Below are 57,425 nucleotides of genomic sequence, written 5' to 3' on the forward strand. Positions count from 1 at the left end.
TCAATGTCGGGTCCGATGACTTCCACCTTCCCGTCTTCCACGTCATCCGGGCCAACCATGCGCACCAGTTCGAAACTGGGCGTCCGGGTGCCGCCAAATTCCACGTACATGTCCTTCTTGCGGATGGACTCACCCTCAAAAGCCGGACCCACGGTGATGGGGGCATCAATATCTATGCTGGTAATCTTGATTTCGCGCAGTTCCATGCCCAGCTGGATGGCTTTTTCCAGGTCCGGCTCGTAGATAAACCAGTCTTTTATTTGCTTGTCTTCAGGCAGGGGCTGGTCGGTGATGATGGGAATGCCGATGTTGATTGCGCCCATGCAGGCAGCCGTCTTGACCATGTCGTGCTCGCCCAGGTAGAGCAAGAAAGCACGGATCCGCCGGCGCTGGTAGTCACGCTGGGCATCCCTCAACCCCGGCTTGATGCCCCCAAACATCATGCCGGCCCGCAGGGCGTAGTTGGCCGCATGGACAACCTGGGTGAAATTGCCCAGGGGGTAGGCAATCAGATCGACGCCCAGCTTGACCCCTTCCTCCAGCAACTGCTCGATCACCTCGTCGCAGAGGAAAAGCATGAAGCCCATGCCCATCAGCTTGTTGACCACCCGGGCCAGTTCTTTGGAGTCCCTGGCCCGGCCCAGAATTATCACTTCGCCGGGTATGGTCCAGTCCACCATCTTGGTGCCGTACTGGCGTACCACCGGGTCGCCGATAAAACCGGTCCAGGGCGGAACATGCAGGGGGTTGTCCGGGCTGTACTTGATATAGCGTATGGCTTCAATGATGTCCGCCGCGTACCAGGTGGCCTCACCGGCCAGGCGGGCATTGGTAAAGTCGCTGAAGTTTTCCTTGACCTGTGCCCGGGCACGGTTCAGTACCGGCACGCAGTCGCCAAGGGTCTTGATCTCTTCCCCGCTCAAACAGCGGATCACCGGCAGGTAGTAGGCGGTATCCGGGTAACCAATGGGATGGTCCGCCCCGTAGGTGCGAATGGCCTGGTTGAGCAGGATTTCGGCATAGCTCAGAGCAGTAATGGCCCCTTCATAGGTTTCTTTAAAGAGCCGCCTGGGTTCTTTCCCCGGCTCGATCGCTCCTTCAAAAATCTGGTCAAAATTGATTTGCTCGGACATGCAGGTTCCTCCTTTCCTCCTGGCTCATTAGTAGTTCTGGCAGAGAGCAGTTTCCAGATCTTCGGCCACCTTGCGGTGCACGCCCAGTTTCCAGGTGCGGTATTCTAAAGCACTGAGCATCTTTTGAGCGGCTACAGCGGGATCCATCTCAAAAATGAAGTACCCACCGTAGACGTCGCTGGCTACCTGGGTAAGGATGCTGTAAATGAGATCGCTGCCTTCCACGGGCGGCATGGAGCCTACATGTACAGGTACACCCATGGCAACAAACCAGGAACCGATGGCCACTGCTTTACCACTCATGGCTTCTGGAGCAGAAGCTATAAAGGGAACTTTCGGGGTATCCACACCGAGTGTATTGGCCATATCCATAAGGAGATCTGAAGCCCGGGTATTATCCACACAGGATCCCATGTGGAACACAGGTGGCAGTGGAGTGCTTAAATTAGCTTTTTCACTGATCCGGGCCAGGAATTTCTTCAGGCCTTCCCCGGCAAATTCCATGGCTTCAGGAGCCATCAGCCCCAGCTTGGCACATGCCTGGGCGGCGCAGCCGGTAGCTACTGTAAAGACATCATTCTTAATCATTTCCTTGGCAATAGTAATATGAGTATCATCCTGGAAGCGCTTTAAGTTATTGCAACCGGCCAGCAGGGCTACTCCTTTAAGTTCTCCGCTAAGAATAGCGTCAGTGAGGGCTTTTACGGGATTGTCTGGTTCAACAGTGCGGAAGAGTTCATAAAGAGCTTCCAGACTCCATCCCGCCACGACTTTATTCTTGATATTGGGGATGTGTACCTTGTTAGGATCTCTTTGTTTGAAGGCTTCAATGGCCAACCGGATAGCTTGTTTCGCGTTATCAATTGCTTTGGTGGTTTGGAAATCCAGGTAATAGGATCCTGGAATCTTAGCAATTGGCGAGGTGGTGATAATTAATGTATGGAAGCATTCGGCAACGGTACGTATTGATGGCATAATGCACTGCACGTCCACAACCATGGCATCGATTGCACCTGTAGTGATGGCCAGCTCCTGTGAGGCAAAGGAGGTAACCAGAGGTACACCGTGGCGCATAAGCACCTCATTGCCTGTGCAGCAAATGCCCATCAGGTTAATACCAGCAGCTCCAGCAGCCTTGGCTTCTTCTTCCATTTCCTTTGCTGCCTGAACAATTATATCGGAAAGGATCGGGTTGTGTCCATGAAGGACGATGTTTACTTTGGCCGGATCAATAACACCCATGTTGGCTTCGCTGACTACCGGTTTGGGAGTACCGAAGAGAACATCGGAAAGATCGGTGCCCACGTGCATACCTGTATAGTCCGCGAGCGCTACTCTTAGAGCACTGAAAATTATATTAACTGGATCATTGTCCATACCAATGTGGGCCTGGCTGACCAGCTCAGAAATGGTATTGTAAACTCCGCTGGGCATAATGTTATGGCTGCGGAATTTTTCCAGTCTCCCCGGGGTTATGGTTGTTTTTACCCAGGTGGATTCACCAAATCCTTTCAACCGGCTGTAATCTGCCAGAGCTGCCTCGGCCACTTCCTTGGCCAGGGTCATGTTATCTTTTCCTTCAGTTTCAATACCAATGCGCTTGGCGATACGGCGCAACTTATCAGCATCTTTTACTTCATAATCCGGGGCATGGCCCTCGGCGCATTCCAGGAGGGTGTGAGCCATATGGCTGGCGTGTTCACTGTGGGAAGCCGCGCCGGTAAGCAGCATTAGACCTACGCTACGGGCTACGATGGTCCATACTGAGGCTCCACAAATACCTTTGCTCGCGGGACCTTCATCAGCCTTAATCCGGCATGGCCCCATCATGCAAAAACGGCAGCATATTCCCTTGTAGCCAAACTGGCATTGGGGTTGCTGGGCTACTACCCGGTCAAAGGTAGTGATAACACCCCTTTCTTTGGCTACGTCAATCATTTCTAACACTGCCGGGTCTATTGATCTTTTTGCCACTTTAGGATCAACAACCCTGGGGGCATTTGAAGGCCGGCAGGTATGGCTGGGATCTCTAAACCTTGGCATTGCTTTAACCTCCTTGGCTAAAGAGTTGACTGGTTGAAAATATTTATCGTTTATATTTGTCTTTAAATTTAAATAAAAGTTCCGGCTTCATACTTTCTGAAAAAATAATTAGTTATAACTTAAAACACTATTGTAATAAGTTGTTATACTCAATATTTTATTGATCACCCGCCTCTCGTAATATTTTTTCACGAACCTTCCTCATGCCAGCCAGGAGATTTCCTGCCGCAACTGAGTTCGGTTCCATAGCGCTTTCCCATATTTGGTGGTTAAATTCAATAAAACCCAGAATTTCTTCGGGAGGAAACTGTCCTTTTATAAATTCTTCCTCCCGCGGGGAACGGATTTTATTACCAATAATTCTTACTTTTCGAATTCCCAGGTCCGCTGCAAGCTTCTTGACCAGGTTTGCGGTATTAATGCTGTTGCGACTGGGTTCCACCACCACCAGCATCAGGTCAACTCCCCTTGCTGTTCCGCGGGATAAATGTTCGATGCCGGCACCCATGTCCATTACTACTACTTCATTACTGTCCAGCAACAGGGAGGAAACCACGGCATTAAGAAAGGTGTTTTCCCGGCAGTAACATTCGGAACCCCCTTTTTTTATTCCTCCCATACGGATAAATCTAATATTATTGAACCGGTAGCTGTAATCTTCCAGTACATCGTCAACTTGCGGGTTGAGTGTAAAAAAGGCGCCATCTCCGGTTTTGGCCCGGATGAGATCCCGCATTTCTACAATAGGCTTTAACCCGCTGGCAATATTTTCGGGAATCCCTATAGCAGTGGCCAGGCAGGCATCGGGATCGGCATCTATGGCGTATACGGTTCTATGGGTTTCGGCAAAAGATTTGATCAGGGCAGCTGCAATGGTGGTCTTCCCGACTCCGCCCTTCCCGGAAATGGCCAGTTTCATTCATCATTCACCTCGGATAATTTTCATAAATACTATCTCTAACTGGAAGGCAGTATTTATATAATAATTAAATGTGTGTTTCTACAAACCCGGGTTTAATTCCTGCTTCATCTATTTATTTTTAAAATTTCGAAGTTACGATTTCGACGTGGTTATAAAATTTCCTGCCGGCCAGAGAAAAAGTTTTGAACTCATGCATCTTATATTTATTTGTTATCGATATCACATGATATAAATTTTCATTTGTTTTGCAACAGTTCTTCCAGGCGAGCAACCCGGTTTTTAATTTCTTCTATTTCTTCTCTGGTAACGAGACCCAGATCATCCTTTAATCGTATAAGCTCCCGGCGAATTGTTTCTAAAAAATTCGTTTTTTCCTCTTCACCCCTACTTACAAGTTCCTGTAAAAAATTACGCGCTTCTTCTTTACCCATTTGACCCTTTTCCACCAGTTCATTAATCTTTTTTTCCACCCTTTCGGTGGTCATGGCCAGAGCACCAAGGCCAGCCAGGAATAATTTTTCAGCCGTTTTAAACATGTTCTTCCCTCCTTAAAAAATTTTTAATAACGTAAATTGGGTGGTTAAATTTTTGCTGGACAGGTTTAAAAATTTATTTCCTGGAAATAATAATACTACTCCGCTTTGGTGAGTTCTATCTCTCCCCGTCCAGCGTAAAGCTGGACTTTTTTTGGCTGTAAACCTTGACGTCATTAGAAGTGAGGATTATAATTAATCTTGCATTTAAAAATTGATAATTACGGGATGTAGCGCAGTTTGGTTAGCGCGCTTGCCTTGGGAGCAAGAGGGCGGGGGTTCAAGTCCCTCCATCCCGACCAGGGCCATTAGCTCAACTGGTAGAGCAGGCGACTCTTAATCGTCAGGTTGGGGGTTCGATTCCCTCATGGCCCACCAAACTGATAGACCCAGGGGTAACCTTGAGGTACCGTCCAGGTGCTGAAAAGGGGCCCCTGGTTTTCTTTAAAGGCATTAAGTGGACGGTCTGTTAACTCCGGAAATACGTGATCTTTTTTTATATTCCATCGCGCACCCTGTCTTCCATACCGGTTGATATCCGTGACTGGATGTTTCGTGAATGTGGTACCGGTGAATTACCCCTCGAATGCGTTTTCTTGCCAACACAAACCCCTCCCTTTAACCTTTTACTCTTTATTCTGTCTTGTAACGATCTATTTTATATATAAGTTACTAGACGCGGGGATAAATAAAATTTTTTTAATTAATGGAATGATCTCAAGAACACCAATGAACAGAAAATTGGGGAAGGAATTTTGCCCGGGTTGTAGAAAGGTTACGTACAGTTAATGTTAATTGAAAGGGGGGGGCCTGATGAAGCCGAAGAAGTTTAAGTTTAACTACCAGATCAACCAGGAGCTTTGCATGTCCTGTGCGGCCTGTGAGCTGGAATGCAGGGATGGAGGCATTTATATCGACGAGACGGTGCACTATAATATTAACCTTGATAATTGTACCCGTTGCGGGCGTTGTTATCGTGCCTGCCCGGTAGGAGCTATTAGTAGAGTACCCAATCCTTAAAAATTATAAGTGCCGAAATAACTGAAAGTTATCCTTTGATTACACCGAGAGGTTTTAATTTAATCTTTACCTCCACGAGATCCCTTTGTTCTTCCATTACCTGATTGATATCCTTATAAGCCTGGCGGCATTCTTCGGCCAGGTCTTTTTTCTTGATTTTAAAAAGCTCAATTCCCAGTGCCTGCATTTCTTTGATAACTTCATCTACTGGAATTCGCCGCCGGGCTTCGTTACGACCCATAACCCGTCCCGCTCCATGGGAACAGCTGGCAAAACTTTCTGGGTTGGCCAGCCCGCGGCAGATATATGATGGGCTGCCCATAGAACCGGGGACAATTACATCCCCTTCCGCCCGTACAGCTCCCTTACGATGTATCATTACCTGCTGGCCAAAATGTTTTTCTAAAGAAGCGTAATTATGATGAACGTCTATTTCTTTGTCCCAGGTAAAATCGGGGAGCGTGGAATGACAGATTTCCAGAATAACATTCATCATTCGAGCCCGGTTTTCGCGCGCAAATTCAAGACAGAAATTCATAGCTGACAGGTATTGTTGTCCTTCCAGGCTTTCCAGTGGCAGGCAGGCCAGCTGCCATTCCCGGGGTATGGGAAAACCGTATTTTTCGTTTAGATTTATAGCCAGACGGTTATAATAGTCAGCTACTTTTTTGCCGAAGTTTCGGGAACCGGAGTGCAGCATAACCCAGACATAATTCTGATCATCGGCTTGAAATTCTATAAAATGATTTCCACCTCCCAGAGTGCCCAGCTGATATTTAGCGTTCTCTAGTTCTTCTTTGATCACCGGAACATCTGGAGCCCTGTGAAAGAGGGGGCTCTTTTGAGGTTTTTTATGGTGGTCAAAGCCGGTAGGAATAGCCTGCTGGATCTGATTTAAAATCCTTTTTAAAAAAGGCCTTATGTTATCCACCTTTTGGTTTGTCCTCACTGCACGCACTCCGCATCCTATATCCACACCTACGGCATTAGGAATAATTACCCCTTCAGTTGCTAATACTCCCCCAATGGGCATACCGTACCCCTGGTGAACATCAGGCATGAGGGCAACGTGAAAGCGGGCGAAGGGGTGGTTGGCTAGATGTCGGGCCTGTTCTAAGGCACCCTCTTCTACTTCCCGGGCCCAGGTTTTAATTGGAATTTTTTCCGTGGTAATAATTTTCATGGCTCTCACCTCGGAATGGCAAGTCCTATTATAACATGGGTTACCATTAAAAGCCAGAGATGTTCCGGAGGGGGATCATATATATCTGGATTATTGTACATAATAAAAATGTCTTTTATGTGAACTATTAAACGGTAATGGTAAAAAGGAGGGATCTAGAATATGGGATGGTTTGAGTTTTTAGATAATAACCCTAACCCCGGTATGCAGAGGCAGCAAATGTCTTTTCATGTGCGTGAGGCACAAAAAGCCGCCTATGAAATGGGGATAATGCTCAGCCAGCTGGCGGCAACCCAGCCACACCTTTCCCAGCAATTCAGCCAGTTACAACAATTAAATGCCCGGGTTGGGGATTTATTACAACAGGTTCAAAAACAACTGGATCCATCTCAATCTTAAACAACATCTAATTCTAATTTCTAATAAATTCTAAAAGAAAAGGCTTTCGGAGAGAAGTTTCCCCGAAAGCTTTTTTCATTCAGCCTACCAAAAATACTCCCGGTGTTATCCAGTTTTACCCGTTGAGGTTTTGCCTGGTCTGGTGAACATCGGATGCGGGCCTAATGTAAGAGGGGGCTAACAGCCCCCCGTTCGATTTTTACTTTTTTCTGGGATTAACCGCTAATTTTACCGCGGTAGTCCGGAAGCAAAATGGGAGCGACTTTCTGACCGAGTCCTTCTTTACGCAATTCTTCGTGATAGCGTTTTACGTGATCGAGGGTAAGCCTGCCCAGTTTTACACTTTTTGCTCTTTCGGCAGCATTCATGCCTGCCCGGCGTCCGAAGACGATAATGTCCAGCAAAGAGTTACCCATCAGCCTGTTGCGACCGTGTACTCCGCCGGATGCTTCTCCTGCTACATAGAGATTGGGGATGCTTGTTTCAGCCTTGTCGTTAATTAATATGCCGCCGTTTTGATAATGAAGTGTTGGGTAAACCAGAATAGGCTGCTCAGCCATATTTATATTAAAACGTTTATACTGGCGAAACATGGCGGGTAGTTCTCTTTCTATCGTACCCTTTCCGTGAATTATGTCGATCATGGGAGAATCTAACCATACACCTTGCATTCCACTGGGGGTGGTGATGCCTTTTTTACGTTCCTTGCACTCCCTGATAATGGCCGAGGAAACCGCATCTCTGGTTTCCAGCGGATAGATGAATTGTTCACCTTCTGCATTAACCAGTTGAGCACCAAGACCCCGTACCTTTTCAGTTACCAGCTGCCCCACAATTTGCTCTGGAAATGCCACTCCCGTAGGGTGAAACTGGGTAGCATCCAGGTAAATTAACTTGGCTCCTGCACGATAAGCCATAACAATACCGTCCGCTGTAGCGCCGTAATGGTTGGTGGTAGGGAATCCTCCAATATGCAGGCGACCCGAGCCACCGGTAGCAATAATCACTGTTTTTGCCCTTACCACCAGGAACTGTTCTGTTTCCAGGTTATAAAGTACGGCTCCTGCACACTGCCCGTATTCATCAATGATTAATTCAACGGCCGGGGAAAACTCAATAACAGGAATACCCCGGTTTCGGGCTTCGTCGCGCAGGGTGCGCATTATTTCCGCACCGGAATAGTCATGGGCAAAATGCATGCGCTTGCGGGAAGTACCTCCGCCATGAATGGTGTGCATGGTTCCGTCGGGGAATTTACTGAACATGCAGCCCAGGCTTTCCAGCCATTGGATACACAATGGTGCATCCAGTACCAAAGCAGCCACAAGTTCTGGAATATTGTAAAAACCCCCACCGCCCATTACATCTAGATAGTGAATGGCTGGGGAATCGTTTTCTTTATCTGCGGCCTGGATGCCCCCTTCCGCCATCATTGTGTTGGCATCGCCGTGGCGCAACTTGGTTGCTATCATTACTTTAGCCCCGGCCTCGTGAGCCAAAAGAGCTGCTGATGTACCGGCACCGCCGCCGCCAATGACCAGAACGTCTACGTCGAAATCAATATTATCTAGAGAGAATGTATCGGGGTCGAGCATACTCCGGCTTTCCAGAAGATCGGCGTGTTCATGGGTAAACTTATCACCCTTGTTGGGGCCTACTTTTACCACTCTGGTAGCATCTGGCTTATAGTCCGGGTGATAAGAACGTAAAAGATTTTCTTTTTCTTCTGGTTTCAGGCGAGGAAAAGTTTCTTTTAAACGCCTTTCTCTTGTTTGTTCTACGATTTTGATAGCTTCCAGCATTTCCTGAGTATACATCTCTATATTCCACCTTCCTTAAGGTTCAATATCCCGTGCGTTATAAAGCTTTTGTAGTTCTTCTTTATTCATCTTCATCAGCTTTTGTAATTCCTCGTCAAACTTACCGGCTTTAATTTCTTCTACCCTCTTGGCCAGGTGTTTAGCTGGCGGGGCAATGTGACGTCCATAAAGACGCCGGGCCAGGATCGCTACGTTATAATGTACAATTTCAGCAGGGCAGCGGGAAGCACAGAGACCACACATGATGCAATCGAAAGAAAGGTGAGCTACTTTTTCAATATCTCCCCGTTGAGCTGCGGCTATATAGTCCATCACTTTTAGCTCCTGGGGGCATATCCTGGTACACTGGTTGCAGCCCAGGCAACGGGTTACTTCTGGATAATATTGCAGGATGGTAGAAAGGGTGGGGGTAAGTTCCTCCAGGTTATAAGTAGCTTTGTTAGCGGGGTAGAAAGGAATTTGGGTTAAATACATGTTGTCTTCTACCATGGTTTGACAGGCCAGTCCAACTTTAAGTCTGAAGTCTCCAGGTTTGCGATAAACAGTACCACAGGCGCCGCAAAATCCTCCGCGGCAGCCGCATCCCCGGACAAAACGGTAACCTGCGTATTCCATGGCTTTCATGATTGTTAAGCCATAGGGGACTTTATAATGTTTTCCCATAATGTATATATTAACCATTTTTCGTTCTTCCGCCATGATTCTATCCTCCTTAAAAGCAGAACTGCGCTACGGTATGAATGGACTATGCTCCCAGTAGTAAAGGTTTGGGGTCTACGTAATGTTCGTCCAGTCTCAGGCTTTCCTCCGGAAGACCTAAGGTTAGCCCCAAAAGCTGGGTAAAATATAGGACAGGTACTTTAGAAAAACCGTTGTTTTCCTCCGCCAGCTTTTCCTGCATCCAGTCCAGGTTAAACTGGCATAAAGGGCAGCTGGTGATTATTGCTTCTGCCCCCCTGGCAGAAGCGGAGTATAATATTTCTTTGACTTTCTGTTTTACCAGGGACATATCATTTAAAACCTGGTAGGAACCACAACAGGTAGTTTTCCCCGGGTATTCTACCACCTCCGCACCCAAGGCACTGATCAGTTCTTCCATAATGGTAGGGTTTTCCGGGTGATCAAAATTCATTTCCGCTGCAGGCCGCACAAGCATACAACCATAATAGCAGGCTACTTTAAGCCCTTTAAGCTTTCTCTTAAGTTTTTCCCTGATAGCATCAAGTCCAATTATTTCCTTGCAAATTTCCAATGGGTGAATTGTTTCAATTTCTCCACCATAATTTTCTTCTAAATAATCATTTAATTTTTTTCTTGCTTCAGGGTTATTTTTAATAGCGTAATTAACCCTTTTCAATACGTGATAGCAAAAGGAGCAAACTGTAGCTAGCTTACCCCCCTCCATCTTTGCAGCATTTGCCAGAATACGAGCAGCAGCTACCATGCCAATGTAATTATCCTGGGCCAGGGGAAATACTGTTCCGCAACAAGTCCATTCTGGCAATTCCACCAACTCAACACCCAATGCTGCCAGGGAGCCCCGTGTTGTTTCGTCTAATCCCCTAGCTTTGCTGTGCAGGGTACACCCCGGGAAGTATGGGATTTTCATTCTTTCTCCCCCTTTTATGCGCTGAGCTTTCTAAATCCACTGGTTAATGCCATTTGTGGAACACGAGTAAGTATTTCGAGCGGAATTTTCTCAGCGATCAATACCTCTCTGCCCTCACGCAAGTTGATCACACGCAAAGCTTCCATTAATCGGGCAATATCTATCCCCCGGGGACAGCGAGCAGTGCAAATAAAGCATGTACTGCATATCCATATAGATTTGAGATTGAGAACATTTTGATTTCCAAGCTGTATCATACGCATAATCTGACGTGGTGGATAATCCATCAGGTCCCTTCCTGTACAGCTAGCACTGCACGTCCCACACTGCATGCAAATGCTGGCATTTTGACCGCTTATTTCTTTAATACGTTCAATCAACTCCCGGCCTGCTTTTGCTAATGGTTCCATAGACATTTTTATCCTACCCCTTTAAACCAGATTCTTTATCCTCTGAATTTATAATCTTTTTGTAACTTGATATTAATTTTTCAGACCCCACCTTTCCAGTTTTGTATAAACGAAAATATACTAATTCTTCCCCTTAAAGTTAAAATACCTAGCAAATTCCTTGCTAAGCAGTGGATAAAATTAATGTTATGTGAAGAGATTGATATAATTCTTTCTGATATGTACAGTAATTCATCATTATAAATCAGAAATCCTGCTCAATAATGAAAAAAATTATAACAGTCTCTACTTTCTATCTTTTATAAATTAACTATAGTTATTAGAAACAGGAATTCATTAACTTCCTACTTTACCCTTGGTATACCTATTTTATCCAGGTAATGTACCAGTGGAATGGGGACCAGGTCCCCCTTCATAACCATTTTCCCGCCAATAAAAACCTGTGGTGTTTCCTCATAAGATAAGTTTTTCTCAAAACGATAGGTTAGCACTACATTGTTACCGTACAATCTTTTAAGTACACTTTCTAAGAACCGGTATTTGAAAGTTAAATCGTGCCCACCGGGCGCGCATTGCTGGGAAACTCAACCGGGGCCCCCGCTTACGCCAGCAGGAACATGACCTCGAACCTCTACTTTAACAGTCATCACGCACAACCCCCTGTTTACCATATATTACAAAAACTACTATTACTGTCCAATTAATACGAAACATTGATCTCCCATTAATTTTATGACTATAATGTATAAACAAGAAACTATATCTTAATTCAAAAACTCTTTTAGGTTTTTTATTTTTTATTATAGAAACGTCTGGAGTGAGTGGTATGGTATTCAGTCAAGAAAAAATTTTACCTGCCGGTATTACGGTTGAATTAGCTGGGACGGGCAAAGTGTACTTGCCGGAAGGTAGTAAGGCTATCGACTTATTATCTTATGCTCAAACTGAAAAGCTCCCACCTTTAGGGGTGAGGATTAATAATGTTATCCGGGACCTGAACTACCCTCTGGAAAATGGATGTTGCGTGGAATGGATTAATTATAACAGTGAGGACGGGCGACGAATTTATGCCCGTAGCCTGATAACTGTATTAGCCCGCGCTGCTTCTGAGGTATTACCTGGCTGTTCGGTAATTGTTAAGCACACACTGGGCAATGGCATTTACGGTCATATTCAGCTGGGTCGAGCCCTCCGGGAAAGAGATATTCATCTTATAGAAGAGCGGATGCGTGGGATTGTAGAAAGCGAAGAACCTATCATTAGAAAACGTGTACTTAAAGAAGAGGCTATCAGATTATTTAAGGAAACCAACCAGATTGAAAAAGCAGAATTGCTCCAATATCATCGCTCCCCGGAAGTAGATATTTATACCTGTGGCTGGTATCACGATTTTTCCGGTATACCGCTGGTGACTCATACCGGTTTATTGAAAGTTTTTCGCTTGCGCTTTTATCTTCCGGGTTTTATTCTGGAAATGCCCCGGGACAACCCGGAAGTAATTCCGGAATACGTAGAACAGGGTAAACTGGCCCATATCTACTTTGAAGCGGATAAATGGGGAAAAGTACTTGGTGTACGCAATGTTTCTTCTTTAAATAAAATAATTATTAATGGTAGTGCCGACGAATTGATACGGGTAGCTGAAGCTTTTCATGAAAAGAAAATCAGCCAGATAGCTGATATCATCGCAAGCAATATTGACCGGATACGCCTGGTTTTAATTGCCGGTCCATCTTCTTCCGGTAAAACTACCTTTGCCCAGCGGTTGGCCACGCAACTCCGGGTCAATGGCATCCACCCTGTACCTTTGTCTCTGGATAATTATTTTGTTGACCGGGAAAAAACTCCACGGGATGAAAACGGGCGGTACGATTTTGAAAGCCTGGATGCTATAGACCGGTCTCTGTTTAACGATCATCTTACAAAGTTGATTCAGGGAGAAGAAGTGGAATTACCCTTCTTTAATTTTAAAACAGGGCGGAGGGAATTCCGGGGAGAAACTTTACGTCTTAAGGAAACAGATTTAATTATCATTGAAGGCATTCATGGACTAAATGATAAGTTAACCAGTTCCATCCCGTTGAGTCGTAAATTTAAAATTTATGTTAGTGCCCTAACGCAGCTTAATTTAGATACCCATAACCGTATACCCACAACAGATTTGCGCATTATCAGGCGAATTGTACGGGATAACAGGTGTCGCGGCCATAGCGCCCGGGAAACCATCAATATGTGGCCGATGGTGCGCCGCGGCGAGGAAAAGCATATTTTCCCGTTTCAGGAAAGTGCTGATGTTATGTTTAATTCTGCCCTGGTTTATGAACTGGCTGTTCTAAAAAAATATATTGAGCCTTTGCTGGCAGAAATACCTCCGGATTGTCCGGAATACTCAGAAGCCCGTCGCCTGCTGGATTTCTTAAGTTATTTTATCCCATTAGATGATTCTGCTGTTCCGGCCAACTCTATAATTCGGGAATTCATTGGTAATAGCTGCTATAATGTTGAATAAATGAACAGTACGAACGAGGTTTACCGGAAGCGGTGGCGGAGGTACATTCTTATAAAGCCCGGCATTCTGCCGTAGACGGCAGTTATGAACTGATGCGACGTATGATGTTATCACAAGAATAAGTGCAAGAACTTCATCGGAATATCGAGCTTCAAAATTAAAAACCTCCGGTATCAGATTACCGGAGGTTTTATGTTTAATAACTTGGTGCGGCAGAAGGGACTTGAACCCCCACGGGCCTACGCCCACAAGAACCTGAATCTTGCGCGTCTGCCAATTCCGCCACTGCCGCACGTTATCAACTGACAGTGGTTATTATAACATACCCAGTGTTTTTTGACAAGAGGGTGTTTACACCGTTATTCTCACCTTCAGCATAATGTTACTTCACCTGTTCGCAAATACTAATATACGAGAAGAACTGCATGCTGTCAAGCAATAAAAAATTAAAAAATCTGGCGTGCGATCCTGGTTAACTGGGATAGATTGCGACATTCAAAAACATAGCGACAATAGGGCATGTAAATATGCATTATACTATCTTCCCGGTTCCAGCTCTGCTCGGGTGCCGGGTTTAACCAGATCACTTGCCGGGCCTGATGACAAATCTCCCGGAAATATTCTACTCCGGATGGCTTATAATTGTTCCGTGCATCACCCAGAATAATCAGGGTGACCTTCCGGTGGAGAACATGCAGATATTCATGATAAAACTGGCGCCAGACAGCACCGTAATCGGAAAAACCTGTTCGCCAGATGCCGGTCTGTCGCTGAATATTTCGGATGGTATTTTCAAGGTCCAGCTCTTTTACGTGTACAGTAATCTCAGCTATGGCGTCAACAAAAGCAAAGGACCGGACCATACGGAATTTATCTTGCATTGTATGAACCAGGAGCAGCATGAACTGGCTGTAAGGAGCCACTGAACCGGAAAGATCACATAGCACAACCAGGTCCGGACGTGATAGCTGGCGTCCCTGATAACGGAGGATTAAAGGTATTCCTCCGGTTGTAGCTGCCAGGCGTACAGTGCGACTCATATCTACTGTTCCGCGGGCAGCAGGAATACGCCGGTAGCCAGCGCGGGTAGCCAGTCGACGTCCCAAGCGGGCTACCTGTTTTTTTACCTGTTTTATTTGTTCGGAATCCAGTTCGGCAAAACAACGCTGGTATAAATTATTTTTACGTGCGGTATGTAAGAGTTCCATTTCCGGTTGCTTATCGTTATGTTGTTCGATATCTTCCCCGGGTATTGGTCCTGGCTGCTGTTTTCCTGTCATAAAGGAATTCAAATGGCCATATTGAAAATTCCCACTTTCTTTCTTTCCGGCACTTTTCCTATTACCAGCCCCCTGCCCTGCCGGTTTTCCACCTCCTGAAAATGATTTATCTTCGCTTTTCATGGCCTGTTTCAGCCATTCTTTCATCTGTGCCAGGCGGGAATTAAACTCGTCCCGGGACAGGCGGGGAGAGTGTGTGGTAATAAAGGTTTTATTTTTTTCAGCGTTCTGTGAATGTTTTTTGACTTTTTGTTTTAAAGTTAACCAGTATAAATCTAAGAGTTCCTCCACAAGCTTCTCATGTCCACTTTCTTTAACCAGAGTAGACCGTATTGCCAGGAGGAGGTTTTCCCGGGTGGGCTCCAAAAGGGAGATGGCCTGGAGCAGTTCCAGCAATTCTCCCGTAGAAACAGGAATACCAGCCTGCCTTAGTATGCTTGTAAAACCTATTAATTCTTGAACCAATACAATCGGCTCCCCTTATTACCTGGATATTTTCAGGACTGCTCCGGTGAAACTTTCCATGGCTCTGTAAATTAGGACTACGCGGTTTAACGCTTCTTTTACTCCCAGCTCAACCGAGGCAGTAAGCTCCATCTGCCTTTCTTTGATATTATAGGTGGCCAGAAAAGTCCCTGAACGAGTGAACAGGTGAAATTGAGGCTCTTTTTTAAATTTCAGGTCTTTAATTAGAAGGTCGGGTTCCAGGCTTATTTTATCTATTGTTCTGTGGATGGTTAGTTCGCTAAAACCAAGTGAAGCAGTCAACTGCTGATGGAGTTCCTCCGTCAGTATTTCCGGCTTTTCCAGGTAAAGTTCTGTTTCTATTTGGGAAGCGTTCTGCCGGAAAGTCAGGTGGCCGGCAGGATCAAAAAAAGCCCGCAGGGCATCCTCCTGTTCCAGATAAAGGATCTGTCCTTTATAGTTATTTAAGAATTCAGCAAAGCACGCTGGTGTTATGAATTTCCGGCTTGATATGGTGAGCGTTCCTACCCGGGGTTCTTCCCTGGCGGTAGCTACTTCGGGGGTAAATACGCGCAGTACTTCTGCGAGGGAAATTTGACTTATAACTTGCCGGCAGTGGTATTCCGCATCCCGAAAATGGGTGATAAATTTTATTTTTGCTACAGCTACGCCCCCCTGGATCATCAGGGAAACGGGACAGCTGACGGCAACATCACGTGATTGCCAGTGTACCTGAAATTGACCTGCCAGTTCCTGCGCTTCCAGGTCCAGGTGTTCCAGGAGGGTTAGCCTTTCCATAATTTCTGGAAGAGGGCGGGCCGCAGCAGTAACCAGAATCCTTTGATCGGAAACTGGCTCGAAGTGAGAAGATGCATAGGCATGAGGCACAATGGAAAACAGCAGGGGTACAATTTTCTCTCCCCATTCCCAATCCTTGGTGGTAATATAAATATAACTGTCCCCCACGATCATTTTAAGACCGTCAACGGAAATTTCGTTACCCCGGGTGTGCAGGCCGGGCTGTGCTGACAGAAAAGTTAGCAGGACCGGCTTTTTATCCATATTGCGTGTAAGAATTTCTATCAGCAACTTAAATCACCCGTTTTTAAAATGAAGGTAATTCTAACTTAAATTTTAAAATTAATTAAAAGTAGCATTTCATCAAGTTATCTCAAGATGTTAACCGGGAGCGAAAATAATATGCACCGCTTGTTTCACAGTATTCAAAGTGTAGCCGATAGCCTTTTAAAGCAGAATTATATTTGTGACCGAACGATAGCGACCACTCTTTATCTCGCTGCTCACCTGGACAAGCCCTTATTGGTGGAAGGGCCAGCCGGGGTAGGCAAAACGGCATTAGCCAGGGCTCTGGCAGGAGCAATGAATACCCAGTTAATTCGCCTGCAGTGTTATCCGGGTTTGGACGAAGCAAAAGCTCTTTACGAATGGAATTATCAAAAACAACTCCTTTACATCCAGGTGGCCGCTGGAAATAAGCCGGCATGGGAGGATCTGCGCCAGGACATTTATACACCTGAGTTTTTACTGGCCCGGCCATTGTTGAAAGCATTTTTAGCCGAAAAACAGGTGGTACTCCTGGTAGATGAAGTGGATAAAAGTGATGAGGAACTGGAAAGCTTCCTTCTGGAAGCACTATCTGAATTTCAGGTTTCTATTCCTGAACTCGGTACTGTACGGGCCAGGCACATCCCCTTTACCATACTGACCAGCAACAGCACCCGTGAATTCAGTGATGCTTTTAAAAGGCGCTGTTTATATCTTTATATCCCTTATCCTTCTACCGAACAGGAGCGGGCCATTGTTGCTTTAAAACTTCCCGGAATTGACGGTCGCCTTGCTGCCCAGGTAGTGGATTTTGTCCATAACTTGCGCCGGTTACCTCTTAAGAAAAGCCCCAGTATAGCCGAAACCCTTGATTTTGCACGTACCATGCTGCTTTTAGGAGCAAAGCACCTGGAACCCCATGTTATGTCTGCAGCACTGGGGGCTTTGTTAAAGTTTCAGGAAGACGTGGAAAAAGTTTTAACCAGGCTGGAAGATCTGTTGCCCGATACGCAGGCGGAGGGTAGCATACCATCCGAGGAGAATATTCATCCTGTTGTAGCAGTAGAAGATATTGAGGAGAAAGATGGGGTGGACCTATCCCGTTTTAATTTTTAAAGGCTACCCGTTTATTAATTTCACTAGAACTTTGCGTTGCCGGGGACCATCAAATTCACAAAAGAAAATTCCCTGCCAGGTACCCAGCACCAGCTGGCCATCAACTATTGGTACGACCAGGGATGAGCCTACGAGGCTGGTCTTAATATGGGCGTCGGCGTTTCCTTCGAGGTGCCGGTAATTACCTTCCCGAGGTACCAGTTTTTCAAGGCCGTTGATTATATCCTGGGCAACAGACGGGTCGGCATGTTCATTAATGGTAATTCCTGCGGTGGTATGGGGTACGAAAAGATAACAGCATCCCTCGCTGATTTTTTCTGCCTGAACAATTTTTTTTACCTGGGGTGTAATATCTATTAACTGTGAGCGGGTAGTAGTGTTAACGGTCAGGGTATGGAGCATCGTGGTTCTCCTTTCCAGCTGAAATTAGCATTATGGCCAGCTCCACTGCTTCCCTTGCACTGGTTGCCAGCGGAAGGCCACCGGACAAACCCGGGCGTTCCAATTTCCAGGTAAAAAGCCCGATCACGGGTTTTTTCATTTTAAGGGCCAGCCCGATTTCCGAGAGGGTGCCATATCCCCCACCAATAGCTACCAGGGCATCGGCAGCACAGGCTATAATGGCATTACGTGCATCTCCCAGCCCGGTGGGTATGGCTATGGAAAGATAGGGGTTTCCTTCTTCCCGCCGGCGTCCCGGGAGAATGCCAACGACCGTGCCTCCTGCCAGACGGGCGCCCCGGGAGGCAGCTTCCATAACCCCACCGCGGCCACCACAAATCAGAATCGCCCCCCGCAAGGCAATTTCCCGCCCTACTTCCTCTGCCAGCTCCATTTCTTCTTCAGTACATTTAGCCCCACCTATAACGCCGAGATACCAGGTCATTTTTTTCTCACCGACAGGAAAACAATGAACAGTATGTTTCTTACAGTCGTTGAGCAGACTTGAAGCCTAAATTAAAGGTTAGAATTTCTAATTTGACGGACAGGTCCACGTTACGTATCTCTATCCCCTCAGGCAGGTTTAAAGCTACCGGAGCAAAATTTAAAATGGCTTCCAGGCCGTTTTTAACCATATAATCGGCCACATCCTGGGCTGCACGGGGAGGTACGGCAATTATACCAATGCGCGCTTTGTATTCCTGAATGACCTCAGGCATTTTTTCCATAGGTAATACTTCCAGTTCAGCTATTTTTTTGCCAATTTTTGTCAGATCGTTATCAAAAACTCCTACAATTTTGAATCCCCGGCTATTAAAACCCTTATAAGTACACAGCGCATAACCCAGGTTACCAGCACCTACCAGTATTAAAGGCCAGTCCTGATCCAGCCCCAAAATCTTTTTGGTGTAACGCATGAGATCTTTGACATTATAACCGACCCCCCGGGTGCCAAATTCGCCAAAGTAGGCCAGATCCTTGCGTACTTGGGCCGGGCTAACTCCAACTCCTTCGGCGATTTCACCAGAGGAAACAGTGGTTACGCCGTTACGGTCCAGTCGTTCAAGATATCGTGAATATATAGATAACCTGGTTACTGTAGCCTCAGGTACGCGCAGTGTCTTCATCAAATCCCTCCTTCTCCTTAAGTAAAATATTCTATGCAAAAAAGGGCTTTCTTACAGCCCCGGTAAAGAACCGGTTATTCAAGTTATAAAATTCACATGCTAGGTATTTTATATCATTTGTACCCCCTTATGTCAAATGACTTTTTCCCGGCTGGCAAAGAAAAGCCCCGAAAAGAAGTTTCTCCCCGGGGAATGGTTACGAACTTAAATTCGCCCTTCCTCCCTGCTGTTTGCATACAAGTTTAGGTATATTTAATAGCAGCGAAAGCTTTACGGGCTGCTTCTACCGTTTTCTGGATTTGTTCATCGGTATGGGCCAGGCTGACAAAAACTGCTTCAAATTGGGAGGGAGCCAGGTATATCCCCTGTTCCAGCATGGATTGGAAAAAGGCTGCAAATCGACGGGTATCGGCAGTACAGGCAGTGGTATAATCCACTACCGGTGTTTCAGTAAAGAAAATGCAGAGCATGGAACCAACCCGGTTAAAGGAAAGGGTAAGTCCTGCTTCCCGGGCGGCTTCGGCCATTCCCTGGTAAAGGAGAGCGGACTTCCGTTCCAGTTCTTCGTACGTACCGGGCCGCTTTAATACCTTTAGGGTAGCCAGGCCAGCAGATACAGCCAGGGGATTACCGGAAAGGGTACCTGCCTGGTAGACCGGTCCTTCCGGGGCTACTTTTTCCATAATATGTTTTTTGCCTCCGTAAGCTCCTACAGGCAGGCCACCGCCGATGATTTTTCCAAGGCAGGTTAGATCGGGATCAATCTTGTACAGTTCCTGGGCACCACCGTAAGAAAGCCTGAATCCGGTGATAACTTCATCAAAAATTAAGAGCGCACCGTAATGTTGAGTTATCTCTCTAAGTCCCTCCAGGAATCCCTTTACAGGCGGTACTACGCCCATATTGCCCGCCACCGGCTCCACAATGACGGCGGCAATTTCATGGCCGTGCCGGGTAAAAATTGATTCCAGCGCATTCAAGTTATTATATGGCACTACTATTGTATCCGCCGCGGCATTGGGCGGTACACCGGGGCTGCTGGGTACTCCCAGGGTAGTAGCTCCCGAACCGGCTTTTATAAGCAGGAAATCTGCATGACCGTGATAACAGCCCTCAAACTTGACAATTTTATTGCGCCCGGTATAAGCCCTGGCCAGCCTCAGGGCGCTCATGGTTGCCTCGGTACCCGAGTTGACAAGGCGCACCATTTCTACTCCCGGTAGCGCTTCTACAATAGCCCTGGCCAGCTCGATTTCCAACCTGGTGGGAGCGCCAAAGCTGGTTCCTATTTCCAGGCATGTCCGCAGGGCTGCTATAATTTCAGGATGCCGGTGCCCCAGGATAAGTGGCCCCCAGGAACCTACGTAATCAATATATTCGTTACCATCTTCATCAAAAATAAGCGCTCCTTCACCCCGGGCAATAAAAAGAGGGTCCCTTCCCACCGCTTTAAAAGCCCTTACCGGACTATTTACACCGCCGGGCATATATTGGCGTGCCTGTATGAACAGTTCCCGGGATTTCTCGTATGGCAAGATATCACCTCATTTTTCCATAAAGTATTTCATACTACTTTTTTTAAATTCGGCAAGGCTGAACAGTAAACGGTAGCTGGTAATTCCACTGGCCCGGGAGAGACGGGCAGCAATTTTCTCACATTCATCCCTTGTTTGACCATGAATCACGGTAAATAAATTATATGGCCACTCTGGTGGCCGGCTGGGACGCTGGTAACAGTGGGAAACCTCATCGAAGGAGGCCATCAACCGGCCTATCTCTTCTATTTTTTCCTCAGGAACCTCCCAGACTACCATGGCGTTGGAAATATAACCCAGATCCTGGTGGCGTACAGCCGCCCCGAAGCGCCGGATAATCCCTTGCTTAACAAATTCCCGCACTTTGTTCAAAAGCTCTTCTTCACTGAGCCCAACCTTTTGGGCCAAAACTTGAAAGGGACGGCTGACCAGGGGAAGACCTTCCTGGAGAGCACGGATAATTTCTATGTCTTTCTGGCTAAGCATCATCATCCTCTCCCAGATCGAAGTTAACCAGGATTTTAAAAATTCTCGAGGCCGGAAGGTTGAGCATATCGCTTATACCGGTACGTTTTTTAATTTCTTGTAAAATATTTTCCAGTTCGACCTGGGATTCAACCAGCAACGTAAACCATATGTTATACGGGTGATCCCGCAGGTAATTGTGGGTTACTCCCGGAAAACTATTAACTACAGCCACCACTTCCTCGATCCTGTCTTCCGGTACTTTCATTGCACACAGAGTGCCGCAATATCCAACCTTGCGGGAATCAAATATGGCCCCCAGCCGCCTGATAACCCCTTTTTCGATTAATCTTTTCAACCGGCCCAGTATATCTTCCTCAGTGGTGCCCAGGATTTCAGCAAGTTTCCTGTAAGGTTCGGGATCAATGGGCAGGTTGCTCTGAATAATATTCAACAGTTGTTTATCCATACTATCCAGCGTCACAAACTATTCCTCCGCTATTTATTTTACCTTTCCGGTACAAGCACCATGGTTCTTCAGCCATAAAATCGCCATGGTAATAGTAAGCGCGGGCCCGGCAGCCGCCACAGATATTGCGATAATTACAGGAACCGCACCCGCCGCTGTAGTCAGCAGTGCGTAACCTTTGAAAAACTGGATTGTCCCGCCAGATGAGGTCAAAGGGCGTTTCTCTGACATTACCTACAGGTATATTTAAATAAGCACAGGGTTGAACATCACCCTTCGGGCTGATAATGCAATAACCGGTACCCGCCAGGCAACCTTTTTGGAAACGTAATTTCAAACCCATTTGGGCAGCAATACGCATAAACTGGGGGGCACAGGTAGGTTTCAATTCAATGGGCACTTCCCTTTGCTTTTTCATTATCCGGTGGAGCAAACGTTCGTACTGCTCCGCCCTCAGGGATTCTTCTTCTATATTTACGGCCCTTCCTGTCGGCACCAGGAAAAACACATGGTGAGCCACAGCTCCCAGTTGCACCGCCAGGTCAGTTAACGCCTCTACCTGTTCATAGTTCCATTCTACTACCGTAGTATGAATTTGAAAAGGCAGACCGGCCTTCCTGCAGGCCTCCATACCTTCGATTGCTGCCTCCCAGGCTCCCACCACACCGCGAAACTGATCGTGTTGTTCCTTATTAACACTGTCCAGGCTAATTCCCACTACCAGTGCTCCAGCCTGTTTTAACTTTTCGGCGACGCTGCCGGTAATTAAAGTACCATTTGTTCCCATAACCGGCCGCAGGCCTTTACGGGCGGCATACTGGATCAGTTCGTATATATCCGGCCGCAGGAGAGGCTCGCCGCCGCTAAAAATCATAATTTTAAAGCCAGCCCGGGCAATTTCATCAATCAATTTGGCCGCTTCGGAACTATTTAACTCTTCCTCCATCCTGGCGCCAGCATCCCTGTAACAGTGCTGGCAGGTCAGGTTACAGGCATTGGTTGAGTTCCAGGAAACCAGCATACTTACCATCCTCTCTAAGATAACTGGCTAGCCTTCTCGCAGCCAGCGTGCCACATCCAGGGCGTGATAAGTGATGATCATATCTGCTCCCGCCCTTTTCATTCCTGTAAGTGTTTCCAGAACTACCCGTCGTTCGTCAATCCAGCCCCGCATGGCAGCGGCTTTAACCATAGCATATTCACCGCTGACATTATACACTGCTACAGGACAATTAAAGGTATCCCGAACACGGCGGACAATATCCAGGTAAGCCAGGGCGGGTTTGATCATGATAATATCAGCTCCCTCTTCAATATCCAGGGCTATTTCCCGCATGGCTTCCCGGGCATTGGCAGGATCCATCTGGTAAGATCGCCGGTCCCCGAACCTTGGTGCCGAGTTCACGGCTTCCCGGAAAGGCCCATAGTAAGCCGATGCATACTTGGCCGCGTATGACATAATGGCCACATCCTGATAACCGGCTTCATCCAGGGCGCGGCGAATGGCAGCTACCCTTCCATCCATCATATCAGATGGCGCTACCATATCGGCTCCTGCCCTGGCGTGGGAAAGGGCGGTACGGGCCAGCAGTTCAAGGGTGGGATCATTAAGAATTCGTTCCTGCTCCACTATTCCACAGTGGCCGTGGCTGGTGTACTCACAGAGGCACACATCGGTGATGACTATTAATTCCGGGAACTCCTTCTTTATTAGCCGTACAGCCTGCTGCACTATACCTTCATCATCGTAAGCCTCGCTGGCTGATTCATCTTTTACCCGGGGAATCCCAAAGATGATAATGCCGGGTATGTTTAACTCGCCTACCCGGGCCACCTCTTCAATGATTAAATCCGGGGAAAGATTATAAACCCCCGGCATGGCTTCCACGGGAGTACGCATTTCCCGGCCATGGGTGACAAATAGCGGGTAGATGAGGTCATCCGTTGTCAGGCGGGTTTCCCTTACCAGGCGACGTATGTTTTCCTTTAACCGCAGGCGGCGGGGACGGGTGATGGGGAAACTCACGTGCAGCACCTCCAATCAAGCAATGCCAATTTCCTGGTCTGTTAAATAACAGGCGGGATCAGGCGCCCAGAAATCATTAAAAACTGTTTCCGCCCTGGTGCGGAAATTTCCGTTGCAAATTTCCACCCACCGGCAACGGGCACAACGCCCCTTTAAAAGGGGCCGGCGGTTTTTTAAGCCGGCTAAAATAGGATGGGAAAGATCCGTCCAGATTTCGCCGAAGCTTTTTTCCCGCACATTGCCGAAGGTGTACTGGAGGGTGAATTGATCCGGGTGAACATTTCCTTCCCAGTCCACAGCGGCTATAGCTATACCAGAGCGATTTCCACCGTTTTGTAAAAGCAGCTGGTATGCCCGCTCTGCTCTCTGGGGATCCTTTTCCCTCAATTTCAAGTATACATAGACTCCATCGGCATGATTATCCACAGTTAAGATCTCTTTGCTCAATCCCCGGCGGTGAAAATCGATTGTTTTCTCCATAATCAAGTCGAGAGCAGCCCGGGACTCCTGGTGCGTAACATCATCTTTTAACATTTCCCTTCCCCGGCCACTGTAAACCAGATGATAAAAACAAACCCGGGGGATATTTTCCTTTTCAATTAGATCAAGAATGGCTTCTAATTGATGAAAATTATGCCGGTTAATAGTGAAACGTAATCCCACCTTTTGTCCCACTGCCAGGCAGTTACGGATGCCTTCCAGGGCGGATTCAAAAGCTCCCGTCCGACCCCGGAAGTGATCATTGCTCTCCCCCGTTCCGTCCAGGCTGATCCCTACATACCCCACACCTATTTTTTTTAAAAGGCCTGCCACGGTGGGAGTAATCAGGGTACCATTGGTGGAAACGGTGGTGCGGATACCACGGCTAACAGCATGAGCAGCCAGCTCAAAAAAATCCTCCCGCATCAAAGGCTCGCCGCCGGAAAACAGTAGCACAGGTACTTTAAAGGCAGCAAGGTCATCTATAAATTTTTTGGCTTCGGTGGTAGTTAATTCATTGGGGTGCCTTTTACTGTTAGCACTGGCATAACAATGGATACAGCGCAAATTGCAGGAGCGGGTCATGTTCCAGACCACAACCGGCCCCTGCCCCTCTGTAGTCCCGTGAATCTGGTTGCGGGCTGAAGGATTATAACGCAATTGATCACCAAAGCCAGTGGTATCCAGGAGTAATTTACTGATACTAATCATTTTTAATCATCACCTGGTTGGCCTCCAGAATTGCTTCAACCAGCCCATCAATGGTATATTTGTGTGCCTGAACATGTACGGGCAGGCCCAGTTTCCGGGCAGTTTGTGCTGTTACCGGACCAATGCAGGCTACCGTCACTCCCTGCAAAAGTCCGGGCAACTGCCCGTTGTCCAGCAGGCGGACAAAATTGCGCACGGTGGAAGAACTGGTAAAGGTAATGATGTGAATCTTCCCTTCGGCAAGCATTTGTTTTAGCAAATGAGCATCTCCCCCGGCCGGCACGGTGCGGTAAGCTACTACTTCATCCACCACAGCTCCCAGATCGGAAAGCATTTCAGCCAGTACTTTTCGTGCAATATCAGCCCGGGGTAAAAGAATGCGATCGCCGGGTTTGATCCAGCTTTTTAAACCGGTAATAATTTGTTCAGCCCGGTATTCATCGGGTACGTAAAAAACTTTTAAGGCGTAATTTTCAAGAGCTTCCCTGGTTTTAGGTCCGATGGCACAGATGTTAATACCTTTTAGATCCCGCACATCTTTACCCTGTTGCAACAAGCGGGTAAAGAAAAACTGCACACCGTTTACGCTGGTAAAAATAATCCAGCGATAGGAATCCAAACGGGAAATTGCCTTGTCCAGGAGTTCATAGTTCTCCGGCTCCACAATCCGAATGGTTGGAAATTCAACCGCTTCCCCACCCAGTGCTTCAATTGCCCGGGAGAGATTGCTGGCCTGTTCCCTGCTACGGGTGACCAGAACTCGTTTTCCAAAAAGGGGTTTTTTCTCGTACCAGGATAGTCTTTCCCGCAGGTTTACCACCCTGCCTACAATAATTACCGACGGGTTGGTAACACCTTCCTTTATGACCCTGGAAACAATATTCTCCAGATTTCCTGTTACGGTCTTCTGCTCCGGGCGGGTTCCCCAGTTGATTACTGCCACCGGAGTTTGGGGATCAGCCCCAAATTTGGTGAGCTGTTCAACAATGTATGCGAGATTGGCTGCTCCCATTAAGATGACCAGCGTGTCGGTTGCCGCAGCTAGTTTCTCCCAATTAATGTGTGAACTTTCTTTCCTGGGATCTTCATTGCCGGTTATTATCGCCAGGGTGGAGGCATAGTCACGATGAGTTACCGGAATGCCAGCATATGCCGGTACAGCAACCGCTGAAGTTATACCGGGCACCACTTCAAAAGGTATACCTGCCTCTGCCAGGGCCTCAGCTTCTTCTCCTCCCCGACCAAAAACAAAGGGGTCTCCCCCCTTCAGGCGCACAACTAAATTTCCCTGACGGGCCCTATCTATTAAAAGTCGATTAATTTCTTCCTGGGTCATGACATGTCCGGCGGGGCTTTTGCCTACAAAAATCAATTCTGCCCCCGGTGCCGCATGGGATAAAAGCTTGGGGCTGGCCAGCCGATCGTATACAATAACATCGGCTTTTTGAATGCAGGTCAGCCCCTTGACAGTAATCAATCCCGGATCCCCGGGCCCTGCTCCTACCAGATAAACAGTGCCAATTTTCATTGCAGATCGAACTCCTGTCGTACTTTATTTAGAATTTCCCCTGCTCCCATTCCTATTAACTGCATGGCCAGTTCTTCCCCGATCTTTTCCGCCTGGCCTGGCGGCCCGGAAATATTTTTTCGTACCAGCTGGCGACCATCAAGGCTGGCCACAACGCCTTCCAGGAAAAGTTGCCCCTGCTGAACTTGACCCAGGGTACCAACAGGTACCTGACATCCACCTTCCAGTTTTCTCATCAGCGCCCTCTCTGCTATAATGGCCGCACGGGAAGAGGGGTCATCCAGGGGCCGAATCAATTCTTGCATTGATGAATCGCTGGCGCGAATTTCAATGGCAATGGAACCCTGGCCTGCTGCGGGCAGGCAGATGTCAAAGGGAATGAGCTGGGTGATCCTTTCATCGTGCCCCAGACGATGTATGCCCGCATAAGCCAGGATTATGGCATCCAGATTCAATTCCTCCAGTTTGCGCAGGCGGGTAGTTAAATTACCCCGGATGGTAATGACGTTGAAATCAGGCCGGTAGTGTAACAACTGGGCAGTACGCCGCAAACTGCTGGTACCGATGCGGGCACCGGGAGGAAGTTTGTCCAGGGTAAGCCCCGAGCGGGATATCAGGACATCCCCCGGGAATTCCCGCGGGCAAATAGCCCCGATGGTAAGACCTTCCGGTAAACTGGTGGGAAGATCCTTCATGCTATGGACGGCCAGATCAATTTCCCCGTTTAATAAAGCAACCTCCAGTTCTTTTGTAAACAAGCCTTTATCGCCTATTTTAGCCAGGGCTACATCTAGAATGTGGTCTCCCCGTGTTTTCATCCCCTTCAGGACAAACTTTTTCTGTGGGTACAGCCCCTGCAACTTTTCCAGAACCCATCTGGCCTGCCACATGGCCAGCTGGCTGTCCCGGGTACCAATAACTATTTCCTCTTTCATAATATTTCCTCCATGAATAAGGCCCGCCCCTTTACCGGAGCCGGGCGATGCAATCCAGACTTACTTTTTACTGGCCGGTGGCCAGGCTACCCTGCGCAGGTTCCTTTTCATTACGAGATTGTTCGCCAGGAAGTTCCAGCTTAAAAAGATTTTGCAGCACTTTCATGTACAGGTGACCTTCAGGGGTAAGGGCATAAGCCTTGAGCTGGGCCACAGGTACATGCAGCAGCTGGTTGACAATGGAATTGGCCAGGGAACTTACCACCTTGCGATCATGCTCGGAAATATTTCCCAGTCGATTGAGTGCCCGGCGTAATTCTTTTTGTTTAATTTCTTCTCCCCGTTGTTTTAAAGCTGCAATGGTGGGGATAACAAACTGCATGCTCAACCATTGCATAAATTTATCCAATTCTTCTTCAATGATTCCTTCCGCTGTTACAGCAGCTTTCTTGCGTTCTTCCAGGTTATGGTCAACCACCTGCTGCAGATCGTCTATGTCATAAAGGGTTACTCCCGGCAAATCTCCCACCGCTGGTTCGACATCCCGGGGCACCGCAATATCAATAATCATCAATTCCCGTCCTCCGCGGCGGGCCACAGCTTCCTTCATTTCACTTAAGTGTACCACATAATGAGAAGCTGCAGTACAGCTTATAATGATGTCTGCTTCCTCAATATGCTGGTACAGATGATCAAATTTTACTGCCCGGCCGTTGAACTGAGCAGCCAGTTCAACGGCCCGGGGGTAAGAACGGTTGGAAACAATTACCCCGGTTACCCCGTTGGCTACCAGGTGACGGGCGGTCAGTTCGCTCATCTTGCCCGCACCAATTACCAGTACCGAACGGCCGGAAAGATCCTTGAACTGCTGTTTGGCCAGTTCCACGGCAGCGTAGCTGATGGAAACGGCATTCTGGTCGATACCCGTTTCCGTTCGCACCCGCTTGCCCACCGTGATGGCCTGCTGAAATAAAGTGTTGAGCACCCGGTTGGTTGCTCCGTACTGGCAGGCCAGCTGGTAAGCATGACGTACCTGGCCGAGAATCTGAGTCTCTCCCAGGATCATCGAATCAAGCCCTGCCGCAACCCGAAAAAGGTGGCGGATAGTATCATAAAGGGTATGGGCATAGGTGTAGTTTTTGATTTCTGAAATATCCACACCGGATTTTTGAGAGAGAAAATCCCAGATGGCATTTAAACCTTCATCCAGCTTCCGCGTGGCAGCGTAAATTTCTGTCCGGTTGCAGGTGGATAATATGATACATCCTTCAATGGCAGGATAAGTGTTTAACCTGGAAAGGGACATTCCCAGGGAATGTTCTGAAAAGGAGAGCCGTTCCCGTATCTCCACCGGAGCTGTTCTATGGTTTACTCCTACTGCGATGATAAGCATTGATTACCCGCTCCTTTGCTTTTTCGAGTTCTCCACCGGCCAACAACTGCAAAGTCTCATCGTCCACAATGGCTTCCAGCAATTCTCGCCTTTTCCTGGGGTCAGTTATTTTATTTAAAATATCGTGGCGTATTTCTCCCAGCAAATCAACCAGAATACCGTATTCCGGTCCATAACGTTCTTCAAGTTCCTCTTTAATTTTACGGGCTAAAAGGGGACTCTTGCCGTCAGTTGAGATGGCGATTTGTAAAGAGCCCCTCCTTAACACTGCCGGGACGTAAAAATTACCGTACGGGGGATCATCAACCACGTTTACAAGCATATTTCTGGCCATTGCTTCTGTAGCTATCCGGTGATTAACTTCATCCCGGTCAGTGGCGGCAATGACTAAAAACATATTTTCCAAATCTGCAATCTCAAATGTTCCCCGCCTGTAGTTGATTTTGCCTTTGCTTGCTAAATCCTGCAGGGTCGGGGTGAGAGAGGGGCTGACCACCTTTACTTTAGCCCCGCAGGCCAGAAGAGATAAAACCTTGCGTTCAGCCACACTGCCACCGCCGACCACCAGGCAAGGACGCTGGGATAAAATTAAAGAAATAGGGTAAGTTCTTGGCAAGTGGGCTCAATCCTTTATCTCTAGAATTTTCTGATGCTTACAAAGTCTGCTACCTTTTCTAGTATTTTTTTAGCGGGGCGCTGGGGCAAATTCTTTAGAGCTCCTTTGGCTTTCCAGATGTATTTTTCAGCAACTTCTATGGAATATTGAATTCCACCACAATGCTGGATGATAGTAATTGCTTCCTGGATTAGTTCCTCACTTTTATTCGAGGATAAAATCAGCGTTCTCAAACGCTCCCGCTCGGGGCTATGTTTTAAGGCATAAATTACCGGTAAAGTAATAATGCCCTGACGCAGGTCACTTCCCACCGGTTTACCAAGCTGCTTTTGTTCTGCTACCAGGTCCAGGATGTCATCGGTTATTTGAAAGGCCATACCAATATTATGCCCGTACCGTCGTAAAGCAAGATGAATTTCTGCCGAAGCACCACAGGCCACAGCTCCCAGCTGGCAGCTGGCAGCGATGAGCAGGGCAGTTTTACGATTAATCCGGTAAAAATAATCCTTTACTGTCTGTTCAGTATCAAAAGAGCCGGAGATTTGTTGGATTTCACCTTCACACATTTTGACGCTGGTACTGGCCAGTATTCTGGGTATCAGTGGATCATCATACCTGGCAATAAGGATAAGGGATTGAGCAAATAAATAGTCTCCCACATGTGTGGAAATCCGATTCCCCCAGCGAGCTTTTATGGTGGGCACACCCCGGCGGGTCATGGCCGCATCCACCACATCGTCATGAACCAGGGTGGCCATATGGATCAACTCTAAAGCTACGGCCAGAGGTAAAACCCGTTCCAGGTGGAAATCGGCACACTTGCCTCCTAACAAGCTAAAAGCAGGGCGCAGGCGCTTTCCCCCTGCCATTAATAGATGGGTGGAAGTTTCGGTTAGAAGTGGATCCGGGGTTTGCAAGGTGGCTTGCAATTCCCGTTCTACAATAGCCATCTCTTCTTTGATTTCCTCGAATAGATCCAGCATTTGCTCAAAGGCTCACCTGCCCGTACTCAAATCAAACCCCGGTTTTCGTATTATTCCACGGGTAACCAGTAAAATCCTTCTCCAACCGCCAGTGGACAACTCCTTAATCTAGGGTATTACATTTTCCCCTTAAAATCAATGGCAGTGGATGGGGAGTAAGGATACAGTTATTGATTAATCCCGGCGAACATGGTATAATACAATCTGCATTTTACTGGCGGCTTATGAGCAACTGCATTTGTCTGCGGGAGTGGATGGGGCCTGGTGGCCCTCCTGGTCTTCAAAACCAGCTGTGGGGCGGCAATCCCGTCCCGGGTGAGTTCGATTCTCACACACTCCCGCCAACCGCATAAATTCTAGGTTTGTAGTTTGCAGGAAATTCCGCTAAAATTGTCGCACAATTTGCAGACCAGTTAAGCTGAAATGACCCGCTAACTGTACTGGTCTTCCCCTTCGCGAAAGAAAGTATTTCCGTGAAGGGGGTTTTTTATGGCGAAAGGAAAAGTCTTACGCATCCGCAAAGAGGTACCCACCACATGGGAGGAAGCAAGGCAACAGTTTCTATGGTGGAAACAGGGGGACGGTATAAGCGAAACGACACTGAACGATTACCGCTACCACATAGGCCAGTTTTTCAAACGTTACCCACAGGCTTACAACCCCAAAAACTTGAAGAAATGCGTACTTGAATATATGTCGCAGGATATGAAGCCTGCCACATACAATATCCGTCTGGAATACCTCAATGCATTCTTCAAATGGTGTGTGCAGGAAGGCATATTCCCGGAAAATCCGCTGGCAGGAAAGAAGAAAAGAAAAGACGAAGGCAGGGTGGTCAACCTGGACGTTGAAACGTTAAAGCAGTTACTCACCCTGCCAGACAGGAAGACGTTTGCAGGTTTGAGGGATTATGCACTATTCCTGCTAACCATGGATACAGGCATTCGACCAAAGGAAGCCTTTTCCCTGCTTCTGGACGATTTTAACTTTAAAGCTTTGCAGGTAACCATTCGCAGGGAAACAGCCAAAACCAGGGTAAGCAGAACACTGCCCATTTCACCAGCAACGGCAAACGCTGTGAGGGAATTAATTGCTGCAAGACACCCTTCCTGGAAGGATAATGTGCCAGTTTTCTGTACTGTGGAAGGAATGCCGTTAAACCGTAATTCCTGGGGTTACAGGTTTAAAATGTATTCCCGCAAACTCGGTGTGAAGGTACGTCCATATGATTTACGGCATGCCTTCGCCATTCTCTACCTTCGTTCCGGGGGGCTGGAGTTATCCCTGCAGAAGACCCTGGGGCATACCACACTGGCCATGACCAGACGTTATGCTAACCTGGTGGAAAGTGATTTAAGACGCATACATGCTGAAGCTTCCCCACTGAACACTATCCTGCCGAAAAAGGCCAGGGTGGTGAAGGTTCGTGGATAAGGTAACACTGGAAGGGTTACTGCATACCCTGGCCGTTTGTTGGGAATATCTTCCGGAAGGGACGCACCCAGTACACTTCAAACGGTTATGTCTTATCCAGCAAATCCTGGAAGAATATTTCCGGCAGGGTAAGCAATCCAATCCTGCAAAACGTAACACTGCAAGCAGGTAAATCAACCTGCTTTTTTCTTTTGCCTATGCCGTTTGACGTATTCCCTGTTCTTTTCTCTTTCAACCGTCTTTTTGCATTCCGGGCAATACTTTTGCCGGTTAGACGTTGGGGTAAAATCTTTGCCGCATATCCTGCAGGCTTTTAAACCCCTGAACACGTTTGTTCTGACAGTGTGAGGGGTTTCCCTTTCAGAATTTAAGCTGCTAACGGTTAAAGTATCAGCAATTAAACATTTCTCCCTTTCGGCTGTTATTGCTTTTGGGTTAAACCGGCAAAACAGCTTTCCCGCCAACTGCAGTATAAAAGCAAATAGCGCACATAATGGCCGCAAAACGGCAGAAGGTATTACCGCACCCACTGCAGGAAAAGAAACACGGCTGCTTTGATTGCACTCCCCGGAAGGTAAGAAAATGATTTTCCCGTTTCTGACTGCAGGAATTAAGCTCATGCCAACACTCCTTTTGTTTTGAAAATTATTCTCATTCTTAGAAACTGAAAAATGCGCACTTTAAGCAATTTATTGCCAGTTATCTCGCTATTATCATGCTGTAGTTCAAATTTTTAAAATATGCCAGGTGACATTTTGACAAAATAGAAATTCGGGTAATATAAAACCCTTTACCGCAATTTTATCCCCCCTTTAAAAGCCAAATTTGCAAATGCCGATCCCTGGAAGCCATATATTACTGGGTTTTTGCAATTAAACTGAAAAAATCGCTGAAAGCCTTGTGGCTGTAGGCTTTGCGGGTATTTTTTGACAAATAGAATAAAAGGGGTATATGTCAATAGGTAAGCTGCTTACGTTTCTGTATCATTGTTTCTGAAAAGGTGTATAATCTTGTTTGCCTTGTTCTTTTTAAACATCTCCTTTTCAATCACTTCCCGTAACAGAGGAATGGCGGGTTCTCGTAAGAAAGCAATCTCACTTTTGTTTCCGTAAGAATCTTCCCCTGTTAGGACAATCATGTACTTGTTGACTTTTAATTCAATTGGCAGTGATGTTAAAAAAGTTTCTCCTGTAGTTTCATCTTGCGCCATTATAGTAACTTTATTTGCCCGAAAAATCCTTTCGTCACTCATTTTAAAACCCTCCCGTTTATGATTTTACGTTAACTGCAAAACTAGCTGGCTTTCTTTCTATTTGAAGCAACATCTGAACGATAACTACATTTTCACTAATTTCAACGGTGGATAATACTTATCAAACCATTCTTTCCCGTCTGAATCTTTCGCTAACCTGTACATCTCACCACGAATTTCGGGAAAATGATCCTCCACAAGCTCCTGCATCTTAGTTGCGAATTCTTTGTTATTTTCCATTTGGTATAGCATAGTAGCTAATAATGCAGAGAAGAAAGGTGTCTCTTCTGGATTATCGTCCATAAATACGTCATCACATTTTCTTGAGCGAAGCTCGGCTTTGTAAACAATAACTGCATCCACAAAGAACCCCACATCATTTCCAAACTTCTTATGTATTTGTCTGTACCTTTCCAAATCCTTCATGTTGCAGTTGAGAATTTGCGCCAACTCATGGTCTGTGGCTCCTAATGACTCGTATAAATGCAAAGCTTTAATAGCAAGTTCGCCAATTTTAGCAAGGTATTTATCGTTTTCTTCAAAGAGCCTTTTGAGATCTTTTTCATGTTTTCGTAAATATGCCAGTATAATAAAATCATTACATTCCCGACTTTTCATTTTGTTCTGAACTAGTTGTAAAGTCTCACTTACTTCGCGCTGACTCCTGGCAACGTCCCTTATTGCAAATTTTAAACAAATAAGCAATTTTGCAACTTCCTTTTTTGATTCAATACCATCATTAGCACGATTTAAAATGTTAAGCAATTTTCTTTCAAACATTAGATATTCCTCCTTTCAATTATTTACTTTCCAATCTTTAAACTTACAGCTTTCTTTGGCACACTAAACCATGCACTTTCTCCCACCTCCCGTTTTGGTTTTAAGCCAATCTTTTCAAGTTTGGCCTTAAACTTTGGCGAAGCAGTGTAAATCAAAGCAGTACGGCAGCTTTCATCAAACCTGATGATTGTTTCCTGTTCTGACAGGCAAAGTGACATTCCAGAACACCTCCAGAATCTATTTGTCAAGTTCGATTAAAGCTGGATTTAAAAAAAACCAGTAAAATCAAGACTTCAGAAGCCTGCGTGATACGTTAGAAATTTGAAACAGGTATAAAACCATTTACCCCTTAAAATTTGCAAAAATAAATCCAGTAAAATCAAGGCTTGCAGGGTTTCTAAAATATCACGTTATACCCCTCTCCCTTTTCTTTTCACGATAACGTTGATTACACTTTCTTACTGCCTCACGTCTAGCCGTAACCTTGCATGAATCACAATACACTTCACGATTTGACTTAGCAGAGAAAACTTTACCACACATCTTGCATTGTTTACTAAGCTCACGAGGCTTGCTAACTTCGTTGGGTACACAATCCGGGTTTACAACTTGCCAATACTCATACTCAAGTTTAGAATCAAGCGGCAATACAGCTTCTTCAAACCAGACACACCAAGTTACAGGTGAAGCGAAATAGCGACAACGCATGTTGCTATCTTCTGGTTCATGACAGCAATAGTCCAAAATACCGTTCTCTTTTGTACTGTAGCTAGCACACTCCTTCCTAACCAAAGATTTAACTTTTGACAATATTCCTGCGGGAAACTCCAAATTGGCACACCTCCATGAAGTTTTCTTTACAGGTAAATACACGGAAATTGCACATTTGTAACACTTTTTGGAGTTTCCCACAACATCAGCACAAACACATCTGCACCGCAGACAGCAAACGCGACAGACGGGGCAACATGCGCCGCCATCCCGTGCCGCTGCTGTGGCTGCACAAACCAGCGCAGCCTGCGAAGCGGCCAGCGGCGGCAAAGCGTGGCGGGGCGGCGGGGCGTCACACATGAGATTGCAGATCAGCAAGCATCTTTTCTTTGACATGCCATGGGGAATATATGAATTAACGTTAAACAGTTAAAGGCGCTAAAGCGCCATACACGTTATAACGACCAGTAAGCAGGGTAGAAATATTACAATTAGCGTAATATCGTTTAATTGCGCTTAATGCGTTTTATACGTTATAACGTTAAGGTAACAGCCAGATTGAGGTAATAGTTAGAATTTGAATAATTAGGTTTAAAAGTTATGATTAAAATATTACAGTAAGATCGTTTAATGCGCTAAAGCGCTACATACGTTATAAACGATCTTTACACACTCACATAAATGCAGAATTAGTAACAGTTTAACGTTGTCAAAACTCATAGATTTTAATATTTCCATAAAATCTTTAAAAATTATGATTTTGATTAATAAAATTAGTTTATCTTTTAATATCTCTAAATATCTTTAATTTAAGTGTTAATTTACTGTTTTAATAAAATCTATGTAAACTGCATTTCTACGCATGTTTAAGTTAATTACAGAAGCGCATAGCGCTTACGTTAATTAACGCAAACATAACGTAGAAATGCAGATCATAGAAATAGAAAAATTGTTTATGTTTAACAGTTTAAAGAATTAAATATATAGATCTGGAATATATAATCTAGAAATATATAGTTCTAGAATATATATATATCTATAAACAGCTAATACAGTAATACAGTAATATACAGCTATAACAGTAAAACAGAAACCAATCCTTTAAAGATATTGCCTGCCGCTTACTGTTCAATCTATAGGGATTCTCCCTGTACGTGTCTTACGTATACCAGTTATTAGGTCAGAGCTTACTGTTCAATCTATAAGGATTCTCCCCATAGCTTCAGTTAGATCAATTTGAATCCTTAACACGTGCTGATAATCCTTATAGCTTCAGTCAGAACGCAGCTCTTTAATTCTGTACTAACTCCCCCTTTACCTTAACCTGCATGGAGATAATCTCCACGCGTCTTTTTGTTTTATAATTCGATCTGTGCTATGATTGGTACGGTTATGATACACTCCCCTTCACTGGCACACATTCAGCTTTTCTTTTTGTTTCTGTGGTAATAGTTTCTAGCTGCCCTCCGGTGTGCTTCGGCATATGCTTCTTTTCTACATTTTGGACAATACTTCCGACTGTTTGAGGTAGCAGAAATAGGTTTCTTGCATATCTCACATAATTTGCTGGTTACATGATTTGCTTGCAGCTTATTTTGAATCATTTCTTCCGCTAATTCGTTAAATGGATTTGGTGTTTCAATGTCTATTGGTATTTGCTTAACAGTTTCAGCATGACTGAATACTTTTTGCACAACGTCTTTTTGGCCGATAAACTGAATGGCAAAATGTTTTCCATCCCTCCAATACCTGGTCATTTCTCTTAACCCGTTGTTAGCTGCAATTTCAGCTAACTGCTGATTCTCGGTGTAGAGTATTGCCTGATTTTCTGGATATTCCCAGGTTTCGGTAATCAGCAAACTTTGCATCCCCCCTTTCATGAAATGTTTTCTACTACCAGATACACGGAAAATGGTACTTTGTAACGGGCAGGCTTATAGAAAAAAATAAGTGGGGTAAATATTCCCCACTAATTGGTAGCGTCAGCATATCTCAAAGTGAGAATTGTATTGATTTGTGGTTATGGTTGCCACATCCATTGCCAACGTTTGAGAATAAAATATTTCTTACTGTTGGGTTATATAATAGTCTGCTTTTTATTGTCTTCCTAGCCTTTTGCTTTATTCTTTGCCGTTATTGTCTTTACCCGGTCTGTCTGGTATATCTGGATGATGTCTGTCTTTATATTCATCCAGAGCTGTTCTTATGAGGTTTACCACTGCAAGATGCTCTTTTTGTGCAAGGTTGTGAATCCATTCTTTTTCTTCTACGGGCACGTGTAACACTATCCTTATAATAGGTTTCATTATGCCAACCTCCTGTTTCTCATTTTCTTTTTATTTCCTTAATAAAATCTTCAACTTGCAATCTAACTTCATTATACTTATCCTTCTCGGTTAGTTGTAAAACTTTATTGCATAATTTAAGAGTCAACTCGTTGTCATAGTCAAAATAATATGATAATGTGGCTATATCATAATAATATTGGGGGAGATTAATTTCTCCAGATTTTATAGCATTATTTAACATGTAATTTATTGCTTCTTGTTCATATTCGTTTTTAATTGAGTTAAATTCATATTCTGTAGGCACAGGATAGCCAACAGATTTAAAAAAATCAAGGGACGTTTTTGGAGATGGTTGAACTAATTTTATAGAAACATCATTAAAATCAAGTTGATTAGTGTTTAATTTTTCGGCCACAAAAATAATGCTTCTGCGTGACTCATCTTCTAATTTGTTAAGCTCTGATTGAAGTGTTGCAAAATATTTATTTATAAGTTGCCTCTCTTCGCTATTATAATATTCGGCTCCTTGTTGCACACCTGCCATCAATGATTGAATCAATATCCTATTAGCCATTGTTTTGCCATTATAAATTATGCTCTCTAGTATGTATGAGTTATTTACATATTTTGAGTTGGGGAAATCGGTTATAGTAAGATCTAGGTATTTTAATGCCATATCATAGTCCATATTATTAATTTGTTGCAGTGCTTTCTTATATGGTTCTGGTTTTATGTCAAAAATTTTATATGATTCTGGTTTTGGATTATATGTACTTGATTGAATGGATTTATTATTTGCACAACCAAACAACAGAATTAATAGCAACAGACATAAAGTTGGAGGAAATTTTCTTATAATCATAAATCATCATCCTAGCTGCTTAGAAAATTTTTTGTGTAATAAATCATAAATTAATAGTATGCTTCCAACTACAGTAAAAGCCAGTCCGGTTATAATATAACCCAATCCCCTTAAAGCAATAATGATAAGGTTATAAGCATCTCCACCAACGATATGACCAGCACCAAAACTATCTTCGCTATAATGATACATTACAACAAAACCTGTTATGATGAATAATGCTGCCAAACCATAAGATAGAAACGAAAGAAATTTAAGATTAATAGGTAAATTGGCTATTGTAGGGACTGATATATTGGCAGGATATTGCTTTGTGGCAATAACTGTATCTTGCTTTACCCCTTGCTCTTCAATACATTCCCTATGCCAGAATTGTCCGTTATCTAATTGAATAAGATCGCCATCTAATATTTCCATGTTACAAAAGGAACATCTTTTTTCCTCACTCAATAGACCATACCCCCTCATTTCACTTCTAATTGTTCACATTACCACGGGCATAAAATGATTCCTTTAAATTTATTTCAACATAATCCGACAAATTTCTAAGCCTTCTGATTAAAACATGCCTGCCATTTTTCTGTACCAAATTCTTACTCTCGGCATCTCTTCGCCTACTGCCAGGGTATTCCCCCCCCTGGCCTGGGTGTTAGGTGTATGCTGTCTAACCGTTGGGTATGCGTAAAGACTGAACATTCCCTGCTGCTGGGTTACTCCGCCTTTGCCTGTAATGGTTACCGTCATTTTGACGTTACCCGTTACTTCGTCTAACTGGTGACTGGTGAGGTTGAAATCACCTTGCGCAAACAATTGTTTGATGTGTATTAGCATGTTTTGTAACGCCATAATAAATTTTTATCTTTGGTCAAACATCAATAAAGCAGGAAAAACAACACTTATGTAGAAAAAGACATAGTGAAAACCAGCTTTGCTGGTCTGAAGTTTTCTGAAAAATGTCAGACCAGTTAAGCTGGACAACCCTGCGAAGGGGAAAATCCAGTAATGACGCGGGTTTGCGGGAACGGGAATACTGTACTGGTCTTCAAAACCAGCTGTGGGGCGGCAATCCCGTCCCGGGTGAGTTCGATTCTCACACACTCCCGCCATAATTCCCGGGAGAAAATCGGCGGAAAAATACTCCGCCGGTTTATTTTTTACCGGAAATTCCGTTTAATTTTGAAACTCCATTTCGGGAGGCGATTTTTTTCCCTTAAAAGGGCCAGGATGAGCAGAACGGTGGGAATGCCCATTTCATAAAGAAAGGCATAGGGAATCCAGGGGCCGTTAATCCAGGACAGCATAGACGTTAATGAATTAAATTGACTCAGCGAGAGGGCGATAAGAAGGATACTCAGGGGCGTGATTATGCAGCGGTGGTTTTTAAGCCGGAACAGCTGGGCGGTACCCGTTACGGTAGCATAATGAAAGAGGGCCACCTTTCCGAAAATGCCTACGATCCAGATGATCATCCAGAGGGCGTCCAGCCTGGTTAAAAAAGGTCCGAAACCGGCCAGCCTTACCAGTTCGAAGGTGGCAAAGTTAAGCCTTCCGGTTGTAACGCCGAAAACGGCGGTACAGGCCAGGGCGTTTATGGTAAGGATCAATCCGACGGCCAGGACGGCGATGAACCCGTTACGCCTGGCCAGGTCAGGACGGGCCAGGGAAGTAAAAAACATACCCAGGATAAATACTTCCCCACGCCAGGCAATAGGATTAAGACAGGAGTGAATAATGGTTTTAACATCGCTCTGGAGTACGGGAAGTAAATTGGACGGTTCCATATGCCCGGCGACCAGAATGAGTATCAGGCCAAAGAGGATGAGGAGCCACGGGTAGGTTAATTCCATAACCCGGGCCAGCACTTCCAGGCCATGGTAAACCCCGTAACTGCAGACAGTAACCATCAGAGTGGCATATACCACCTGCGGCGTCCGGGGCATAAGGGCAGCTGCAATCAGTTCACCAAATTCCCTTACGGCTATTCCATTGACATGCAAGAAGAAGATTATATAGGATAGGGCGATAATTTTCCCCAACCACGGGCCCAGCAGCGTTTCGGTGTACTGCACAATGGTCTGGCCGGGGAGGCGCTGGCCCAGAGAAGTAATCACCAGAATTACATATAAGCCGGGCAGGGTAGCTAAAAGAGGGGCCACCCAGGCATCCCTCCCCGCTATAAAGGCGGTAAACCCGGGTAAAAAGACCAGGGCCGTGGCACCAACCACGTTGATAAGCAGGTATATCATTTGCAACCCAGAAATCTTCCCGGGATCGTGCATCGTAACACCTCGGCAGGTTACATATAGATATTTTTAGTAACTTGCACTAAATCTATGTAAGTTTTTAATCTGCCGGTGCAGTAATGAAAAAGGGCCATCAAACGTGGCCCTTTCAGCTTATCCGGAGTTTTTATTAAGTTTCCTGCAGGAGATCATGGATATCCGGAGGTACTGTTTCCCTTTGACCGAAAACCAGGCAGAGCAGGGCGAGAAAAAGGTTGGCTGCCGCCAGGAAAAGGTAAACCTTACTTACGGAATTACCGGGACCCAGGATGAAATAAAAGATTGTTAACAATGCTCCGGTTACCAGATATAAACGCCCCTTTTTATAATCAATGACCGCTTTTATAAGGGCTTTAAGGGACAACACAAAAGGAGTAACCTCTGTCGTCTCAGTCCGGTCAGCAGGTTGGGTTAGTTTTTCTGCCTGGGCTAGCAGGTACAGCAGTTCCTTTTCCGGCACCAGGGCAATGCGATACTGGTTGCGCAGGGAAGCAACCAGCCGCATGGTATCCGGAGCAAATTCACCCGGGGTGACCAGGAGGGCGTACCGGTATCCCTGCTTTTTCATAATCCCCAGCAACTCGTGTACGGCAGAAACATCTACCGGTTTATCAGCGGACGGTATGAAATTGATGAGTACAGGTATGTTCCGGTAGATTGCCCGGATAACTCCCCCCGGCAATTTAAACTTTTCCTTTTTTCTTCCTTTTGGTGGCTGTGCCTGTTCAAATTGAGGTAGTTTATTTAAAAATGGCCATATAAAAGAAGCCAGCTCTTCAGCATCCTCAAGCTGTTTCAACTTCTTCCGATACCCTTCGACTATGGAGCGAAGCTTCCGGTGAAGATTTTCCTTTTGAAGTCTTTTTTTATGTATTTTTGCTGCCCCGGGAATAGCAGCAATCATAAAAAACAGGGAGATAAAAAAAGCTGTTTGGGCAGGCCAGAGGACAGTAAAAAAGGCAAAACTTAATAACCCCAGGGTAATTATGGTTATGTAAAAATCAAGCCAGCGGGCAATTTTATTGCGGCTGTCTTCTTTTGGTTTCAAGTAATAGCGCAGGAATTCTCCCTGCTGGCGGCGTTTTTGCCACGTCCGGTAGGCCAGGTACAGAACCTGACGGGGAAATTTAATTTTCATGGACAATCCCCCTCGGTGATTGGTTATTTATTACAATATAATTTCCATATTTTAAAATTTTAATTCCTGAAAGAGGTGAATTTATTATTCTTCCCACGGTAAACTATCCTTTTAGGAGTAGATTTTCGAAGGAGGTGATAGCCTTGACGGGAGAGGAAAAAGATTGGGAGGAAAAATACCGAGAGCTGGATGAGGTTATTGAACGTTACGGCCAGCAGGAAGGACAGCTGATCCGCATATTAAAAGAGGCTCAAGATATATTTGGTTACCTGCCGGAGGAAGTGCAAACCTATATTGCAGGTAAACTGAACCTGCCGGTTAGTGAGGTTAACGGTGTTGTTACCTTCTATGCCCTCTTTCACACAGAACCACAGGGGAAATATAGCATTAATATTTGCCTGGGAACTGCCTGTTATGTTCAAGGCGCACAGGGAATTTTCGATGAATTCAGGCGACAGCTAGACCTGCGCGAGGGCAACACGTCCGCAGATGGTTTATTTACAGTGAAAAGTACCCGTTGTGTGGGGGCTTGCGGACTGGCACCGGTTTTGACTGTTGATGATAAAGTGTACGGGAAATTCCGGCGCCAGGATGTAGCCAGGCTACTACAGAAGTACCGGCGCAGGGAGGTGACTGCTGGTGATCAATGGATTGAACGACCTGCTCGCTATCAAGGAGAAACGGCTCCCGGACATTAACGCCCGCAGGGAAAAACCTGATGCCAGCCCGGAGTGGCAGGTACTGGTTTGTACCGGAACAGGTTGTACCTCTTCAGCCAGCCACCAGGTAAAGGAAGAACTGCTCAGGCAGGTCCAGCTAAAAAAAGCCCCGGCCCGGATTGTTAAAACAGGTTGTTTCGGTTTTTGTAAAATGGGACCACTGGTGGTCATTTACCCCGGACAGACGCTTTATTGCAGGGTTAAGAAAGAAGATGTTGCCGAAATTGTAGAAAAGCATTTACTGGGAGGCCAGGTAGTGGAACGCCTCCTGTATACGGAGCCTGTTTCCGGGGAGAAAAAGTCCCGGCTTTCGGATATCCGCTTTTTCCGCGCCCAATACCGGATAGCATTGCGTAATTGCGGCTTGATTAACCCTGAAGATATTACAGAGTACATAGCATGTGATGGTTACTTTGCCCTGGCCAATGTTTTATTGCACTGGACACCGGCTCAGGTGATAGACACAATTAAAAAATCGGGCTTGCGGGGGCGTGGCGGAGCAGGTTTTCCCACTGGCCGCAAGTGGGAGCTGGCCGCTGCCGCACCGGGACCGGTGAAATACGTGGTTTGTAATGCGGATGAAGGAGATCCAGGCGCATTTATGGACCGGAGTATTCTCGAAGGGGACCCCCATAGTGTACTGGAAGCCATGACCATAGCCGGCTACGCTATTGGAGCCCGGGAAGGTTATATTTATGTCCGGGCAGAATATCCCATCGCCGTAGACCGGCTGGAACGAGCAATTGCCCAGTCCCGGCAGTATGGACTTCTGGGGCGGCGCATATTCAACACTGATTTCAGTTTTGATATTGATATACGTCTGGGAGCCGGTGCCTTTGTCTGCGGCGAGGAAACGGCTCTTCTGCGTTCGGCAACAGGGGAACGTGGGGAACCGCGTCCCCGTCCCCCCTACCCCGCCCAGTGCGGCCTGTGGGGGAAGCCCACCCTGTTAAACAACGTGGAAACCTACGCCAATATTCCTGTGATTATCCGTGAAGGCCCGGACTGGTTTGCTTCAGTAGGTACGGAGAACAGCCGGGGAACAAAGGTTTTTTCCCTGGCCGGCAAGGTTCTAAATACCGGTTTAATTGAAGTACCCATGGGTATTACTCTGCGTACGGTGATTTTTGATATTGGAGGAGGGATTCCTGAAGGACGGCGTTTTAAAGCAGTACAAACCGGTGGTCCTTCGGGAGGTTGTATACCAGAGCGTTACCTGGATACACCCATTGATTATGAATCTCTAAAACAGCTGGGTTCTATGATGGGCTCCGGGGGTATGATTGTTCTGGACGAGACCGATTGCGTTGTGGATATTGCCAAGTTCTATCTACAATTCAGCCAGGATGAGTCATGTGGCCAGTGTACTCCCTGCAGGGTAGGCACAAAGCGTATGCTGGAAATTTTGGAAAGAATCACCCAGGGTAAAGGAACATTAGAAGATCTTGATGAATTAGAGGAGCTTTCCAGAGAGGTAATGGACGCCTCCCTTTGTGGTCTGGGCCAGACCGCACCCAATCCAGTCCTTTCCACTTTAAAATATTTTCGTCAAGAATATGAAGCCCATATCATAGAAAAGCGGTGCCCCGCCGGAGTCTGCCGGGCGCTGGTAGACTACGTGATAGATGAAGAAAAATGCATTGCCTGCGGTTTATGTGCCCGTGAATGTGTTGCTGAAGCGATTATCGGAGAGAAAAAGGGGCAGCCATATTTTATTGACCGGCAGAAGTGTTTGAAATGCGGAGCCTGTCTGGCCCGTTGTCCCAAAGGTGCTATTTATACTGCTTGAGCAAGGAGCAGGTACATTCAATGTGCCTTTCTTTTGTTATTTTGGCAGGAAAGATTGGCTTGCTAAGGTGGGTGAACAGGGGTTATAATGAGTTAGTCATAAAAAAAACCTGGGATAAGGGAAACTGTTTAATGGTAATACAGGCAAGTAATTTTTATTTAGGGAAGAGGGGATTAATAACATGTCCAAGGAAAAAGTACTGAGCAGTGACAGTAAATTTCATTTCTCCTGTCACCCGGGACTTTCCTGCTTTACCCATTGTTGCCGAGATGTGAATATTTACCTTTCACCTTTTGATGTACTGCGCATGCGGAAAAGATTGGGACTTTCCTCCGGGGAGTTTTTGGACCGTTATACTGTTTCCCTTATTGGTGAGGGAACTGGATTACCTGTGGTTCTCCTGAAAATGGACGAAAAGCAGGATAAAAAGTGTCCCTTTGTCACTCCTCAGGGATGCAGTATTTATGAAGACCGCCCCTGGGCCTGCCGTATGTTTCCCCTGGACAAGTGTGCTGAGTATGATCAGTTTACCATTTTAACCGACCCCTCCCGTTGCCGTGGTCTGGACGAGCCTCAAGAACTTTATGTTGAAGATTATCTTAAGGAGCAGGGGTTGCTGGTTTATGAAGAGGTAGAGGCTATTTTCAAACTGGTTTCCAACAGCCCCCGGGTTTTAAGCGAAAAGGTTGTCAATCCACGTATTGTACAGATGTACTATATGGCCTGCTATGATCTGGACAGGTTCAGAAAGTTTATTTTTGAAAGCAGGTTCCTTGATATTTTTGAGGTGGAACCGGAGGTTATTGAACGAATAAAGGATGATGACCTGGAATTGTTACAGTTTGGTTTTAAATGGTTGCAATTCGGTATGGTCATGGGCGATGCTTTAAAAATTAAGGAAGAGGTTCTTCAGGAAGCCAGAAGAAAACAGGCCGCCCAGGGAAGCTGAGGGAAAGTAAATTAACCCCGGAAATTTTCCGGGGTTAATTTGTCAAACCGGGTTTAACCAGCAACCCGTACAATTCAGGTCTTCTGGATTCCAGGAAAAAACTATGGCGCATGCTGGTGGTATTGTTGTAACGGATGGTATTGATGAGCTTTGAGTCAAGATCAACGACCAGTAATCCTTCTTTTCCCTCAAAATCCTCGGCCACTACATTGCCCTTGGGATCAATAACCAGTGCGCCGCCACAAAATTCCTGATTTTTCCCTGATGGTCCCACCAGGTTACAGGCAGCTATAAATACACTGTTATCATATGCCCGGGCGGAGAGGTATTTAAGCCAGATATCCCGCCGGTCTCCTACCATGGTAGGCGAGGCATGGGGAGCAAAAATAACCTCCGCCCCCTGCAAGGAAAGTACAGTAGTAACCTCAGGAAAATGCAGATCCCAGCAAATCTCCACAGCAAACCGGGCTTTATCCGTTTCAAAAACCGGGAGCTGGTTGCCAGGGGTAAAATAGGGTTTTTCGCTCTTGCCCAGGTGGGTCTTGCGGTATTTATCCAGCCGGCCGTCAGGGTAAGCGATAACCTGGGTGATATAGGGTTTCTCGCAGCCGGACATCTCTGCCAGTCCAGCCAGTATGACCATATTATAGGAACTGGCCAGCCTGCTTAAATAATTTGTGCTTTCTCCCGGGATAGGCTCGGCAAATTCCTGTATTTTTTCCCGGTGATAACCCTGAATGCATAGCTCGGGGAAAAGGATCATTTCCACCTTTTTGCCGGCCGCTTCTTCCACAAAAGCAGCCATCTTCTCCCGATTTTTCCTTACCTCTCCTATGCTTACTTGCATTTGAACCAGGGCAATGCGCAGGTCGTTCATTTTATATTAATCTCCTTGTTACCTGTCTATTTTTGAACCCTGCTGGCTGAGAAAATCAGGGCTTAATGTAAGCATATCCTTGAACTTGCCTGCGTACTATCTCGGTAATGCCTGCGGGAACAACAACTACAAAATCAGGTAATCCCTCTTCATTTATTTCATGCGCAATCAAAGCGTTCCGGCAAGCAATAAATGCAACTCCCACTTTATGCAAGTTCTCCATTTGGCTTATTAAATCCTGCTCACCCGGGTTATAACCGAGTACACCGGAACCATTAGCCAGAACCACGATGCTGGCCCTTTCTGCTCCAACATCACGTAAAAAATTAATAATGTTGGTGATAACCCGGGGCCAGCGTTCCGCCTCGTTAATATGAAAAAGTACCTTCATTTTACTTGATTCTCCTGCATCATTTGGCAGGCCTTTCCCTGACAAAACTTTTCCACCTCCTGTTTTTTACCAACCTCAGCGCCCGGCCTGGCCATAATATATGGAACAGGTGCAAGGTCCAGATCTTACAATTCAAAGATCACTGCTTCTTCTTCACAACTGGGGAATTTGGGGCAGTTTATACATTCTTTCCAGACCTTTTGCGGTAACTTCTCTTTGGCTATGGGTTGAAACCCACATTTGATAAAAAATCCTGCTTGATAGGTAAGGGCAAAAACCCGGGGAAGCCCCAGTTCACGGGCTTCTTCAAGAAAGGATTGAACCAGGCGGCGACCAATACCCCGGCGCGTATAACGGGGATCTACCGCCAGAGCTCGTATTTCCGCCAGGTCTTCCCAGATAATATGGAGAGACCCGGCACCTATAACCTGCCCATTTTCCTCGGCTACGGTAAACTCTCTTACAGCTTCATACAGGGCAGAGCGAGAGCGTGCCAGCATAAGCCCCCGGTCAGCGTAGTAGGTAATTAAGCTGTGTACCGATTCCATATCCGCAATTCTTGCCTTGCGTATGTTCATCCTGTGTTTCTCCTCTATCTTACATTTCCTGAGCAAAGGTCACAGCGTTGCGAAAGATGGGCAGGCCGTGAGGTTCACGGAATTGTTGCCGGCGCCAGTTGGGGTGCTGGACAAGGTCCACGAAGCGTTCCGGGTGAGGCATTAATCCCAGTACCCGCCCGCTGGGATCGCAAATGCCGGCTATAGCGTTCAAAGAGCCGTTGGGATTGTCCGGGTAAACAGTGGCAGGCTCGCCGTTACTGGTGGCGTAACGAAAAACCACCTGCCTGCCCTCTTCAATTTTACTTAGGTTCTGGCTATCGGTATAAAATTTGCCTTCACCATGGGCGGCCTGAAAATGAAGTAACCTGCCGGCCAGCCCCCGGGTAAAAATACAGGACGTATTTTCCACCCGGAGATAAACCCAGCGGCATTCAAAGCGCCCGCTATTATTGTGCATAAGGGTGGTTTTGATGTCTCCTATCCTGGCTGCAGGCAGGAGACCGGTGCGGACGAGAACCTGAAATCCATTACAAATTCCCAGCACCGGCTTGCCCCTGTCAACAAATTCCTGTAATTGTTCCTTCAGGAAGGAAGTCAGTTCCACGGCCAGTATTTTACCTGAATGCACGTCATCCCCGTATGAAAAACCACCGGGGATAACCAGAATTTGATACTCGGTGAGCTTTTTCTCCCCTGCCCTGAGTTGATTGACATGCACCAGGTGAGGTTCCCCACCAGCCCGCTCGAAAGCATATGCAGTTTCACGATCGCAATTGGTACCATCGGTACGTAAAATACACACTCGCGGTTTTTTCATTATCCCACCTCCCGGGCTTCGCCAGGGGTACCGAAGATTCGTTCCATGGGTTCCTTCCAGGACCTTTTCAGAGTGGACAAAGCTATCCTGCAAAGATGGTGCCCTTCCTGTTTGATCTCAATTACCGGATTGTCCCGTGTCTGTCCCAGAACCACGTGGGGAAGGCCGGCCAGGACTTTGCCGGGATTTTCCCGGGGGGACATCTCGAGCAAAAAACACCCGCTTGTTTCATTGAACAGGAAATAATCAGGTCTTTCGCCGGCGGGAACATTCAATTCTGCTCCCACCCCGCCCCCAAAGCACATCTCGGCCAGGGCAGCAGCCAGCCCCCCTTCACTAATGTCATGACAGGCCAGAATTTTTCCTTCCTGTATGGCCCTGAATATGCTTTTCCATACCCGGGTTACCGTTTTCAGATCTATCCGGGGAAGGTTTTTGCCAAGGTAACCATATAGATCATAATAAACCGATCCTGCCATTTCGGATAGATTACGCTGACCTACCAGGACTATCAAATTACCAGTCCCTTTAAAATCTGATGAAATGGTACGTTTTACATCTGGGAGGCGGCCAAAAACAGAAACACAGAGCACGGGCGGAATTTTAATTACCTCTCCATCTTTGCCGCGGTAAGTGCTGGAAAGGCTGTCCTTTCCAGAAATAAAAGGTATTCCGGTGGCACGAACAAAATCAACACACGCATCTACCGCCCTGTCAAGGGCTCCCAGTGACTCTTCATCGGGAAAAGGCCAGATAAAGTTATCAATTAAAACCAGTTCCCCGGGGTTAGCCCCCACGGCTACAGCATTGGAAACCGCTTCTGTTGCCGCCCAGAGGCTTCCATAGTAAGGATCTATCTGGTTTAATACCGGGTTCAAACCATGACTGATTATTACCGCTGCCGGGGAGCCGAGCAGGGGAGTAAGGACCACTGCATCATTGGGACCGTCCTGTTCTACCCCACCGTAGGGAGCAAGGCTGCAGGAACCTTGAACACCGTGGTCGTACATACGGACAATTGGTTCCTTGGAACATACATTCAAATGGCTCATTACCCTGCAGTATATATCTTCCAAAGCATCTGGAATCGGCAACTGTGGTTCTGTTAACGCCGGCTGCTGCCAGCGGGCCGGGAGAACCCTTTTGGGCAGGCCGTGATGGAGGAATTCCATGTCTAGATCACAAACGATTTCGTTTTCATATGTTACCACCAGCCTGCGATCGGAGGTGAATTCCGCCAGCACAGTAGCTTCCACATTCAATCCCCGGCAAATCTCCAGCAAGCGCTCCAGATTTTCCGGAGATACGGCGATAATCATGCGTTCCTGGCTTTCAGAAAGCCAGATTTCCCAGGGTTTCAAACCCTGGTATTTTAGAGGCGCTCTTTCCAGCCAGACCCTGACCCCTGTTTTTTCGCCCATCTCACCCAGGGCAGAGGAAAACCCTCCTGCACCGCAGTCGGTAATGGCCCTGACGAGACCGGCTTCGCTGGCTGCCAGTATGGCGTCGGCTACACGCTTTTCTTCAATGGGGTGGCCGATCTGGACGGCACTGGCATTTACTTCGGTAGTTCGGTGGGTCATTTCACCGCTGGAAAAGGTTGCTCCGTGAATACCATCCCGGCCTGTTCTCCCACCGATAGCTACGGCCAGATCGCCGGGCCGGGGCTGGCCTTTTCGACAGCGCTCAACAGGCAGCATTCCGTAGGCACCAACTATTACCGATGGCTTGGCCCGAAAATCGCGATGAAAATGTACAGAACCGTTATTGGTTGGAATGCCCATACGGTTACCATAGTCCCGCACTCCGGCCACCACCCGGCGCAGCAGGTAATGGGGTGAGAGACAACCCGGGGGAATTTCTTCCCGGGGAGTATCGGGTGGTGCAAAACAGAACATATCTGTGGAAGCTATAACCCGGGCTCCCTGGCCGGTTCCCATGACGTCCCTGAATACTCCCCCACTTCCTGTCATGGCACCGCCGTAAGGTTCGATGGCGGACGGAGAATTGTGGGTTTCCACTTTACCGCAGATGGCCCAGCCGTCATAGAATTCCATCACTCCGGAATTATCCACAAAAGCAGAAAGTACCAGAGGATGATTGGCTGCTAAAGTTGCCTCTTGCAGGCGTTTCAAAAGGGGCTCTTTAATCCTGCCTTCTACCAGGAGACGTGCTTTAAAGGTCTTATGGCCGCAATGTTCGGACCATGTTTGGGCCAGAGTTTCTATTTCACAGTCCGTAGGATCCCTGCCAATATTTCTAAAGTACTGTTGAATCGTTTGCATTTCTTCCAGGTTAAGGAAAAGCCTGTCGCGACTCAGCTCCATTAGTTCGGCATCGCTCATCCCGCGCAGGGGGATGATTTCGGTTTGTCCCGGGCGGCCCGAAATGAGAAGAGTGGCAGGTTTTTCAGTAACCACCCGTTCTACGGTGGCATTGACCAGCAATCGTTCAAGGATGATATCAATGTGCTGCGAGTTAATGTCCTGACCGTAAAAGCCATATTCACGGCTGGAATCGGCGGCCACCAACCCCTCAATTCCCAGGTCCCGGACAGCTTTCATCAATGATGCGGCCTCAGGATTCATAACCCCCGGTTTATAGGCCACTTCCACTACTACAGGAGCGTCTTTGATGATGGGAGCATTGATGGTATAGTCTTGAAAAACTGCTTCCGCCAGCAGCTTTTCAGCCAGCAGTCGAGCCGCTGACTCATCAATGCCTTCAAAACGATATACCTTGGCTGTACGTACCTTTTGAACCGCACTAATGCCCAGGGCGTGCTTTATTTCATATAAAACCTCCTCACCAGCCGGATCGGTCAGGTAGGGGTGGTTTGCGACCCGAATTTCCACAACAGCCACCTTTATTGCCACCTCCTGGGTGAGAGTTCAGGAAAAAGAAATTTCCCGGCGGCTTGCCGCCGGGAGAATAACTCCCAAAGAAATTTTAGTATACTTGTGCTTGAAAAACAAGAGTCTTCTTAACGTACGATAAGCACCGGACAGGGAGCATGACGAACCACCCGGTTGCTCACGCTGCCCATTAAGTAACCCCGGATTTCCCCCAGACCACGGCTACCCATGATAATTATATCGTAGCGGCCTTGGTGAAAAGATAGAAGTGTTAACCGCTTTTCAATTAAAGGGGGAAAAGTATGTTCGCCACGCTGTCCATACCCAGGACCTCCCTGGTGGTTTTATGTGGTTCTGCCGGGTGCGGGAAATCCACTTTTGCCGCTCGCTGGTTTAAGGATACCCAGATTGTTTCATCCGATCGTTGCCGGGCGCTGGTGAGCGATGAAGAAGAGAACATGGCTGCTTCACCGCAGGCTTTCAAATTATTTCATTGTCTCATCGAGCAACGCCTGGAACTGGGACAACTGACGGTAGCTGATTCCACTGCTTTAACCTCACGTGCCCGAAAAGACTTGTTAAAACAGGCTCGCCGGCATGATTTTCAAGCGATACTGATCGTATTTAATTTTCCGGAAAAGCTATGTCAGGAGCTTAATACCAGGCGGGAGCGGGTAGTGGAATCCCGGGTAATCAGCGAGCATCAGCGCCTGCTTAGGAAGAGCCTGGCTACCGTACACCGGGAAGGTTTTGACCGGGTATATATCCTCGGTCCAGAGGAGGCAAACCGGGTCCGGGTGGAGATCATCCCATTGCCTGTAGAATCACCAGCCAGGGGTCCCTTCGATCTCGTCGGCGATGTCCATGGCTGCTTATTGGAGCTGGAAGAACTTCTCACCCGGTTGGGTTACCGGTATCGGGGCAAAAGCTGGACCCATCCCCGGAAACGGAAGGTGGTATTTCTTGGTGATATCGGTGACCGGGGGCCCTTTAACCTGGCTACCATTAACCTGGTCATGAATATGGTGGAGTCGGGAGATGCCCTGTATGTACCGGGAAACCACTGCAAAAAATTAGCTGGCTATCTATCCGGTCGCCGGGTGCAGGTTCGTCACGGTCTCGAAAAAACCGCCCGGGAACTGGAACAATTAAATCCGGTCGACCGGAATGCCTTTATCCAGCGGTTTTTAAGATTTTATCACCGGGCTGTTCCATATCTCGTTTTAGATGAAGGCCGGCTTGTTGCAGTACACGGGGGAATTAAAGAAAAAATGATTGGCCGCCTTTCACCCCGGATTGCGGATTTTTGTTTATATGGCGACTCTACCGGCGAAATAACTCCGGATGGTCTGCCCGTGCGACGGGATTGGGCGCGGGAATACCGGGGACAGGCACTGGTGGTTTACGGGCACACTCCTGTACCTCAACCTGTTTTTCGCAATAATACTATTGATATCGACCAGGGCTGCGTAATGGGTGGAAAATTAACCGCCCTTCGTTATCCGGAACGGGAGATCGTACAGGTACCGGCCAGGCAGGTTTATTATGCTCCTGTGAAGAGCGTGACGGGGCGAACGGCGGCAAAATAAATTCTGGCTGACACTGCAACCCCAAAAGTGCTACAATTGTAAGAGTAATTCAGTATAAACGGGGGAAAATATTAATGTCCGATTGGCCGGAAGTGGAGATATATACTGATGGTGCCTGTAGCGGCAATCCCGGCCCCGGTGGTTACGGGGTGATATTACGTTACGGTAGCCATATTAAGGAACTATCCGGAGGTTATGCTCTAACCACCAACAACCGCATGGAGTTAATGGCCGTAATAGCCGGGTTGAAAGCGTTAAAACGCCCCTGCCGGGTAACCATCTACACGGACAGCAGATATATAGTAGATGCCATGACCCGGGGATGGGTCAGGCGCTGGCAGGCTAACAGCTGGCGGCGGGAGAATGGAGAACCGGCTAAAAATGCTGACCTCTGGGAACAAATACTTCTTCTGGCCGACAGGCATCGAGTGAACTGGGTTTGGGTGAAAGGCCATGCCGATAATGCTTTTAATAATCGCTGTGATCAGCTGGCAGTGGAGGCCAGCCGGCAGCCTTCCCTACCCGTGGATCCCGGTTTTCAAACGTAAGAATATATTTAAGAATATATTCATGAGAGGTGCTTTTGGCAGTGCATCGTGTTAGACGCAAAGGGCAGATAAGCCGGGTGCATTTGCAGCTTAAAGGGGAAAACCCCGGAGAAGAGGAGATGGGGATTAATCAACCCGTTACAGGCCAGGAAACTGGAAATTTTCAATTTAATTCTCTCGGTGGCCCCCTGGATAAAGGGTTTAAGGAAAATTTCCGGCGGGATTAATCGTTTTCTCCTTACCGGATGGCAGAGAAAAACCAAATAATCATACCTATTTCCAGGACCAGCTTGGCTACTGTCCCCCCGGCAAAACCAACCAGGGAGCCCCATCCTGCCAGAAAAGCTTGATTTAAAGACTTGCGAGCAAACAGTTCACCAATTACCGCTCCCGCCAGGGGGCCAAAAACCATGCCGGCTGGACCCAAAATGATTAATCCCAGAATCAACCCCACCATGCTTCCCCATATGGCATAACCAGAACCACCATAACGGCGTACTGCCCACACTCCAGCCAGGTAATCCAGAACCAGTACCAGGATCATTGCCAGTGTCTGGCCCAGGTAAAAACCCCATTTCAGGGTAGAAAAGCCGGTGATTATACCGTAAACAAGCATTCCCAGCCAGATGAGCGGCGCGCCTGGTAGAGCCGGTACAAGCGTTCCTGCCAGGCCGGCAGCAAAGAAAAGACACGCCAGAATCAAGCCCAGAAGAGACATTTTAATCGCCTGCCTTTCTATATCTGGTCTTTAATTTAGTCTTATGGTAATTGTTTATAACGTATGTTTCGGTAACCAGGAATACTTCCCTGTTAAAAAATTGGAGCCGTTTCAAAACCGGCTCCGGATGCGTTTCAAACTGTTTCCTGCGTCTTTCTTTTTTCTACGGGTATTAGGCATTCCCGGGTACACATTTTGCAAATGCCCTGGCAATGCGCCCAGGTCCATAAGTAATGATTGCACCGGGGGCAACGGGTAGCATTTATATCAGCTGTTTTATAGCCACAGCAGGGACAATATTCTCTTTTAACCAGCAATTCCCTGACCTCCCTTGCCTACCTCACCTATCGTCAGTTCAGCGGCTTTTATAGCCCTGCTCCATAATGCTGCTGGTTGTTCTTGTCCGGCGGAGCAAATTACAGGTGACTACTACTATAAGAGTAAATGCTATAAAGAAAAGAATTACCGGTAAAACGTGTGTTTTCCCACTGCCAGGGCTAAAGAGTCGGGCCAGCTGGGCCACCAGGCCACCTACGAGAAATGCTGCTATCCAGCTGCTCCCCCAGATTAGCAGAGCTTCTTTTTTTGTCCGCTCCTTAAAAATTACCAGCACGGAAGCAATGCAGGGCACGAACAGGGTAATGGTGACCAGGGCTACTATAGTTTGAAGCGGAGATAAAGCCAGCTCTGTTAAACCGGCAGCTCCAAAATCACGGCGTACAATTCCCATAATAAAAGCCGTGGCTGCCTCGCGGGGCAGGTTTAGCCATCCTACAGTGAGAGGTGCCAGCAAATTCTGCAAGAATTCCAGGATACCTGTTACCTGAAAGGTACTGATAAGCAGTGCTCCCAGGGCAAAGAGTGGCGCAGCTTCCCTGAGAAAGTGAAAAGATTTGGTAAATGTTTTTTTCAATACATTATCAATGCGGGGTAACCTCAGAGGAGGTAAATCGATAAACAGGTCTGCCGATTTACCGGGTAGCAGGGTAGCCAGCAACGTACCCGCCATTACCAGCACGCTGAAGATGACCAGGGCGTACAGGGCCAGGTAATGCGGTCCCAGAGTGGCCAGCATACCGGCAATGACCCCCAGTTGGGCGGAACACGGTATGGTCAGCCCCAAAAGAAAAATGGCTATTTTCCTTTCCCGTTCGGAGGATAGAAGCCGGGTAGTTATGGTGGCCATGGTTACGCAACCGAAACCCAGGATAATGGGAATTACTCCCCGGCCATTAAGACCAATGGAATTTAACAGACGGTCTACCAGGGTGGCAATACGGGGTAAATATCCGGAGTCTTCGAATAAAGAAAGGAAGAAATAGAATCCTACCACCAGGGGCATTAATAGTCCCAAAAGATAGGTAACTGTCATGGTGAGCAAACCAAATTCGCCAATTAAAATAGTACCCGGGATGGATGACTGGGGTATAAATTGCTCGACAAAATGGCGCACGGCAGGCTCGTACATACCCTGCATAATGGTTTCCTCTGTAAAGCCCACAACGGTGCCTGCAATAAAAATACCAATGGCTTTATACATTGCCCATAGCGTTAGCAACAGTATGGGGATTCCCGTAAGCGGTTTAATCATCAGCCTCCCCAGGGTAACAGCCATACTTGCACCCCGGGAGGTTTCCCTAACCACCTGCTGATATATTGCATTAACCCTTTCTCTCCGGCGGCGGTAAATTTCTTCTTGCCTGGTGCCCGGTTCCAGGTTGTAGCGGGCAGCAATTACCGGGTCTCCCTCAAGGATCAATAATGCTTCTCCCCGGTTACCTACCCGGTTAATTAGCGGGTTAAGTTCCTTTTCCACTCCCGGTGTGACATAGCCCGGGCGGGCGGTATAAAGTTCCGCTTTCAGACGTTCAAATCCTTCTCTCTTTACAGCCACCGTAGGGATTACAGGAACCCCCAGCAACTGACTCAGGCGTTCCACATCCACTTCAATACCCATTCTTCTGGCATCGTCTATCATGTTCAGGGCAACAATCACCGGCACCCCGGTGTCAATGATCTGCTGGGTAAGAAAAAGATCCCGCTCCAGATGAACGGCTGAAACCACGTTAAGTACCAGATCGGCTGAAAGGATAATATCCCGCGCAATGCGTTCCTCATCGTTAAAAGAGGATATACCATAAACTCCCGGTGTATCAATTATTACGTCAGAGCCATAGCGCCCCCAGGAAATATCCAGGGTCGTACCCGGGTAATTGGAAACGTCTACATAAATACCGGTAAAATGATTAAAGAATACTGACTTTCCTGTATTAGGATTACCGGCCAGGACTATGCGCTTTCCTCCTTCAGGTATATCAATTTTCACTCCAGTGCAGCAACCATGAGTCACGATTAAATACTCCCTTCCACTTCTATCTGCCGGGCTAACCCGCGTCCGATGGCGATTTCCTGATGGTTTTTGCTAATAATTACCGGTCCTCCGGGTATAACTTCACTGCAGGTCACAATTTCCCCCTCAGCAATGCCGAAACGCAGTGCCTGTGCCCGGATTGACTCCGAGGGTAAGGATAAAATACGGCAACGCTGGCCTCTTTTTATGCGGTCAAGTGTCATAAAAGAGTTCCCTCCTGGGATGGTTATAAAAAATTGGGATCGTAATTATTGAGAATGAATTTCAATCTAAATACAGTTTAATCTTACTGACTAACCATGTCAAGATATTTATTAATCCACAGGCCTATAAAGTTATTGGTGACGGTATACTAAAAAAAGAAACGGGGTTTAACCCCGTTCTACTGATTTTTAAAGGTCGTCATCTGCTTCAACACATTCGGTACAGGAGCCAGAAGTAATCGTGTTATCTGCCGGGCAGCCTGCCGAGCCTTCCAAAGCCGGGCAGATAGTATTATCGTTTTCACGCTCTTTAGTGCGACTGGTTTTATCATCACGGAGCATTATTTTTCACCTCCCGGTAAATATTTTGTCCCCGGGAGTACAAAAAAAAGCTAACGAAAGTTGGCATTATTTTTTTCAAAGTTTAATGCGTTTAGTAACTGTTGCATAACCTGCCAGGAATTATCTATTAGGAGATTTATATCTTCTTTTTGCGCATTTTCTACATGAAGTCCAGCAATTGCAACCACCACCTGGCCGCTGGCTTTGGCCAGTTTTTCGGCCAGGGGTTTTACTATTTCGTCCTCTTTATGTCCCAGCCTGGGTACTAATGTGGAATTACAACTTAATTTTCGAGGGTCAGCCATGCTGGGGCGGGGAATACTCATGACCATTGCACCAATATGAGGCTTTTCTCCGCCCAGGAGAGTAAGTATGATGCCGTCGCCAGTAAGGGTTGCCTGGAGCTGCACCCTGTGTTTTCCCTCTCCGGCAATAAAAAAAAGATTTTTAACTCCAGTCATATTAAACCCCTTAATCAATTTTTTCTCTTAACAAAACCTAGTAAGTCAGGCTTCCCAACTCCCTTGGCAAATGCCAGAACCTTAAATACTCGTCCCATTCCTTCGGGTAAAAGTAATTTTTTTACAGCCATGACGGTACGCGTAGTTTTTTCGTCAAAAACGTATTCGGGCTTTGAACGGGGAATGGCTTCCAGAATGCCCAGGTTCAACAAAAAGTCCATTTGCGTGGTATAACCAACTGGTTGCAGGCCGGCTTCCCGGCCCCAATGCGTCAAAGCGGAAAAATCAACATGGGCGGTTATGTCTTGTTGTCCCACATTATTCAAAGGATTATTATTTAAGCGGTGCTGCCGGTAACAGCGCAGGGTGCCTTCCATGCGGGAAGGGTGGTACAGCTCCGGGGATTCCATACCGTAGTCAATCAGGAGGACAAAACCCTGCTCCAGCTTAGTCGCTACTTCCCTTAACCATTCCCTGGCAGCAAGATTAACTTCAACCGTCTGGCCAGGCACAAGTTTTATACCGAAAGTCTGAAAGTACTCTTCTAAAAGAGGGGTGGAAAGTTCTCCCTCCACTTCTACAAGCCTTCCCTCATCCCAGTTAACATAAATTTCCTTTAACCCCGAATTAGTTTGGCGCACCCTGTGGACAGGGAAAGCATCCACAAGCTCATTGCCGAAAATGATTCCTTTTATATGGCCGTTATCTCCTGCCTCAGATAGATTGTTTACCCAGGATAATTTTTCTTGCGGGAAACAGGTCAATAATTCCTTTTGTTTTTTAATCATTTCCGGGCTAGCTTCAATGATGTAGTAATGTAAACCTTTCCAGGCCAGGGGAAAGGATGTGCCCAGGGCTTCCAGGATATGGCGGGCAAGAAGGCCTTTACCCGCTCCCCATTCAACGAGTGCCCAGCTTTGTGGTTTCCCGAGGTATTCCCACATCTGGTAGAACTGCCTGGCCAGCATGGTTCCAAAAAGAGGATGCACATCTGAACTGGTGTAAAAATCTCCCCGGGGGCCAATTTTCTCTCCCGGACTGGTATAATACCCCAAACCCGGGTAGTAAAGGGCCATTTGCATGAAATCTTTAAATGTAATGGGTCCTTTTATTTTAATTATTTCATTTAACTTTTCCAGCAGAGGATTCAAATTAACCACCTTTTTTTATCAAATGTCCTATATTGTGTTTATTTACCCATAAAAAATTGGTGATATCTTATTAGAAGTGTGTTCAAACTAGAGCTGTAATGAAAATTTCTTAAAACAAGGAG

Annotated in this window: 55 protein-coding genes, 5 tRNA genes and 2 pseudogenes; 14 read left to right on the forward strand and 48 right to left on the reverse strand. The window is 46.6% G+C overall.

The window, feature by feature from the left end:
- The 4 genes and pseudogenes from BR83_RS0105870 to BR83_RS0105885 form a co-directional block, all read right to left on the reverse strand.
- A pseudogene (locus tag BR83_RS0105870) lies at nt 1-1,133 on the reverse strand (acetyl-CoA decarbonylase/synthase complex subunit alpha/beta); the annotation flags it as partial.
- Nucleotides 1,134-1,160: 27 nt separating this feature from the next.
- A complete protein-coding gene (gene cooS / locus BR83_RS0105875; protein ID WP_027356293.1) occupies nt 1,161-3,176 on the reverse strand; it encodes an anaerobic carbon-monoxide dehydrogenase catalytic subunit in 2,016 nt (671 codons plus the stop codon).
- Between the two features lie 157 nt (nt 3,177-3,333).
- On the reverse strand, nt 3,334-4,095 hold the full coding sequence (locus BR83_RS0105880; RefSeq protein WP_027356294.1) for an ATP-binding protein: 762 nt from the start codon (nt 4,093-4,095) through the stop codon (nt 3,334-3,336).
- A gap of 239 nt (nt 4,096-4,334) precedes the next feature.
- A complete protein-coding gene (locus tag BR83_RS0105885) occupies nt 4,335-4,634 on the reverse strand; it encodes a phasin family protein (protein ID WP_027356295.1) in 300 nt (99 codons plus the stop codon).
- 221 nt (nt 4,635-4,855) lie between these two features.
- Here BR83_RS0105885 and BR83_RS0105890 point away from each other — a divergent pair.
- From BR83_RS0105890 to BR83_RS16650, 3 genes are all read left to right on the forward strand, one after another.
- Nucleotides 4,856-4,933: transfer RNA gene (locus BR83_RS0105890), tRNA-Pro, on the forward strand.
- Nucleotides 4,934-5,009, forward strand: a tRNA-Lys gene (locus BR83_RS0105895).
- A gap of 435 nt (nt 5,010-5,444) precedes the next feature.
- Nucleotides 5,445-5,651 (forward strand): 4Fe-4S binding protein, encoded by a 207-nt coding sequence (locus tag BR83_RS16650; RefSeq protein WP_073167299.1) that lies wholly within the window; start codon nt 5,445-5,447, stop codon nt 5,649-5,651.
- Between the two features lie 28 nt (nt 5,652-5,679).
- Here the strand turns inward: BR83_RS16650 and BR83_RS0105900 are convergent, their stop codons facing one another.
- Nucleotides 5,680-6,834, reverse strand: a complete 1,155-nt coding sequence (locus tag BR83_RS0105900; protein WP_027356296.1) for an RtcB family protein — start codon at nt 6,832-6,834, stop codon at nt 5,680-5,682.
- Nucleotides 6,835-6,996: 162 nt separating this feature from the next.
- Here BR83_RS0105900 and BR83_RS0105905 point away from each other — a divergent pair, with 162 nt between their 5' ends.
- A complete protein-coding gene (locus BR83_RS0105905) occupies nt 6,997-7,233 on the forward strand; it encodes a hypothetical protein (RefSeq protein ID WP_027356297.1) in 237 nt (78 codons plus the stop codon).
- 215 nt (nt 7,234-7,448) lie between these two features.
- Here the strand turns inward: BR83_RS0105905 and BR83_RS0105910 are convergent, their stop codons facing one another.
- The 4 genes from BR83_RS0105910 to BR83_RS16655 are packed head-to-tail and all read right to left on the reverse strand — an operon-like array spanning nt 7,449 to nt 11,078.
- Entirely contained in the window at nt 7,449-9,050 is a 1,602-nt protein-coding gene (locus tag BR83_RS0105910) for an FAD-binding protein (RefSeq protein WP_027356298.1), read from the reverse strand.
- A gap of 18 nt (nt 9,051-9,068) precedes the next feature.
- Nucleotides 9,069-9,752 (reverse strand): 4Fe-4S dicluster domain-containing protein, encoded by a 684-nt coding sequence (locus BR83_RS0105915; protein WP_027356299.1) that lies wholly within the window; start codon nt 9,750-9,752, stop codon nt 9,069-9,071.
- Between the two features lie 46 nt (nt 9,753-9,798).
- Nucleotides 9,799-10,662: a CoB--CoM heterodisulfide reductase iron-sulfur subunit B family protein gene (locus BR83_RS0105920; protein ID WP_027356300.1), complete on the reverse strand. Its 864-nt coding sequence runs from the start codon at nt 10,660-10,662 to the stop codon at nt 9,799-9,801.
- Nucleotides 10,663-10,676: 14 nt separating this feature from the next.
- The gene (locus BR83_RS16655; protein WP_027356301.1) at nt 10,677-11,078 is read right to left on the reverse strand and encodes a 4Fe-4S dicluster domain-containing protein; all 402 of its coding nucleotides are present in this window, start codon (nt 11,076-11,078) and stop codon (nt 10,677-10,679) included.
- An 820-nt stretch (nt 11,079-11,898) separates the two neighbouring features.
- On the opposite strand from BR83_RS16655, the gene BR83_RS0105935 reads away from it, so the two are divergent.
- A complete protein-coding gene (locus BR83_RS0105935; RefSeq protein WP_051617957.1) occupies nt 11,899-13,581 on the forward strand; it encodes a nucleoside kinase in 1,683 nt (560 codons plus the stop codon).
- 205 nt (nt 13,582-13,786) lie between these two features.
- On the opposite strand, the gene BR83_RS0105940 is transcribed toward BR83_RS0105935, so the two are convergent.
- The 3 genes from BR83_RS0105940 to BR83_RS0105950 all read right to left on the reverse strand — a co-directional run bounded on the left by BR83_RS0105940 (nt 13,787) and on the right by BR83_RS0105950 (nt 16,415).
- Nucleotides 13,787-13,873 (reverse strand) — tRNA-Leu (locus tag BR83_RS0105940).
- A 154-nt stretch (nt 13,874-14,027) separates the two neighbouring features.
- Complete coding sequence (locus tag BR83_RS16355) at nt 14,028-15,326, reverse strand: vWA domain-containing protein (RefSeq protein ID WP_051617960.1); 1,299 nt, start codon at nt 15,324-15,326, stop codon at nt 14,028-14,030.
- A gap of 18 nt (nt 15,327-15,344) precedes the next feature.
- Nucleotides 15,345-16,415 carry a hypothetical protein gene (locus BR83_RS0105950; RefSeq protein WP_027356303.1) on the reverse strand — a complete coding sequence of 357 codons (1,071 nt, stop codon included), beginning with the start codon at nt 16,413-16,415 and terminating at the stop codon, nt 15,345-15,347.
- A 111-nt stretch (nt 16,416-16,526) separates the two neighbouring features.
- On the opposite strand from BR83_RS0105950, the gene BR83_RS0105955 reads away from it, so the two are divergent.
- Nucleotides 16,527-17,507, forward strand: a complete 981-nt coding sequence (locus tag BR83_RS0105955; RefSeq protein ID WP_027356304.1) for an AAA family ATPase — start codon at nt 16,527-16,529, stop codon at nt 17,505-17,507.
- 3 nt (nt 17,508-17,510) lie between these two features.
- On the opposite strand, the gene BR83_RS0105960 is transcribed toward BR83_RS0105955, so the two are convergent.
- From BR83_RS0105960 to BR83_RS0106025, 14 genes are all read right to left on the reverse strand, one after another.
- The gene (locus BR83_RS0105960; RefSeq protein WP_027356305.1) at nt 17,511-17,909 is read right to left on the reverse strand and encodes a secondary thiamine-phosphate synthase enzyme YjbQ; all 399 of its coding nucleotides are present in this window, start codon (nt 17,907-17,909) and stop codon (nt 17,511-17,513) included.
- Complete coding sequence (locus tag BR83_RS15195; RefSeq protein ID WP_051617961.1) at nt 17,887-18,393, reverse strand: TIGR00725 family protein; 507 nt, start codon at nt 18,391-18,393, stop codon at nt 17,887-17,889. The genes BR83_RS0105960 and BR83_RS15195 overlap by 23 nt, the downstream gene beginning before the upstream one ends.
- Nucleotides 18,394-18,433: 40 nt before the next feature.
- Nucleotides 18,434-19,075, reverse strand: coding sequence for a redox-sensing transcriptional repressor Rex (locus tag BR83_RS0105970; RefSeq protein WP_027356306.1), 642 nt, complete (start codon nt 19,073-19,075; stop codon nt 18,434-18,436).
- A 242-nt stretch (nt 19,076-19,317) separates the two neighbouring features.
- On the reverse strand, nt 19,318-20,610 hold the full coding sequence (gene hemL, locus BR83_RS0105975; protein WP_114362195.1) for a glutamate-1-semialdehyde 2,1-aminomutase: 1,293 nt from the start codon (nt 20,608-20,610) through the stop codon (nt 19,318-19,320).
- Nucleotides 20,611-20,619: 9 nt separating this feature from the next.
- The gene (gene ahbB, locus BR83_RS0105980) at nt 20,620-21,096 is read right to left on the reverse strand and encodes a siroheme decarboxylase subunit beta (RefSeq protein WP_027356308.1); all 477 of its coding nucleotides are present in this window, start codon (nt 21,094-21,096) and stop codon (nt 20,620-20,622) included.
- On the reverse strand, nt 21,089-21,559 hold the full coding sequence (gene ahbA, locus BR83_RS0105985) for a siroheme decarboxylase subunit alpha (RefSeq protein ID WP_027356309.1): 471 nt from the start codon (nt 21,557-21,559) through the stop codon (nt 21,089-21,091). The genes ahbB and ahbA overlap by 8 nt, the downstream gene beginning before the upstream one ends.
- On the reverse strand, nt 21,546-22,565 hold the full coding sequence (gene nirJ2, locus BR83_RS0105990; RefSeq protein WP_027356310.1) for a putative heme d1 biosynthesis radical SAM protein NirJ2: 1,020 nt from the start codon (nt 22,563-22,565) through the stop codon (nt 21,546-21,548). Before nirJ2 ends, ahbA begins: the two co-directional genes overlap by 14 nt.
- Nucleotides 22,566-22,592: 27 nt before the next feature.
- Entirely contained in the window at nt 22,593-23,570 is a 978-nt protein-coding gene (hemB, locus tag BR83_RS0105995) for a porphobilinogen synthase (protein WP_027356311.1), read from the reverse strand.
- 15 nt (nt 23,571-23,585) lie between these two features.
- Nucleotides 23,586-24,761, reverse strand: coding sequence for a putative heme d1 biosynthesis radical SAM protein NirJ1 (gene nirJ1 / locus BR83_RS0106000; protein WP_027356312.1), 1,176 nt, complete (start codon nt 24,759-24,761; stop codon nt 23,586-23,588).
- Entirely contained in the window at nt 24,754-26,289 is a 1,536-nt protein-coding gene (cobA, locus tag BR83_RS0106005) for a uroporphyrinogen-III C-methyltransferase (protein ID WP_027356313.1), read from the reverse strand. The genes nirJ1 and cobA overlap by 8 nt, the downstream gene beginning before the upstream one ends.
- A complete protein-coding gene (hemC, locus tag BR83_RS0106010; protein ID WP_027356314.1) occupies nt 26,286-27,224 on the reverse strand; it encodes a hydroxymethylbilane synthase in 939 nt (312 codons plus the stop codon). Before hemC ends, cobA begins: the two co-directional genes overlap by 4 nt.
- 67 nt (nt 27,225-27,291) lie before the next feature.
- Entirely contained in the window at nt 27,292-28,617 is a 1,326-nt protein-coding gene (gene hemA / locus BR83_RS0106015; RefSeq protein ID WP_027356315.1) for a glutamyl-tRNA reductase, read from the reverse strand.
- Nucleotides 28,586-29,233: a precorrin-2 dehydrogenase/sirohydrochlorin ferrochelatase family protein gene (locus BR83_RS0106020; protein WP_027356316.1), complete on the reverse strand. Its 648-nt coding sequence runs from the start codon at nt 29,231-29,233 to the stop codon at nt 28,586-28,588. Before BR83_RS0106020 ends, hemA begins: the two co-directional genes overlap by 32 nt.
- A 20-nt stretch (nt 29,234-29,253) precedes the next feature.
- Nucleotides 29,254-30,216 (reverse strand): polyprenyl synthetase family protein, encoded by a 963-nt coding sequence (locus BR83_RS0106025; protein ID WP_027356317.1) that lies wholly within the window; start codon nt 30,214-30,216, stop codon nt 29,254-29,256.
- A 246-nt stretch (nt 30,217-30,462) separates the two neighbouring features.
- Here BR83_RS0106025 and BR83_RS17140 point away from each other — a divergent pair.
- Nucleotides 30,463-30,560: transfer RNA gene (locus BR83_RS17140), tRNA-Sec, on the forward strand.
- A gap of 145 nt (nt 30,561-30,705) precedes the next feature.
- On the forward strand, nt 30,706-31,650 hold the full coding sequence (locus BR83_RS0106030) for a tyrosine-type recombinase/integrase (protein WP_034634626.1): 945 nt from the start codon (nt 30,706-30,708) through the stop codon (nt 31,648-31,650).
- A gap of 173 nt (nt 31,651-31,823) precedes the next feature.
- Here BR83_RS0106030 and BR83_RS0106040 read toward each other — a convergent pair whose 3' ends face one another.
- From BR83_RS0106040 to BR83_RS16360, 8 genes are all read right to left on the reverse strand, one after another.
- Nucleotides 31,824-32,270 (reverse strand): hypothetical protein, encoded by a 447-nt coding sequence (locus tag BR83_RS0106040; protein WP_027356320.1) that lies wholly within the window; start codon nt 32,268-32,270, stop codon nt 31,824-31,826.
- A gap of 350 nt (nt 32,271-32,620) precedes the next feature.
- Nucleotides 32,621-32,902 (reverse strand): hypothetical protein, encoded by a 282-nt coding sequence (locus BR83_RS0106045; protein WP_027356321.1) that lies wholly within the window; start codon nt 32,900-32,902, stop codon nt 32,621-32,623.
- Between the two features lie 84 nt (nt 32,903-32,986).
- The gene (locus BR83_RS0106050) at nt 32,987-33,682 is read right to left on the reverse strand and encodes a hypothetical protein (protein ID WP_027356322.1); all 696 of its coding nucleotides are present in this window, start codon (nt 33,680-33,682) and stop codon (nt 32,987-32,989) included.
- A gap of 23 nt (nt 33,683-33,705) precedes the next feature.
- Nucleotides 33,706-33,900 carry a hypothetical protein gene (locus BR83_RS0106055; RefSeq protein ID WP_027356323.1) on the reverse strand — a complete coding sequence of 65 codons (195 nt, stop codon included), beginning with the start codon at nt 33,898-33,900 and terminating at the stop codon, nt 33,706-33,708.
- Between the two features lie 1,914 nt (nt 33,901-35,814).
- Entirely contained in the window at nt 35,815-36,252 is a 438-nt protein-coding gene (locus BR83_RS0106060) for a hypothetical protein (protein ID WP_027356324.1), read from the reverse strand.
- A gap of 261 nt (nt 36,253-36,513) precedes the next feature.
- Complete coding sequence (locus BR83_RS0106065) at nt 36,514-36,699, reverse strand: hypothetical protein (protein ID WP_027356325.1); 186 nt, start codon at nt 36,697-36,699, stop codon at nt 36,514-36,516.
- Nucleotides 36,700-36,718: 19 nt separating this feature from the next.
- Nucleotides 36,719-37,543: a hypothetical protein gene (locus tag BR83_RS0106070; RefSeq protein WP_027356326.1), complete on the reverse strand. Its 825-nt coding sequence runs from the start codon at nt 37,541-37,543 to the stop codon at nt 36,719-36,721.
- A 6-nt stretch (nt 37,544-37,549) separates the two neighbouring features.
- The gene (locus tag BR83_RS16360; RefSeq protein ID WP_051617963.1) at nt 37,550-37,993 is read right to left on the reverse strand and encodes a hypothetical protein; all 444 of its coding nucleotides are present in this window, start codon (nt 37,991-37,993) and stop codon (nt 37,550-37,552) included.
- 567 nt (nt 37,994-38,560) lie between these two features.
- Here BR83_RS16360 and BR83_RS17150 point away from each other — a divergent pair.
- Nucleotides 38,561-38,649, forward strand: a tRNA-Sec gene (locus BR83_RS17150).
- Between the two features lie 48 nt (nt 38,650-38,697).
- Here BR83_RS17150 and BR83_RS0106085 read toward each other — a convergent pair.
- On the reverse strand, nt 38,698-39,795 hold the full coding sequence (locus BR83_RS0106085; protein ID WP_027356329.1) for a GerAB/ArcD/ProY family transporter: 1,098 nt from the start codon (nt 39,793-39,795) through the stop codon (nt 38,698-38,700).
- A gap of 160 nt (nt 39,796-39,955) precedes the next feature.
- Nucleotides 39,956-40,963, reverse strand: a complete 1,008-nt coding sequence (locus BR83_RS0106090) for a restriction endonuclease (RefSeq protein ID WP_027356330.1) — start codon at nt 40,961-40,963, stop codon at nt 39,956-39,958.
- Nucleotides 40,964-41,106: 143 nt separating this feature from the next.
- Between BR83_RS0106090 and BR83_RS0106095 the strand changes: the two genes are divergently transcribed.
- The 3 genes from BR83_RS0106095 (at nt 41,107) to BR83_RS15200 (ending at nt 44,420) form a co-directional block, all read left to right on the forward strand.
- Nucleotides 41,107-41,661, forward strand: coding sequence for an NADH-quinone oxidoreductase subunit NuoE family protein (locus BR83_RS0106095; RefSeq protein ID WP_034634628.1), 555 nt, complete (start codon nt 41,107-41,109; stop codon nt 41,659-41,661).
- A complete protein-coding gene (locus BR83_RS0106100; protein WP_407637323.1) occupies nt 41,600-43,471 on the forward strand; it encodes an NADH-ubiquinone oxidoreductase-F iron-sulfur binding region domain-containing protein in 1,872 nt (623 codons plus the stop codon). The genes BR83_RS0106095 and BR83_RS0106100 overlap by 62 nt, the downstream gene beginning before the upstream one ends.
- A gap of 181 nt (nt 43,472-43,652) precedes the next feature.
- Nucleotides 43,653-44,420: a YkgJ family cysteine cluster protein gene (locus BR83_RS15200; RefSeq protein ID WP_034634629.1), complete on the forward strand. Its 768-nt coding sequence runs from the start codon at nt 43,653-43,655 to the stop codon at nt 44,418-44,420.
- Between the two features lie 34 nt (nt 44,421-44,454).
- On the opposite strand, the gene BR83_RS0106115 is transcribed toward BR83_RS15200, so the two are convergent.
- From BR83_RS0106115 to BR83_RS16660, 6 genes and pseudogenes are all read right to left on the reverse strand, one after another.
- The gene (locus tag BR83_RS0106115) at nt 44,455-45,297 is read right to left on the reverse strand and encodes a nitrilase family protein (protein ID WP_027356334.1); all 843 of its coding nucleotides are present in this window, start codon (nt 45,295-45,297) and stop codon (nt 44,455-44,457) included.
- Between the two features lie 55 nt (nt 45,298-45,352).
- Nucleotides 45,353-45,733: a DsrE family protein gene (locus BR83_RS0106120; protein ID WP_242655953.1), complete on the reverse strand. Its 381-nt coding sequence runs from the start codon at nt 45,731-45,733 to the stop codon at nt 45,353-45,355.
- A gap of 80 nt (nt 45,734-45,813) precedes the next feature.
- On the reverse strand, nt 45,814-46,266 hold the full coding sequence (locus tag BR83_RS0106125) for an N-acetyltransferase (protein ID WP_027356336.1): 453 nt from the start codon (nt 46,264-46,266) through the stop codon (nt 45,814-45,816).
- Nucleotides 46,267-46,285: 19 nt separating this feature from the next.
- The gene (gene purQ / locus BR83_RS0106130; protein ID WP_034634630.1) at nt 46,286-47,065 is read right to left on the reverse strand and encodes a phosphoribosylformylglycinamidine synthase I; all 780 of its coding nucleotides are present in this window, start codon (nt 47,063-47,065) and stop codon (nt 46,286-46,288) included.
- Nucleotides 47,065-49,929, reverse strand: a complete 2,865-nt coding sequence (gene purL / locus BR83_RS0106135) for a phosphoribosylformylglycinamidine synthase subunit PurL (protein ID WP_027356338.1) — start codon at nt 49,927-49,929, stop codon at nt 47,065-47,067. The genes purQ and purL overlap by 1 nt, the downstream gene beginning before the upstream one ends.
- A 119-nt stretch (nt 49,930-50,048) precedes the next feature.
- Nucleotides 50,049-50,165 (reverse strand): annotated as a pseudogene (locus BR83_RS16660) (universal stress protein); the annotation flags it as partial.
- A gap of 57 nt (nt 50,166-50,222) precedes the next feature.
- On the opposite strand from BR83_RS16660, the gene BR83_RS15205 reads away from it, so the two are divergent.
- Both BR83_RS15205 and rnhA read left to right on the forward strand, forming a co-directional pair.
- A complete protein-coding gene (locus BR83_RS15205; RefSeq protein WP_051617965.1) occupies nt 50,223-51,509 on the forward strand; it encodes an AAA family ATPase in 1,287 nt (428 codons plus the stop codon).
- Between the two features lie 74 nt (nt 51,510-51,583).
- A complete protein-coding gene (gene rnhA, locus BR83_RS0106145; RefSeq protein ID WP_027356339.1) occupies nt 51,584-52,057 on the forward strand; it encodes a ribonuclease HI in 474 nt (157 codons plus the stop codon).
- A gap of 238 nt (nt 52,058-52,295) precedes the next feature.
- On the opposite strand, the gene BR83_RS0106155 is transcribed toward rnhA, so the two are convergent.
- The 6 genes from BR83_RS0106155 to BR83_RS0106180 form a co-directional block, all read right to left on the reverse strand.
- Complete coding sequence (locus BR83_RS0106155; protein ID WP_027356340.1) at nt 52,296-52,775, reverse strand: DUF456 domain-containing protein; 480 nt, start codon at nt 52,773-52,775, stop codon at nt 52,296-52,298.
- 355 nt (nt 52,776-53,130) lie between these two features.
- Nucleotides 53,131-55,125, reverse strand: a complete 1,995-nt coding sequence (gene feoB, locus BR83_RS0106160; protein WP_027356341.1) for a ferrous iron transport protein B — start codon at nt 55,123-55,125, stop codon at nt 53,131-53,133.
- A gap of 2 nt (nt 55,126-55,127) precedes the next feature.
- Nucleotides 55,128-55,349 carry a FeoA family protein gene (locus BR83_RS0106165; protein ID WP_027356342.1) on the reverse strand — a complete coding sequence of 74 codons (222 nt, stop codon included), beginning with the start codon at nt 55,347-55,349 and terminating at the stop codon, nt 55,128-55,130.
- 189 nt (nt 55,350-55,538) lie between these two features.
- Complete coding sequence (locus BR83_RS17155; protein ID WP_157832971.1) at nt 55,539-55,691, reverse strand: hypothetical protein; 153 nt, start codon at nt 55,689-55,691, stop codon at nt 55,539-55,541.
- 50 nt (nt 55,692-55,741) lie between these two features.
- A complete protein-coding gene (gene lpdD / locus BR83_RS0106175; RefSeq protein WP_027356343.1) occupies nt 55,742-56,152 on the reverse strand; it encodes a prenylated flavin chaperone LpdD in 411 nt (136 codons plus the stop codon).
- Nucleotides 56,153-56,166: 14 nt separating this feature from the next.
- On the reverse strand, nt 56,167-57,303 hold the full coding sequence (locus tag BR83_RS0106180) for a class I SAM-dependent methyltransferase (protein WP_027356344.1): 1,137 nt from the start codon (nt 57,301-57,303) through the stop codon (nt 56,167-56,169).
- Nucleotides 57,304-57,425: the final 122 nt, after the last annotated feature.

Origin of the sequence: Desulfofundulus thermocisternus DSM 10259 (assembly GCF_000686645.1) — a bacterium.
In the GTDB taxonomy this organism is placed as follows: Bacteria; Bacillota; Desulfotomaculia; order Desulfotomaculales; family Desulfovirgulaceae; genus Desulfofundulus; species Desulfofundulus australicus.

What these genes read in the sequence shown, in the direction of transcription:
- BR83_RS15205 (WP_051617965.1), top strand. Translation starts at nt 50,223, where the DNA reads ATGTTCGCCACGCTGTCCATACCCAGGACCTCCCTGGTGGTTTTATGT.
- BR83_RS0106050 (WP_027356322.1), bottom strand. Translation starts at nt 33,682, where the DNA reads ATGTTTGAAAGAAAATTGCTTAACATTTTAAATCGTGCTAATGATGGT.
- BR83_RS0105910 (WP_027356298.1), bottom strand. Translation starts at nt 9,050, where the DNA reads ATGTATACTCAGGAAATGCTGGAAGCTATCAAAATCGTAGAACAAACA.
- BR83_RS15195 (WP_051617961.1), bottom strand. Translation starts at nt 18,393, where the DNA reads ATGACCTGGTATCTCGGCGTTATAGGTGGGGCTAAATGTACTGAAGAA.
- BR83_RS0105935 (WP_051617957.1), top strand. Translation starts at nt 11,899, where the DNA reads ATGGTATTCAGTCAAGAAAAAATTTTACCTGCCGGTATTACGGTTGAA.
- BR83_RS0105960 (WP_027356305.1), bottom strand. Translation starts at nt 17,909, where the DNA reads ATGCTCCATACCCTGACCGTTAACACTACTACCCGCTCACAGTTAATA.
- nirJ1 (WP_027356312.1), bottom strand. Translation starts at nt 24,761, where the DNA reads ATGATTAGTATCAGTAAATTACTCCTGGATACCACTGGCTTTGGTGAT.
- BR83_RS0106065 (WP_027356325.1), bottom strand. Translation starts at nt 36,699, where the DNA reads ATGAAACCTATTATAAGGATAGTGTTACACGTGCCCGTAGAAGAAAAA.
- BR83_RS16650 (WP_073167299.1), top strand. Translation starts at nt 5,445, where the DNA reads ATGAAGCCGAAGAAGTTTAAGTTTAACTACCAGATCAACCAGGAGCTT.
- BR83_RS17155 (WP_157832971.1), bottom strand. Translation starts at nt 55,691, where the DNA reads ATGCTCCGTGATGATAAAACCAGTCGCACTAAAGAGCGTGAAAACGAT.
- BR83_RS0106025 (WP_027356317.1), bottom strand. Translation starts at nt 30,216, where the DNA reads ATGCTGGATCTATTCGAGGAAATCAAAGAAGAGATGGCTATTGTAGAA.
- hemC (WP_027356314.1), bottom strand. Translation starts at nt 27,224, where the DNA reads ATGAAAGAGGAAATAGTTATTGGTACCCGGGACAGCCAGCTGGCCATG.
- rnhA (WP_027356339.1), top strand. Translation starts at nt 51,584, where the DNA reads ATGTCCGATTGGCCGGAAGTGGAGATATATACTGATGGTGCCTGTAGC.
- BR83_RS0105955 (WP_027356304.1), top strand. Translation starts at nt 16,527, where the DNA reads ATGCACCGCTTGTTTCACAGTATTCAAAGTGTAGCCGATAGCCTTTTA.
- BR83_RS0106070 (WP_027356326.1), bottom strand. Translation starts at nt 37,543, where the DNA reads ATGATTATAAGAAAATTTCCTCCAACTTTATGTCTGTTGCTATTAATT.
- cobA (WP_027356313.1), bottom strand. Translation starts at nt 26,289, where the DNA reads ATGAAAATTGGCACTGTTTATCTGGTAGGAGCAGGGCCCGGGGATCCG.
- BR83_RS0105915 (WP_027356299.1), bottom strand. Translation starts at nt 9,752, where the DNA reads ATGGCGGAAGAACGAAAAATGGTTAATATATACATTATGGGAAAACAT.
- BR83_RS0106125 (WP_027356336.1), bottom strand. Translation starts at nt 46,266, where the DNA reads ATGAACATACGCAAGGCAAGAATTGCGGATATGGAATCGGTACACAGC.
- nirJ2 (WP_027356310.1), bottom strand. Translation starts at nt 22,565, where the DNA reads ATGCTGGTTTCCTGGAACTCAACCAATGCCTGTAACCTGACCTGCCAG.
- BR83_RS0105880 (WP_027356294.1), bottom strand. Translation starts at nt 4,095, where the DNA reads ATGAAACTGGCCATTTCCGGGAAGGGCGGAGTCGGGAAGACCACCATT.
- cooS (WP_027356293.1), bottom strand. Translation starts at nt 3,176, where the DNA reads ATGCCAAGGTTTAGAGATCCCAGCCATACCTGCCGGCCTTCAAATGCC.
- BR83_RS0105920 (WP_027356300.1), bottom strand. Translation starts at nt 10,662, where the DNA reads ATGAAAATCCCATACTTCCCGGGGTGTACCCTGCACAGCAAAGCTAGG.
- BR83_RS0106030 (WP_034634626.1), top strand. Translation starts at nt 30,706, where the DNA reads ATGGCGAAAGGAAAAGTCTTACGCATCCGCAAAGAGGTACCCACCACA.
- BR83_RS0105900 (WP_027356296.1), bottom strand. Translation starts at nt 6,834, where the DNA reads ATGAAAATTATTACCACGGAAAAAATTCCAATTAAAACCTGGGCCCGG.
- BR83_RS0105905 (WP_027356297.1), top strand. Translation starts at nt 6,997, where the DNA reads ATGGGATGGTTTGAGTTTTTAGATAATAACCCTAACCCCGGTATGCAG.
- BR83_RS0105970 (WP_027356306.1), bottom strand. Translation starts at nt 19,075, where the DNA reads ATGAAGACACTGCGCGTACCTGAGGCTACAGTAACCAGGTTATCTATA.
- BR83_RS0106055 (WP_027356323.1), bottom strand. Translation starts at nt 33,900, where the DNA reads ATGTCACTTTGCCTGTCAGAACAGGAAACAATCATCAGGTTTGATGAA.
- BR83_RS0106155 (WP_027356340.1), bottom strand. Translation starts at nt 52,775, where the DNA reads ATGTCTCTTCTGGGCTTGATTCTGGCGTGTCTTTTCTTTGCTGCCGGC.
- ahbB (WP_027356308.1), bottom strand. Translation starts at nt 21,096, where the DNA reads ATGCTTAGCCAGAAAGACATAGAAATTATCCGTGCTCTCCAGGAAGGT.
- BR83_RS15200 (WP_034634629.1), top strand. Translation starts at nt 43,653, where the DNA reads ATGTCCAAGGAAAAAGTACTGAGCAGTGACAGTAAATTTCATTTCTCC.
- BR83_RS0106165 (WP_027356342.1), bottom strand. Translation starts at nt 55,349, where the DNA reads ATGACACTTGACCGCATAAAAAGAGGCCAGCGTTGCCGTATTTTATCC.
- BR83_RS0105885 (WP_027356295.1), bottom strand. Translation starts at nt 4,634, where the DNA reads ATGTTTAAAACGGCTGAAAAATTATTCCTGGCTGGCCTTGGTGCTCTG.
- BR83_RS0106045 (WP_027356321.1), bottom strand. Translation starts at nt 32,902, where the DNA reads ATGAGTGACGAAAGGATTTTTCGGGCAAATAAAGTTACTATAATGGCG.
- purQ (WP_034634630.1), bottom strand. Translation starts at nt 47,065, where the DNA reads ATGAAAAAACCGCGAGTGTGTATTTTACGTACCGATGGTACCAATTGC.
- BR83_RS0106040 (WP_027356320.1), bottom strand. Translation starts at nt 32,270, where the DNA reads ATGAGCTTAATTCCTGCAGTCAGAAACGGGAAAATCATTTTCTTACCT.
- BR83_RS0106090 (WP_027356330.1), bottom strand. Translation starts at nt 40,963, where the DNA reads ATGAAAATTAAATTTCCCCGTCAGGTTCTGTACCTGGCCTACCGGACG.
- BR83_RS16655 (WP_027356301.1), bottom strand. Translation starts at nt 11,078, where the DNA reads ATGTCTATGGAACCATTAGCAAAAGCAGGCCGGGAGTTGATTGAACGT.
- hemA (WP_027356315.1), bottom strand. Translation starts at nt 28,617, where the DNA reads ATGCTTATCATCGCAGTAGGAGTAAACCATAGAACAGCTCCGGTGGAG.
- BR83_RS0106115 (WP_027356334.1), bottom strand. Translation starts at nt 45,297, where the DNA reads ATGAACGACCTGCGCATTGCCCTGGTTCAAATGCAAGTAAGCATAGGA.
- lpdD (WP_027356343.1), bottom strand. Translation starts at nt 56,152, where the DNA reads ATGACTGGAGTTAAAAATCTTTTTTTTATTGCCGGAGAGGGAAAACAC.